Below are 55410 nucleotides of genomic sequence, written 5' to 3'. Positions count from 1 at the left end.
CAGTGCGCCCACCACTTCGGACATCGGTTCTGTCATCGCCTCCTTTTCTTCCGGGCCGGGCAGCCTCGTTGCGGCGGCACCGCCGGGCGACACGGTGTGCGGTCACCGACCGGTTGTGTGGCCGGCCGGCCTGGGTATGTCCTAATCACCGGATGCGTCGCGCAGCTTCGGCACCCGGCTGGCAGCCAGGGCCAGGATGCGTTCGCGGGCGGCGCGCAGCGCCCGTTCCGCGCTGTCCGGGTGGATCCGGCCGGACGGTCCCGCCAGGGTCAGCGCGGTGGTCTTGAAATCGAACTGATGCTGCAGTGGGATCGACACCGCGTCAATCCCGTCGACGAACTCGCGACGGGTGAACGCGACGCCGGATTCCGCAATTCCAGCCAGGTATTCCTCCGACGGCAATTCGACGCCGCGCCGCCGCAGATCGTGCCGCTGCTCCTCGGTGATGGCGAACGTCAGCAGCACGTGGTTGGACGCGCCGACGTTGAGTGGAATCCGGGTGCCGACGCGGATATCGGCGCTCAGCACCTGATCGCTTTCCGCCCGCTGGATGATCAGGCCGCTGTCCCGGTGCACCGCCGCGATCGTCGCGGTTTCGCCGGTCACCGCCACGAGCCCTTCGAGGACGTTCTGGATCTTCTGTCCGAGCCCGGCGTGCTGGAGCGCGGTATTGCCTACCCGGACCGCGAGCAGGCCCAGTCCGTACCGGCCCTGCCCGTCCTGCTCCACCCAGCCGGACGCGACCAGTGTGGCCAGCTGCTTGTGGACGGTCCCGCGCGAGCTTCCGACGACGCGCGCGAGTTCGCTCACGCCATACGGCCGGGGCAGCGAGGCCAGGGTTTCCAGCAAGGCGAGGGTCTTCTGCGTCGAGCTGAGAATGTTCGCCGGGCGGTCACCCTGGTCTGTCATCGATGCGGATACAGCGTCATCGTCCACGAGACACAGTGTAGGTCGACCGGCTCTACGGGGCAACGCCGTACGGGGCCGGGCCATCGCGTTCACGCCTGAGGTCGCTGCTACCGGCCCCTCGCCCTGTTCGTGCGGGTGAGCGGCCGATCTGATGGTGATCCGGATGGTGTCCCCGGCGGATTCGAACCTGCGCTCCGCCTCTGGAGGATGGGTGCACGCCCGTTCACGTCATGCCGCTGACCAGGGGGAACGCGGGATGGCTGCCTGCTCGCCTCGATGCTCGGGAACGTGTCCACGTCCAAGTGGACCGATGGCTGCAACAGCAGGGGCGCAGGCATGCGACCGGAGTGACAGCAGTGACACCGTCACTCGATCTTGTCACTCCGTATTTTCTTGACCGATCGGTCCAGTCGAATTCCTCCAGGTCGCCCGGATATCGGCCAGATTTTGCCGGGTAGTGCCACGAATCACCGGGCCTGAAAGTGGACTGTCTGGTCTAGGCTCGTTGGCATGCGATCGATGCGGGAACCCGTGCGGCTGAGCGAAGTCGAGCAGTTCCTGTACCACGAGGCGCACCTGCTCGACAGCTGGCAGCTCGACGAATGGCTCGCCCTGATGCACCCGGAGGTGCTGTACCGCGTGCCGGCCCCGGGCTCGGAGGGGCGCGACCCACGCTCGACCCTGCAGGTGATCAACGACCGCTACCTCCAGCTCGCCGGGCGCGTCACACGGTAGAAGAGCAAGCACGCGCACGCCGAGAGCCCGAAGTCGCGTACCCGCAGGCTGCTGTCGAACGTCCGGGTCGAACAGAACGACGAACAGGACCACCCGGCCCTTGTGGTGCACACGAACTTCCACGTGATCCGCACCCGGCACGCCGAACTCGACCACTTCATCGGCACGTACCGGCATCTGCTCGTGCCATCCGCCGACGGCTCGTTCCTGGTGCGGGAGCGGGTGGCGACGCTCGACCACGGGATTCCCGAGGCAGGCGGCACCGTCTCGATCATCCTCTGACGACGACCACAACGAGAGGTGGACCAGGTGATCGACCTGCACACCCACGTGGTGCCGCTGAATACCCCCTTCCTCGATCGGCCGGCCACCGGCAACCCGCGCTGGGCGCGACTCGCGTCCGCGGGTACGACCGGGGACGTGCTCGGCGCCAGGAAGCTCTGGGCCCGCGGCGGCGACCTACCCGCGTCCGATCGCAGTCAATGGCGTCCTGTTCCCGAGCCCCATCGGGGGCGGCCGCCTCATCGCCTGCGGCGTGCCGGCTCGCCACCCCAGCGTGCCGATCATGGCCGGCCACGGCGGCGGGTCGCTGCTCGCCCAGGTACCCGAAATGGAGTTCCTGCGCGACACGTCGGACGCGCGACGGGTGCTGATGCCGGAAACCGTGGCGGCGTACGCCCGGCTGCACTCGTCTGACCGTTGCTCTTCGCCGCCGGGCTGCTCACCGCGCTCGTCCACGTTGTGGCTCCGACTCCATGAACGCCCGGCTCGCCGTGGCGGTGCGGACCACCAAACCCGCAGAACCTGCTGAACAGTCTCCGAAGGAGCACCGTGTCATGACGCAGCAGCTGACCGCGCCGGCGCCTGCCGGCCCTACCGGCCTCGTCGACGACCGGCCGCACGAGGGGTTCTTCCGCGTGCACCGGTCGTCGCTGGTGGAGGAGTCGGTGTTCGAGGCCGAGCGGCGAACGATCTTCGACCGGTGCTGGCTGTACGTCGGGCACACCTCCGAGGTGCCCCGCGCAGGCGATTTCCGGGCCCGCGCAGTGGCAGGCCGGCCACTGATCCTCTGGCGCGCCCAGGACGGGCAGGTTCGGGTGTTCCTGAACACCTGCCGCCACCGCGGCGCGCAGATCTGCCGTGTCCCCGAAGGCAACGCCCGCGGGATGACGTGCTTCTACCACGCGTGGACCTACGCCAGCGACGGCAGGCTGGCGGGCCTGCCCGACGAGGACGGCTACGGCCCGGACTTCGACCGCAGCCGGTTCGGTCTGGCGTCTCCACCGCGGGTCGCGGAGTACCGCGGCTTCGTCTTCTGCTGCTTCGACCCGGGTGCGGTCGAGCTGACCGAGTACCTCGGCCGGGCAAGGGACTACATCGACCTGGTGGCCGACCAGTCCCCGGAGATGGAGGTGGTGGAGGGGGTGCACGAGTACTCGATGTCGGCGAACTGGAAGCTGTTCGTCGAGAACAGCCTGGACGGCTACCACCTCCTGCCACTGCACCGCACCTACTTCGACTACCTGAAGTCGACCGAGGACTCCGTCGACACCCGCATGCTCACCAGCGCCGAGGACCTCGGCGCCGGCCACGCGTTGATCACCTTTGAGGGGGCGCCGTGGGCGCGGCCGGTGGCGCGCTGGACACCGGCGATGGGGCGAGGAGAACCGCTCCTACATCGAGGGTCAGTTCGCGTCGCTGCAGAAGCGGTTCGACCCGGAGCGGGCCCGCCGCATCGCGACGATGGACCGGAACCTGCTGGTTTTCCCCAACCTCGTGATCAACGACATCATGGGAATCGTGATCCGCACGATCACACCCACCAGCGCCGGCCAGACCGTGATCGAGCAGTGGACGCTGGCCACGAAGGGTGAACCGGCCTCGGTGCGGGAGCGACGGCTGGCCTCCTATGTCATCTTCCAGGGGCCCGGCGGCCTGGCCACGCCGGACGACATGGAAGCGTGTGAGTCCTGCCAGCAAGGGTTCCGCACCGTTGCCGAGGCACCGTGGTCGGACATCTCTCGAGGCATCCACAAGGAGGCGACCGGCGGGCCGTTCGTCGCCGAGGACGAGATCCAGCAGCGGACGTTCTGGCGACACTGGCGGGACCTGATGGGCGGCTGAGGCCGGCCGAGAAGGGCCATGCGGATCAGCGACGACGAGACGGCGAAGCACCGGTCCGTGGGAATCCGGTCCTGCTGAAGGTCTACGCCAAGTGCCTCGACGGACAGGACGAATTGGCCCGTCGGTGCGTGCTCGACGCGCCCGACCCACCCTCGGGACGGCGTGGGGAACGTCCTGGGAACAGACAGCCGCTGGCCGCCGATCACGGTCGGACACAACAAGATCGGCCCCTCACCTTGTTCGTGCAGGTGAGGGGCCGTTTCTCGTGGTGATCCGGATGGTGCCCCCGGCAGGATTCGAACCTGCGCTCCCGCCTCCGGAGGGCGGTGCTCTATCCCCTGAGCTACGGGGGCCGTTCAACGTTGCAAACCCTAGCGCACGCCCTGAGCTAGCTCGGCAGCGGCTGCCCGCCCCGCTCGGCGAGGAGCTGACGCAGGTAGCCGGCCTCGGTGGTCTGGGAGCTGAGCATCTGCGCGGCGAGGTTGCGCACCTGCGGCATCGAGGCGTGCTGGGCGCCGTACTGCAGCATCGTGGCGCCTCCCTCGTGGTGACGCAGCATCAGCTGCAGGAACATCACGTCGAGCTGGTGGCCGGTGGCCGCGCGCATGCCGGCCAACTCCTCGGTGCTGGCCATGCCCGGCATCGTGGCGACGCCGCCTGAGGGCGACGCGGTGCCCATGTGGGCGTGGTCTGCGGGTCCGGCCATCCAGGCCATGTGGCCACCTACCGGCAATGCCCCGGCGCCCCACAGCTCGAGCCAGCCCTGCATGCGCCCGATCTGGGAGGTCTGGGTGGCCTCGATGTCGGACGCGAGCTGGAACAGCGCTGGGTCGGTGGTGTGGTCGCGTTCCCAGGCCGCCATCTCGACGGCCTGCTGATGGTGCACGGTCATGTCCTGCGCGAACCCGACGTCGACGGAGTCGGAGGTGGGTGTGGCCGGCGCGGGGGCCGACCCGGGGAGGCCGGCGAGGAGGCCGCCCGCCGCCCCGAGCAGGAGCAGGGCCACCGCGGCGGCGACGATGAGCAGCGGCCGCACCCACCGGCCCTCGTGCGGAGGCGGGTCAGCGGGTGGCGGGGCGTCCATGGTGCCGGCGGCCGGAGCGGTCGGGGTGCTCACCCGAACCATCATGAACCGCCGTCGGGGGCGACGCCCGCTCCCGGCGTTGTCTCGGCCTGCGAGCCCGGCGTGCCGGGGGCGGGGGCAGGGGCGAACGGTGGCGGGTTGTCCTGGGAGAAGCCGCCGTTCGATCCGACCTCGTTGCAGCTCGCGCCCGGCTCGGGGTACGTGTACTGGTTCAGGCGAAGCGCGGCGATGAACTGGTCGATACGCGGGTCGGCTGCGTCCGACAGCTTGAGCTGGTGGCCCCAGGACTGCAGCGAGATCGGCTGGTCCAGCCCCGGGTAGGGCGACATCACCGTGTAGGGCTGGCCGTCGACCTTGCTCTGGAGCGTCTCGAGCGCGTCGCCCGTGACCTGGTCGGGGTTGTACGCGATCCAGACCGCGCCGTGCTCGAGGGAGTGCACGAGGTTCTCGGTGCGCACCGCCTGCGGGTAGACGACGCCGTTGCACGCGGCCCACACGGCGTCGTGCGCGCCGCCGAAGGGCGGGCTGTGCGTGTAGGCGACCTTGGTCTCGCGGCCGACGTGCTGGCCGCCCGGGTATCCCTGCACCACCACCCCGGGGATCTGCGTCGACGGGTCCTGGTTCTGCGCTGTGGGCGTGAACGGGGCGAGCGCTTCGGTCTTCGCCTGGTTCTGCTGGTTGCGCAGGAACGCGTAACCGAACACCCCGCCTGCGAAGAGGACCACCACGAGAACGGCGGCGATCAGCCCCCACGGGGTGGACTTTTGGCTGACGACGGGCGTGCGCGCGCGCGAGCTTCGAGACGCCTTGCTCTTGTTGCCGCTGACCATGATCCGTCCAGAACTTAGGGGCCGGGAAAGGAGGCGCGGGCGTCACCCGGACGGCCCTTGCCGGAGGGCAAGTGTAGGAGTGAGGCGTGAGTAAGTGGCGAGCGCCACCTCCTAGACTGGGTCGGGTGAATCCCGCCCTGCTCGCCGACCTGGTCCGCTCGACCGCGTCCGAGGTGCTCAAGGACCGCGGTCTGGACCTCGCGGCGCTGCCCGACGACGTCGGCGTCGAGCGTCCGCGCAACCCCGAGCACGGCGACTACGCCACCAACGTGGCCCTCCGCACAGCGAAGAAGGCCGGCGTCCCGCCGCGCGAACTGGCCGGCTGGCTCGCCGAGGCCCTCGCCGCCCGCGACGGCATCGCGAGCGCGGAGATCGCCGGGCCCGGCTTCATCAACCTCCGGCTCGCCGCCGACGCGCAGGGTGCGATCGTCGGCGACGTCCTGCAGGCGGGCGACGCCTACGGCACCGGCGACGAGCTCTCCGATCGGAACATCAACCTGGAGTTCGTCTCCGCCAACCCCACCGGACCGCTGCACCTCGGCCATACCCGCTGGGCCGCCGTCGGCGACGCGCTCGGCCGGGTGCTCGCTGCCCGGGGCGGCAAGGTCACCCGCGAGTACTACTTCAACGACGCCGGCGGCCAGATCGACCGCTTCGTCGACTCGCTGATCGCCGCGGCGAAGGGTGAGCCCACCCCGGAGAACGGGTACGGCGGCGCCTACATCGGCGAGATCGCGGCCCAGATCACGACCGCGGAGCCCGGAATCCTCGACCTGCCCGACACGCAGCGTCGCGAGGAGTTCCGCCGGATCGGCGTCAACCTCATGTTCGACGAGATCAAGCGGGCTCTGCACGCGTTCGGCACCGACTTCGACGTGTGGTTCCACGAGAAGTCCCTGCACGACTCGGGCGCGGTCGGCGCGGCGGTGCAGCGGCTCAAGGACTCGGGCAACCTCTACTTCTCCGAGGGTGCGTGGTGGCTGCGCTCCACCGACCAGGGCGACGACAAGGACCGTCCGGTCATCAAGAGCGACGGCCAGCCCGCCTACATCGCGGGGGACCTCGCCTACTACCTGGACAAGCGCAAGCGTGGCTTCGACCTGTGCATCTACATGCTCGGCGCCGACCACCACGGCTACATCGCGCGGCTGCGGGCGGCAGCGGCCGCGTTCGGTGACGACCCGAACACCGTCGAGGTCCTGATCGGCCAGCTGGTCAACCTGTTCCGCAACGGCCAGCCGGTGCGGATGAGCAAGCGGGCCGGCACGGCCGTGAGCATGGACGACCTGGTGGACGCGGTCGGTGTCGACGCGGCGCGCTACACGCTGATCCGGTCGTCGGTCGACTCCACCCTCGACATCGACCTGGACCTGATCGTTCGCCGCAGCAACGACAACCCGGTCTTCTATGTGCAGTACGCGCACGCCCGGCTCGCGTCGCTGGCGCGCAACGCGGCCGACCTTGGCGTCACCGTGCCCGAGGAACCGGACTTCGGCCTGCTCGACCACCCTCGCGAGGGCGACCTGATCCGCACGATCGGCGAGTTCCCGGCCGTGGTCGCGTCGGCCGCCGAGCTGCGTGAGCCGCACCGGGTGGCGCGCTACCTGGAGCAGCTGGCGAGCGCGTACCACAAGTTCTACGACGCCTGTCGCGTGCTACCGCTGGGCGACGAGGAGATCTCCGACCTGCACCGCAACCGGCTCGCGCTGTGTGTCGCGGCCCGCCAGGTGTTCGCCAACGGCCTCTCGCTGCTGGGCGTGTCCGCGCCGGAGCGGATGTGACCGCCGACGTGTTCTTCTCAGCGGAGGCTGCATCATGAGAGCGCACCCGGCCGGGCCCTTGCACGCCGGCATCCTGGCGCCCCCGGAGACCGCCGGGCCCCGGCCGCTCGACGCCGCAGGGCTCGACGAGCTGGCCCCTGCGGTGTGGCCGCGCAACGCCGCTCGCGGCGACGACGGCGCGCTCCGGATCGCCGGGGTCGACGTGCGCGAATTGGCCGCGACCTACGGCACCCCGCTCTTCGTCGTGGACGAGGAGGACTTCCGGTCCCGCGCCGCAGAGTTCGCCCATGCCTTCGGCGCGGATGCCGTGCACTACGCGGCCAAGGCGTTCCTGTGCACCGAGGTCGCCCGCTGGGTGGCCGAGGAGGGGCTCAGCCTGGACGTGGCCAGCGGCGGCGAGCTCGCCGTCGCGCTGCGCGCCGGTTTCCCCGCCGAGCGGATCGCGATGCACGGCAACAACAAGTCCCTGGACGAGCTCGTCGCCGCCGTCGAGGCCGGGGTCGGGCGCGTGGTGCTCGACTCGTTCCACGAGATCGCCCGCCTGGATGCCATCTCGCGCGACCGTGGCGTCGTCACGCCGGTGATGATCCGCGTGACGGTGGGCGTCGAGGCCCACACCCACGAGTTCATCGCCACGGCGCACGAGGACCAGAAGTTCGGGTTCTCCATCGCCGGTGGCGAGGGGAGCGACGCCGCTGAGGCCGCGCGGCGCGTGATCGGGTCCACGGGGCTGCGGCTCGTCGGGCTGCACAGCCATATCGGGAGCCAGATCTTCGATACCGAGGGCTTCCGGGTCGCCGCCCACCGCGTGGTGCGCTTCCACGCGCAGCTGCACAAGGAGCACGGCGACGAGGCTCTCGAGTCGGTCACCACGCTCGACCTCGGCGGCGGCTTCGGCATCGCCTACCGCGCCTCCGAGGAGCCGCTGGACGTGGCGCGCCTGGCCGAGGAGCTGCGCTCGATCGTCAAGCACGAGTGCCACGAGGCCGACCTGGACATCCCGGAGATCGCGGTCGAGCCGGGGCGCAGCATCGCGGGCCCCGGCACAGTCACGCTCTACGAGGTGGGCACCCTCAAGGACGTGCCGCTCGACGGCCACACCTCGCGTCGCTACGTGAGCGTCGACGGCGGGATGAGCGACAACATCCGCACCGCCCTCTACGACGCCGTGTACGACTGCCGGCTCGTGTCGCGGTCCTCCCAGCTCGACGGCAAGGGCGAGGCGGCACTGTCCCGGGTGGTCGGCAAGCACTGCGAGAGCGGCGACATCGTGGTGCGCGACTGCTGGCTGCCCGCCGACGTCGCGCCCGGTGACCTGCTCGCGGTGGCCGCGACCGGGGCGTACTGCTACTCGATGGCGAGCTCCTACAACCGGCTGCCGCGGCCCGCGGTCGTCGCGGTGCGGGACGGGCAGGCACGCGTCCTGCTCCGCCGGGAGACGCTCGACGACCAGTTCCGGCTCGAGGTCTCCGGGTGAGGCCGCCCACCCGGACGTCGTCCACGGTCCGTCACCCGCGATGATTCGGGTTTGTGACAACTGCAACGCGATGACGAGAACGCTGTGACGGCGGGGACAATGGCACGACCGACAAGCGCGTGACGGGAAGAGGGCTGTGACAGGAAAAGCGCTGTGACACCGATCCGCGTCGCGATGCTGGGCTGCGGCACCGTCGGCCGTGAGGTGGTGCGGCTGTTGCGGGAGCACGCCGACGAGCTCGCGGCCCGTGCAGGGGCGCCGGTCGAGCTGGCCGGCGTGGCCGTTCGTCGCCCCCACAAGCACGCCGACCTGGGCGATCTCCTCACCGACAACGCCGCGGGCCTGGTCAACCGCGACGACGTCGACGTCGTCGTTGAGGTGATCGGCGGCATCGAACCCGCTCGCACGCTGCTGCTGGAGGCGCTCAAGGCCGGCAAGTCGGTGGTGACGGCCAACAAGGCCCTCCTCGCCGACGACGGCTCCGCGCTGGCCGAGGCGGCCGACGCGTCCGGGGTCGACCTTTACTACGAGGCGGCGGTCGCCGCGGCGATCCCGCTGCTGCGCTCGCTGCGCGAGTCGCTGGCGGGCGACCGGATCACGCGCGTCGCCGGGATCGTCAACGGCACCACCAACTTCATCCTCTCCGCGATGACGGCCTCCGGATCGAGCTTCTCCGAGGCGCTGGAGGAGGCCACCCGGCTCGGTTACGCCGAGGCCGACCCGAGCGCCGACGTCGACGGCTACGACGCGGCGTCCAAGGCCGCGATCCTCGCGTCGCTCGCGTTCCACACCCGCGTCACGGCCAATGACGTGCACTGCGAGGGGATCCGCTCGGTCACGGCGTCCGACATCGCCGCGGCAGCCGGGATGGGATGCGTGATCAAGCTGGTGGCGATCTGCGAGCGCATCCCGCCTGACGGCAACATCCCCGAGTCGGTCTCCGCACGCGTGTACCCGGCGATGATCCCCGCCGCCCACCCGCTGGCATCCGTCGACGGCGCCTTCAACGCGGTGTTCGTCGAGGCAGAGGCGGCGGGCCAGATGATGTTCTACGGGCAGGGAGCCGGTGGCGCGCCCACGGCCAGCGCCGTGCTCGGCGACATCGTGGCGGTGGCGCGCAACCGTGTGGGCGGCGGGCGTGCTCCCCGCGAGTCCGCCTACGCCAGCCTGCCCGTTCGCGCGATGGGAAGCGTGCGCACTCGCTATCACGTCAGCCTCGACGTCGACGACCGTGCCGGTGTGCTCGCGGCGATCTCCGGCGAGTTCGCCCATCGCGGCGTGAGCATCGCCGCCGTCCGGCAGACCGGCGGCGGCAACGGCGGAGCGGCGGCGCGCCTCGTCGTCGTCACGCATGCAGCGCCCGAGGCGGCCCTCGCCGCCACGGTGGAAGTGCTTGCCGGCCTGGACGCGGTGCGGGTCGTCGACAGCGTGCTCCGGGTCGAGGACCTGGGCCGGAAGGGTGTTGCCGGGTGAGCTCCGCGATGAAAGCGACCCGGTGGCCCGGCGTGATCGAGGCCTACCGGGAGCGGATGCCCGTCGAGCCCGGCTGGACGGTGGTGACGCTCGGTGAGGGTGGCACGCCGCTGCTGCCTGCTCCGCACCTGTCCCGGCGCACCGGCTGCGAGGTCTTCCTCAAGGTCGACGGCGCCAACCCGACGGGGTCGTTCAAGGACCGCGGGATGACGGTGGCGGTCACCGACGCGCTGGCCCAGGGCAAGAAGGGCGTGCTGTGCGCGTCCACGGGCAACACGTCGGCATCGGCCGCCGCCTACGCCGCGAGGGCCGGTCTGACCTGCGCGGTTCTCGTCCCGCAGGGCAAGATCGCGCTCGGCAAGCTGGCTCAGGCCGTGGCGCACGGCGCGCGGATCCTGCAGATCGACGGCAACTTCGACGACTGCCTCGAGCTCGCCCGCAAGACGGCGGCCGACTACCCCGTCGCCGCGCTGGTCAACTCGGTGAACCCCACCCGGATCGCGGGCCAGGCGAGCGCCGCGTACGAGATCTGCGACGAGCTGGGCCGTGCCCCCGACGTGCACTGCCTGCCCGTCGGCAACGCCGGCAACATCACCGCCTACTGGGCGGGCTACAGCGCCTACCGCGCCGACGGCCTGATCGGTGCGGCGCCCCGGATGTTCGGCTACCAGGCGGAAGGCGCCGCTCCGCTCGTGCACGGCGCCCCGGTCCGGCATCCGGAGACGATCGCCACGGCCATCCGGATCGGCGCACCGGCGTCCTGGGCAGCAGCCGTCACAGCCCGTGACGAATCGGGCGGGCAGTTCGCCGCGGTCTCCGACGACGAGATCCTCGCCGCGTACCGCCTGCTGGCTGCGCACGAAGCCGTGTTCGTGGAGCCGGCGTCCGCGGCGAGCGTGGCGGGACTCCTGCAGTCGGCGGGCGACGGCACGCTGCCGCGCGGGTCGCTCGTGGTGTGCACCGTCACCGGCCACGGTCTGAAGGACCCCGACACGGCGCTGCTCGCGGCGCCCGAGCCCACCGTTGTGCCCATCGATCCGGGCGCCGTGGCCGACGCACTGGAGCTGCGATGAGCGTCGGTGCCCGCGCCGGAGAAGTGACATTCATGACGTTTTGGGCCGGCGCAGGCGCCGCGCCACCGGGGTCGCGCTGATGGGCAGGCCTGGCGAGGTCCGAATCCGCGTACCCGGCTCGTCGGCGAACCTCGGGCCCGGGTTCGACTCGTTCGGCCTCGCGCTCGCGCTGCACGACGACGTCGAGGTCTCGGTCACGTCCGGGGGCGTCGAGGTCGAGATCGAGGGGGAGGGGGCCGGTCAGGTCCCCTGCGACGAGGCGCACCTGGTGGTGCGTGCCATGCGTGCCACGTGGAACATCGTCGGAGATGCCCCGCCGGGCCTGCGGATGCGATGTCGCAATGCGATTCCCCATTCCCGCGGGCTGGGTAGTTCGGCAGCGGCCGCGGTCGCGGGCGCCGCCGCGGCCGTCGTGCTCGCCGGGCGTGACCTTGAGCTGGAGCGCGAGACGGTGCTGCAGGTCACGGCCGGGATGGAGGGCCATGCCGACAACGCAGCGGCCAGCCTCTACGGCGGCTTCGTCGTCGCCTGGGAAACCTCCGGGAATATCTCCGAGCGGTTTCACGCTGTAAAGCTCGAGTCGCATCCGGGGATCCACCCGGTTGCACTCATCGCGGGAAGAGAATCGTCCACCAGCGCCACGCGAGGGCTTCTGCCCGATCACGTACCGCTGCGGGACGCCGCCTTCACCGGCAGCCGCACCGCGCTCGCCGTTCTGGCGTTCACCCAACGGCCTGACCTGCTGCTGCCGGCCACAGAGGATCGTCTGCACCAGGGCTACCGGCGTCCGGCTTATCCGGAGTCGTCCCGCCTGGTGGACGCGCTGCGCGAGCGGGGAATCCCCGCCGCGATCTCCGGCGCCGGGCCGTCCGTGCTGGCACTGACGGCCGACGGGACTCTGCCCGAGGGCCTGGACCTGCACGGGTTCAGGGCCGTCGCACTGCCCGTCGACGACGCCGGGGCCACGATCGAGATCGGGTAGCCCCTTCCCACAGCTGCCGTCCGGCGCGTCGAGCAGGGGGGTTGTTGCCGCACCGAGGGGTGAACGTCTACTCTCGGCACCGCAACGGCGATCCACGCGTCATCCGTGTGGCCACTCGAGCCGGAATCTTCGTATCCGTTGGATCACTTCTGATTTCGACCCGGGCAGCCTTCAGTCGCGACCGTCGCGCCGATCGCCGCCCCTGCCTGTCGGGGCGGCCGCGCTCCCGCGATCCGTTGACCGACATGTCGTCCGGCGCACCGTCCGGGCGAGTGTGTGAATCCCGCTGACCAGTGGATTTTGGTCAGGAAGGACATCAGTGAGCGAGACCGATCTCGTCAGCACCGAGACAGCCCCTGCACCGCGTAAGCGCGGTGGACTGACCGGCATGGTGCTGGCGGAGCTCCGCCAGCTCGCCGGGGAGCTCAACATCCCCGACACCGCCGGCATGCGCAAGGGCGACCTGATCGCCGCCATCAAGGAAAAGCAGGGCGGCGCTCCCGCCCGCAAGCCGGCCGCCGCGCAGCTCTCGCTGCCGGACAACTCCGTGCCCGCCGCCGCCGGCACGGACGCTCCCACGGTCGCCGACGCTGCCAGCACCAACGGTGCTGCGCAGGCCGAGGCCGCCCCGGCCGCCGCCGCCCCGCCCACCCGGCGCCGTCGCACCGCGTCGCGCCCGGCCGGCGCGCCCGACGTCACCACCGCTGTGGAGGCGCCTGCCCCCAACGGCAGCCCGATCGCGAACGGCGGCCCAGTGGTGACCGCCCCGGCCGTCGACGCGGCACCCGCGGTCGAGGCGACCAACGGCGTCGCGCCTGCGATCGACAGCACGCCCGCCCCGAGCACCGCCCCGGCGGAGGCCCCCGCGGCCGACGCCGAGAGCGACACGGGCAGCCGCCGCAGCCGGCAGAGCCGGCGCAACCGCGGTGGTGAGCAGGGCGGCGAGACCACGGCCGACTCCACCGCACCCGTCTCCACCGAGAGCCCGGCCGAGGAGCGCCAGTACAACCGCACGCGCGATGGCCGCGACGACCGCGGTGACAACCGCGGCGACACGCGCCCCGACCGCGGCGAGAGCCGTAACGACCGGGCCGAGCGCAATGACCGTGGCGATCGGGGCGAGAACCGCAACGATCGTGGCGAGAGCCGCAACGACCGGGGCGACCGTTCGGACAACCGCACGGACGGCAACCGGTCGGGGGGCCGTCCCGACAACCGTTCGGACAACCGCGCCGACAACCGCGGTCCGCGCGACAACCGGCCCGACGACGATGACGACGACGGCGACGGCCGTGGCCGGCGTGGCCGCCGGTTCCGGGACCGTCGCCGGGGCCGCGACCGGGAGCGCCCCGGCAGTGGCCAGGGCGGTCAGGGCAACGTCGACACCGAGGTGCGCGACGGCGACGTGTTGCTACCCGTCGCGGGCATCGTCGACATCCTCGACAACTACGCGTTCGTGCGCACCACCGGCTACCTGTCCGGCCCCACGGACGTCTATGTGTCGCTGTCGATGGTCCGCAAGTACGGGCTGCGCCGCGGTGACGCGATCACGGGCGCCGTGCGCGAGCCCCGCGAGGGCGAGCAGTCCCGGCAGAAGTTCAACCCGCTGGTGCGCGTCGACTCGATCAACGGCCAGGACCCGGAGAGCGCCCGGAACCGGCCGGAGTTCACCAAGCTCACCCCGCTCTACCCGAACGAGCGGCTGCGCCTGGAGACCGAGCCGCACAAGCTCACCACGCGCGTGATCGACCTGGTGATGCCGGTCGGCAAGGGCCAGCGTGCACTGATCGTGTCGCCGCCCAAGGCGGGCAAGACCACGATCATGCAGAACATCGCCAACGCGATCACCACCAACAACCCGGAGTGCCACCTCATGGTCGTCCTCGTGGACGAGCGGCCTGAGGAGGTCACCGACATGCAGCGGTCGGTGAAGGGCGAGGTCATCGCGTCCACGTTCGACCGGCCGCCGACCGACCACACCACGGTCGCGGAGCTGTCGATCGAGCGGGCGAAGCGCCTGGTCGAGATGGGTCACGACGTGGTCGTGCTCCTCGACAACATCACGCGCCTCGGCCGGGCCTACAACCTGGCGGCGCCCGCGTCGGGCCGGATCCTCTCCGGTGGTGTCGACTCCACGGCGCTGTACCCGCCGAAGCGGTTCCTCGGCGCGGCGCGCAACATCGAGGACGGCGGCTCGCTGACGATCTTCGCCACGGCGCTCGTCGAGACCGGGTCCACGATGGACACAGTGATCTTCGAGGAGTTCAAGGGCACCGGCAACGCCGAGCTCAAGCTCGACCGCAAGATCGCCGACAAGCGCGTGTTCCCGGCCATCGACGTCGGTGACTCCGGCACGCGTAAGGACGAGCTGCTGCTCTCGCCCGACGAGCACGCCGTCATGGTCAAGCTCCGCCGGGTCCTGGCGGCCCTGGACGACCAGCAGGCCATCGACCTGCTGCTCACCCAGCTCCGCAAGACGCGCACCAACATCGAGTTCCTGATGCAGGTGGCGAAGAGCACCCCTGGCGCCGACGACTGATACACCCCGCCACCCGGACCGCCCGCGGGAATCCGCAGGCGGGCCGGGTGGTTGAATGAACTGTCACGCTCCGGTTCCGGTTCACCTCGCGATTCGCGGGGACCCGGCGCCATATCGAGAGGAACCAACGTGCGCTCCGGCATTCACCCCGAGTACGTCGAGACGCAGGTCACCTGCGGCTGCGGCAACCAGTTCACCACGCGCAGCACCAAGGCCAACGGAAACATCACCGTCGAGGTCTGCTCCGCCTGCCACCCCTTCTACACCGGCAAGCAGAAGATCCTCGACTCCGGCGGTCGCGTCGCGCGCTTCGAGGCCCGTTACGGCAAGCGCGCCGGCAAGAAGTCCTAGCGTCGTCGACGGCGCCCACCTGTCTTGGTGGGCGCCGTCCGCATGTTCGCAGCAGCAGGGGAGATCGCGAGACGGACGGGAGGGGCGATGAGCGAGCTTGCGAGCGAATCATCGACACAGCGCCTCCGCGAAGCGCCGACCGAGCGCAGCGAGGGCATGCGATGAGTACACCAGCGGTGGAAGCGGTGCTTGCGGAGCACGCTGAGCTGGAGCTGCGGCTCGCCGACCCGGACGTCCACGCCGACGCGGCCACGGCACGCAAGCTCGGCCGTCGCTACTCGCAGATCGGCCCGATCGTCGCCGTCGCCCGTGAGCTGGCCTCGGTCCGCGAGGACGAGGCCGCGGCGCGTGAGCTCGCGGCCGAGGACCAGAGCTTCGCCGCCGAGGCCGACACGCTGGCCGCCCGGATCCCGGATCTGGAGCGGCGCCTGGCAGAGCTGCTCGTGCCGCGCGACCCCCACAACGGCGACGACATCGTGCTGGAGGTGAAGTCCGGCGAAGGCGGCGAGGAGTCGGCGCTGTTCGCGGGCGACCTCGTTCGGATGTACCTGCGCTACGCCGAGCGCCGTGGCTGGGCCACCGAGATCCTCGACGCCGTGCCGTCCGACCTGGGCGGATACAAGGACATCACGCTCTCGGTCCGGTCCCGCACACCGGAGGCCGACGGGGTCTGGTCGGCGCTGAAGTTCGAGGGCGGCGTCCATCGCGTGCAGCGCGTGCCGGTCACCGAGTCGCAAGGCCGTGTGCACACCTCCGCGGCCGGCGTGCTCGTCTACCCGGACACCGGTGACGACGCCGCCGTCGAGGTCGACGAGAACGACCTCCGCATCGACGTGTTCCGGTCCTCGGGCCACGGCGGCCAGAGCGTCAACACCACCGACTCGGCCGTGCGGATCACGCATCTGCCCACCGGCATCGTCGTGAGCTGCCAGAACGAGCGGTCGCAGCTCCAGAACCGGGCGCGGGCGATGGAGGTGCTGCGGTCGCGGCTGCAGGCGCTCGCCGAGGCGGAGGCAGCGGCCCAGGCCTCGGCGGATCGACGGTCGCAGGTGCGCACCGTCGACCGGTCCGAGCGGATCCGCACCTACAACTACCCGGAGAGCCGGATCTCCGACCACCGCGTCGGCTACAAGGCCCACAATCTCGCCGCCGTCCTCGACGGCGATCTCGACGATCTCTTGGCCGCGCTCGCAGCGGCCGAGCGCGCGGAGGCGGTGGGCGCGTGAGGTCGCGGTCCACCACGGCCCACCCGCAACCAGGGGGAAGGGGCGGGGCGTGACCAGGCAACCGTTGCGGCTGGCGATTCTGGAGGCCGAGCGCACGCTCGCCGCTGCGGGGATCGACTCGCCGCGCGTCGACGCCGAACTCCTCGCCGCCCACGTCGTCGGTGTCGACCGGGGCCGGTTGCTCCTCCAGCCGCTCGTGGACCCACCGGTGGTGGAGGAGCTGCGCCAGCTCGTGGAGCGACGGGCCGCCCGCGAGCCGCTGCAGCACCTGCTCGGCACGGCCGTGCTCGGTCCGGTCACCGTTGCGGTCGGGCCCGGCGTGTTCATCCCACGTCCCGAGACCGAGCTGCTGCTCGAATGGGGCCTGCACGCGATCGCCGACGTCCCGTCCCCGCTGGTGGTGGACCTGTGCACGGGGTCGGCCGCGCTCGCGCTCGGTGTGGCCGCGTGCCGCCCGGACGCCGTGGTGCACGCCGTCGAGGCCGATTCCGTCGCGCTGACGTGGGCACAGCGCAACATCTCCGCCCACGTGAACGCCGGTGGCGCCCCGGTCACGCTGCACGCGGCCGACGTCCGCTGGACCGACCTGCTCGTCGAGCTCGAGTCACACGTCGACCTGGTGTTGTGCAACCCGCCCTACGTTCCCGACGGCACGCCGCTGCCGCCCGAGGTGGCCGGCTGGGACCCACCGGACGCCGTGTACGGCGGCCCCGACGGTCTGGAGATCATCCGCGCGGTCATCGCCGCCTCGGCCGGGCTGCTGCGCTACGGCGGCTGCCTCGGCATCGAGCACGACGACACCCACGGCGAGATCGTGCCCGCGCTGCTGCGCCGTCGCCGGGTGCTCACCGACGTCGAGGAGCACCACGACCTCGCAGGCCGTCCCCGTTTCGCCACCGCGCGGCGCCGCGCCGTCGGCGCCTCGTAGGCTCCGGTCGTGGCAACCACCTACGACTGCAGCGACCCGGACGCCCGCGTCGAGGGACTCGCCGCCGCAGCCCGCACCGTACGAGGCGGCCGGCTGGTCGTGCTCCCCACCGACACCGTCTACGGGATCGGCTGCGACGCGTTCAGCAGCACCGCCGTGCGCTCACTGCTCGCGGCGAAGAGGCGCGGCCCGGACATGCCCGTGCCGGTGCTCGTGGGCTCCTGGTCCACCATCGACGGACTGGTGCTCGGAGTGCCGAAGACGGCGCGTGACCTGATCGAGGCGTTCTGGCCGGGCGGGCTGTCGATCGTGCTCCCGCACGCACCGTCGCTCGACTGGGACCTCGGGTCCACCAAGGGCACCGTGATGCTGCGGATGCCGCTGCACCCCGTGGCGCTCGAACTGCTGCGCGATGTCGGCCCCATGGCCGTGTCCAGCGCGAACGTGTCGGGCTCGCCGCCCGCGGCCTCGGCAGCCGAGGCGCAGGCCCAGCTCGGTGACTCCGTCGCCGTCTACCTCGACGGCGGGCCGTCCGGTGAGCCCATCGCCTCCACGGTGGTCGACCTCACGGGTGATGACCCGCGGGTGCTGCGCGAGGGCGCTGTCAGCACGGCTGCTGTGGCCGAGGTGCTCGGCCGCGAGGTCATCACGGTGTAGCCGCCGGCCGGCCTTCCTCCTGGGGGAGGCCGACCATCGTGGCCAGCCGCTCCACGGCGTCGTCGAAGTAGCGCGTGCGGTCGTCCACCACGTTGTTGGTGTGGCCGAAGAGCTCGAAGCTGATCAGTCCGAACAACGTCGTCCAGGCCAGCACCACCCGGGCCGCCAGCGACGAGTTCGGCTCCTCGATCGGCAGCCCGACGCTGACGGCGAGGCCGGGTGTGAGTGTCGCGTCGGCGCCGGTGGCGTCCGCGGCAGGATCGACCACGCCCGAGTCCACGCCGTCGGCGATCACCCGGCTCAGGGCCTCCCCGACGCGCGCCGCCGGGCCGATGGTGGACTCCGGTGCCGCGTATCCGGGCACCGGTGAGCCGTAGACCAGGGCGTACTCGTGGGGATGGGCCAGCGCCCACTCCCGTGTCGCAGTGCAGACGGACCTGAAGCGAGCACGGAGGTCGGTGCGGGGTACGGCGCGCTCGGCCTCCTCGGCGTCGGCGCCGAGCGCGTCGTAGGCGTCGACGATCAGGGTGGTGAGCAGTTCGTCGCGGCTGGGGAAGTACCGGTAGACCGCGGAGGAGGCCATGCCGAGCTCGCGGGCGACGGCCCGTAGCGAGAGTGCGGAGGCGCCCTCGGAGGCGAGGTGCCGACGGGCCACGTCGACGATCTCGCGAGTCAGTTCGGCGCGCACGCGGGCGCGGGTACCGGCAGCGACCATGCGGGGAGTCTGACATGGTTTACAGAGCATCGGCAACAAGTGTGAACAGTGCTCTTGGTGCCGGGATGGGCCGACAGACAGGTCCGGGTACCGTTGTCAAGCGTGAGCGAGCGCAGCCAGCAGAGCCCTGAGCAGCACACCCCGTTCTGGGGCCCGGACTTCGACGCGTTGCAGCACCAGGATCCCGAGATCGCGGGAGTGATGCTCGACGAGCTGAGCCGGTTGCGCGGCGGACTGCAGCTCATCGCGAGCGAGAACCTCACGAGCCCCGCGGTGCTCGCTGCCCTCGGCTCGACGCTCTCCAACAAGTACGCCGAGGGGTACCCCGGCCGGCGCTACTACGGCGGCTGCGAGGTCGTCGACCGCGCGGAGGAGATCGGCAACGCCCGCACCCGCGAGCTCTTCGGTGCCGACCACGTCAACCTGCAGCCGCACTCCGGCGCATCGGCGAACTTCGCGGTGTACGCGGCTTTCACGCAGCCCGGCGACACCGTGCTCGCGATGGACCTCAAGCAGGGTGGCCACCTCACCCACGGCAGCAAGGTCAGCTTCTCCGGCAAGTGGTTCAACGCCGTGTCCTACACGGTGCGCGAGGACTCGGAGCTGATCGACTACGACCAGGTGCGCGACCTGGCCCGCGAGCACCAGCCGAAGATGATCATCGCCGGCGCCACGGCGTACCCGCGGCTGATCGACTTCGCCGCCTTCCGGGAGATCGCCGACGAGGTGGGCGCGAAGCTCATGGTCGACGCCGCCCACTTCATCGGCCTGGTGGCCGGTAAGGCGATCCCGTCGCCGGTTCCGTTCGCCGACGTGGTCACGGCCACCACGCACAAGGTGCTGCGCGGCCCGCGCGGCGGCATGATCCTCGCCCGCGCCGAGCACGCGAAGGCGATCGACAAGGCCGTCTTCCCGTTCTCCCAGGGCGGTCCGCTCATGCACGCCATCGCCGCCAAGGCCGTGGCCATGAAGGAGGCGGCACAGCCGGAGTACCAGGCGTACGCCGCGCAGGTGATCGCCAATGCGCAGGCCCTGGCCAAGAGCCTCGAGGCGGAGGGCATGCGCGCCGTCTCCGGCGGCACCGACACCCACCTGGCGCTGGTCGACCTGCGGCCCATCGGTGTCACGGGTGACCAGGCCGAGACCCGTTGCGACGCCGCGCGGATCACGCTCAACAAGAACGCCATCCCGTACGACCCCGCCCCGCCGCTGAAGCCGTCGGGCCTGCGGGTGGGCTCGCCGAGCGTCACCACGCAGGGGATGGTCGAGTCCGACATGGCGGAGATCGGCGCTCTGTTGGGCCGCGCCGTGCGGGCCGAGCACGGCACCTCGGCGGGCGACGCCGAGCTGGCCGACGTGGCCGAGGCGGTCAGCACCCTGGTGGCGCGCGCTCCCGCGTACCCGCGGCCCTGATCCCCGCCGGCTGCCCGAGAAGATCGTCGTGGTCCCCACGTTCGTCCTGCCGATCCGGGAGTACCTCCTCACGGGGTTGACGGCGGCCGTGGTCACGTTCCTGCTCGTCGGCCCGGTGCGGGTGCTCGCGCTCCGCTTGGGCGCCGTCGCGTGGCCGCGTGGACGAGACGTCCACGTCACGCCCACCCCTCGCTGGGGTGGGCTGGCGATGCTCGGCGGCGTGCTTGCCGGCGTCGGCATGGCCTACCAGCTGCCCGCCCTGCGCCTCGCGTTCGACAACAACGCGTACGAGATGGTCGGCGTCTTCGGCGCCGCCGTGCTGCTGGCCGCCGTCGGCGCACTCGATGACCGCTACGAGCTCGACGCGCTCACGAAGTTCGCCGGTCAGACCACCGCGGCCGGCATCCTGGTGATCTTCGGCGTGCAGTGGACCGTGTTCTACGTCCCGTGGGGTGGTGGTGGCACGGGCGTCTCCGGGTCGCTGCTGATCCTCGGCCAGGAGCAGGGCGTGGTCCTGACCGTGCTGGTCACGGTGGCGCTCGTGAACGCGATGAACTTCGTCGACGGTCTCGACGGGCTGGCGTCGGGCATCGGGCTGATCGCCGCCGCGGCCACGGGCCTGTTCGCGATCGGGCTGGTGCAGCGGGTGGGCAACGACCCGTCCGCGTACTCGCCCGCTCTCATCGCGGCCGTGCTCGCCGGGGCGTGCCTCGGCTTCCTGCCCCACAACTTCAACCCGGCCCGGATCTTCATGGGTGACTCGGGGTCGATGCTGATCGGTCTGCTGCTCGCCGCCGCCACCACGAGCGCCTCCGGGAAGATCTCGATCATCGGTGCCGACGGGAGCGATGTGCTGGCGTTGTTCGCGCCGCTCTTCGTGCTCGCGGCGGTGGTGTTCGTCCCGCTGCTGGACCTGCTCATGGCGGTGGTCCGGCGCACGCGCAAGGGCATGAGCCCGTTCTCGCCCGACAAGATGCACCTGCATCACCGGCTGCTCGAGATCGGCCACAGCCAGCGGCGCGCGGTGCTCCTGATCTACCTGTGGGCGGGAGTGCTGGCGTTCGGGGCGGTGGCGCTGGCGCTGATCGACGACCCGTTCATCGTGTTGTGGGCGGTGGGGATCGGCCTGGTCGTGGCCGTGCTCGCCACCGCGATTCCGAGAGTGAGGGCCAGATGACCGATCCCGATCCACCGGTGAAGGACGCTCCACACGTCGCGTCCGTGCTGAAGCTCGCGGCCGCGATGCAGCGCAACGCCGTGATCCTGGCGGTGATCGTCGCCGTGGCGTCGATCGTCGTGGCCACGCTGATGCGCGGAACACCGGGGGCGATCGGTGCGGTGGTCGGCTCGGTCGTCGCCGGCGGCCTGGGCTGGATCGGCACCTTCGTGATGTCGAGGACGGCCAGGGCGGCGCCTGCCGGAGTCATGATCGGCGCCATGACCGCTTTCACCGGCAAGGTCGGTTTCCTGCTGGTGTTCCTGCTGCTGTTCCGGGGCACCACGCTCTTCGACAACCAGGCTTTCGCGTTCACGATGCTCGCCGTGACCGCGGCGTGGATCATCGGCGAGGTCGTCGGGTTCGTGCGCACACGCATCCCGGCCGTGGATCTCTGAGCGTCACCGGATCGAGTGACAGCGTAGTGTGACCGGAATCTCTCTGAGTCGCCCGTCACTCCCCGTTAAGGTTCTACACGCGATAGAGCCACGTCGCCGTCGCTTCCGGGACACCGGAGCGGGCGTCGACGCGACGGGAGTCGTCCGCCGAGGTCATCCCTGGTAAACCAGCGCTAACTCTCCTGATATGGTCCTCTGCGATGGAGCCGGGCCAGTCGCGCGGAGGCGGCAAGCAACCGCCGCCCCCGGGCGATGCTTGGACCGCTCTGTCCTACCTGCTGTCCGGATTCTTCCTGTTCGGGGGGATCGGATGGGGGTTGGACGCACTGTTGGGTACCCGAGCGTTCACGCCGATCGGACTGCTGTTCGGCGGGGCGGCCTCGATGTACTTGATCTACATCAGGTACGTTAAGTCCTGATCGTCACGATTCTGCCGACCCGGGCCACCCGGTCGACGGAACCGGAAGGAGCATTGGGTGACCATCCTGGCCACCGCCCCACCACCTCCAGGCCCCAATCCGGGCTTCGAGTCACCGGGTGTCGCCGACTTCCAGCTACCGCCGATCTTCGGGTCTGTCACGAAGCCGGTACTGGAACTCGTACTCGCAGCGATCATCGTGTTCGCGTTCTTCATGTACACGGTGCGGGGCGGAGCCCAGCTCGTCCCGAGCAAACGGCAGTTCCTCGGCGAGTCCTTCCACGGCATCGTGCGGAACACCATCGCGCGCGACAACATCGGGCCGGAGTTCCTGAAGTTCGTCCCGTTCCTCACCACGTTGTTCGCCTTCATCCTGGTGAACAACCTGTTCGGGATCGTGCCGTTCATCCAGTTCCCCACCTTCGCGCACCCCGGTATGCCGTACGCACTCGCCGGCGTTGTCTGGCTGCTCTACAACTACGTCGGGCTTCGCAAGCACGGTTTCGTCGGCTACATGCGGGTGTCGACGTGGCCGCCGGATGTGCCGTGGTGGGTGCGCATCATCCTCACGCCGATCGAGTTCCTCTCGAACATCCTGCTGCGGCCCGTCACGCTGTCGCTGCGACTCTTCGGCAACATGTTCGCCGGCCACCTGTTGCTGCTGGTGTTCATCCTCGGTGGTGAGTACATGCTGGTGTACTCCCAGTCGATCGTTCTCCAGATCCTCTCCCCGGCCGCCTTCGCGCTCGGCATCGTGTTCACGCTCTTCGAGGCCTTCATCCAGGTCGTGCAGGCCTACATCTTCACGATCTTGACGGCCTCGTACCTCGGCGCGGTACTCGCCGACGACCACTAGGTCGCCCCGCTCCCACGAACTGACGGGTCCGCGGGACGTACCGCGGACCGGACGGAAGGAAAAGTTCAATGATCACCGGCAACCTGAACGTCATCGGGTACGGCCTCTCCGCCATCGGCCCGGGTATCGGCGTCGGCATCGTCTTCTCCGCATTCATCAACGGTGTCGCCCGCCAGCCGGAGGCCCGCGGCCAGCTGCAGGGCATCGCGTTCATCGGCTTCGCTCTCTCCGAGGCGCTCGCCATCCTGGGCCTCGTGCTCGCGTTCGCGTTCTAGTCACACGTCGAGCGCCCACAAGGCGAGGAGACACATCTCATGACATATGTGATCGCTGCGGAGGGGCCGAGCCCGCTCGCTCCCCATCCGGTCGAGATCATCGTCGGCCTGATCGCGTTCTTCCTGCTCTACTGGCTGCTGCGGAAGTACGCATTCCCGCAGTTCGAACAGGTCTACGCCGAGCGCAAGGACAAGATCGAGGGCGGGCTGAAGCGGGCCGAAGAGGTCCAGCAGCAGGCCGATGAGCTCAAGCGGCAGTACGAGGAGCAGCTCGCCGGGCTGCGGGCCGAGGCCGCCCGGATCCGCGACGACGCACGCGCCGAGGGCCAGCAGATCAAGGCCGAGCTGCGGGCGCAGGCCGAGGAAGAGGCCGCGCGCATCCGTCAGCGGGCCGATGAGCAGATCGTCGCGCAGCGCGAGCAGGTCGTGCGCCAGCTCCGTGGCGAGATCGGCGGCCTGTCCGTGCAGCTGGCGGAACGCATCATCGGTGCGTCCCTCGCCGATGACGCACGTCGGTCGGCCACGATCGACGCGTTCCTCGCCGAGGTCGACGGTCTCGCGGATCGTCGTGAGACCACCCCGGCGGGCGGGGCGAGCTGATGGCCGCCGTCCTGCAGGCGGCCAGCCGGGAGTCGCTGGCTGCGGCGATGCAGCGGCTCAACGCCTACGTGGACACCGCCGATGCCCCTGCGTTGAACACGATGGGCGACGAGCTGTTCGCGTTCGCCCGGCTCATCGCCACCGAGCGGCCGCTGCGGCGCCTCCTCGCCGACCCGTCCACGCCGGAGCAGGCCCGGATCGGGCTCGTCGGGCAGGTGCTCGGCGGGAGGCTGGGAACGCCCACGCTCGACTTCGTCAAGGGGCTCGTGACCTCACGCTGGTCGCAGTCGTCCGACCTGGTCGAGGCGGCCGAGGCGCTCGCCCGCCAGGCCACGCTCGCCGTGGCCGAGAAGGACGGCACTCTCGACAACGTCGAGGACGAGCTGTTCCGGTTCGGCCGGATCCTCGACCGCGAGCCGCAACTGAACACGCTGCTCTCCGAGGAGAGCACGCCGGTCGAGGGACGCCTCCGCCTGCTGGAGCAGGTGCTCGGCAACCGGGTCTCCCCGGTCGCCGCGGCGCTGCTGCGCCAGACCGTGCGTCTGCTTCGCAGCAGGCACCTCGACGTGGTTGCCGAAGAGCTGGCGGAGCTGGCAGCGGCGCGCCGCGACCGGTCGGTCGCGCGGGTCACCGCACCGATCGCGCTCAGCAGCCAACAGGAGCAGAAGCTCACCGACTCGTTGAGCCGGCTCTACGGGCGGCCGATCTCCCTGCAGATCGAGCTGGACGAGAGCCTGCTGGGCGGACTGGTCGTGCAGGTCGGCGGCGAGGTCATCGACGGCAGCGTCGCGGGCAAGCTGGCCGCCGCCCGCCGCGCACTGCCGAGCTGACCGCCGGCCCAGAGACGTTTAACCGACCGAGATGAAGGAACAGACGACAGCCATGACAGAGCTGACGATCTCCTCCGAGGAGATCCGGAGTGCGATCTCCAGCTACGTCTCCTCGCTGGAGACGGAGACGTCCCGCGAAGAGGTGGGGCACGTCTCCGACGCCGGCGACGGCATCGCCCACGTCGAGGGCCTGGCCTCGGCGATGACGAACGAGCTCCTCGAGTTCCACGGTGGTGTGCTCGGTGTCGCCCTGAACCTCGACGTCCACGAGATCGGCGCGGTGATCCTGGGCGACTACGCCCACATCGAGGAGGGCCAGTCGGTCAAGCGCACCGGCACCGTCCTCTCGGTGCCGGTCGGAGACAAGTTCCTCGGCCGCGTCGTCGACTCGCTGGGCAACCCCCTGGACGGGCTCGGCGACATCGAGGCCGAGACGCAGCGCGTGCTGGAGCTGCAGGCTCCGTCCGTGATGCAGCGGCAGGAGGTGAGCGAGCCCCTCCAGACCGGCATCAAGGCCATCGACGCCATGACGCCGATCGGCCGCGGGCAGCGCCAGCTCATCATCGGCGACCGCAAGACCGGCAAGACGGCGGTCTGCGTCGACACGATCATCAACCAGAAGCAGAACTGGGCCACCGGCGACCCGAAGCAGCAGGTGCGCTGCATCTACGTCGCGATCGGGCAGAAGGGCTCCACGATCGCCGGTATCCGGCAGTCGCTGGAGGACGCGGGCGCGCTGGAGTACACGACGATCGTCGCGTCCCCGGCCAACGACCCGGCCGGCTACAAGTGGATCGCTCCCTACACCGGCTCCGCGCTCGGGCAGCACTGGATGTACCAGGGCAAGCACGTCCTGATCGTCTTCGACGACCTGTCCAAGCAGGCCGAGGCCTACCGCGCGATCTCGCTGCTGCTGCGGCGCCCGCCGGGCCGCGAGGCCTACCCCGGCGACGTCTTCTACTTGCACTCCCGCCTGCTGGAGCGCTGCGCGAAGCTCTCCGACGACCTGGGCGCCGGCTCGATGACGGGTCTCCCGATCATCGAGACGAAGGCCAACGACGTGTCGGCCTACATCCCCACCAACGTCATCTCGATCACCGACGGCCAGGTGTTCCTGGAGTCCGACCTGTTCAACCAGGGCGTCCGGCCGGCGATCAACGTCGGTATCTCGGTCTCCCGCGTCGGTGGCGCCGCCCAGGTGCGGGCGATGCGCCAGGTGTCGGGCTCACTGCGACTGGACCTGTCGCAGTACCGCGAGCTCGAGGCGTTCGCCGCCTTCGGCTCCGACCTGGACGCGGCGTCCGCGGCGGCGCTGGGCCGAGGCGCTCGCCTCGTGGAGCTGCTCAAGCAGCCGCAGTACCAGCCGCAGGCCGTGGAGGACCAGGTCGTCTCGATCTTCCTGGGCACGCGCGGACACCTCGACTCGGTGCCGGTGGGTGACATCCGCCGCTTCGAGCAGGACTTCCTCGACCACGTTCGGCGCAACCACGAGGGTATCGTCGGCGAGATCCGTGACACCGGGAAGCTGTCCGACGAGCTCGCCGAGCGCATCACCGAGGTCGTGAAGGAGTTCAAGCAGTCCTTCACCGCGTCGGATGGTTCGTCTGTGGCACCGAAGGAAGCTGCGGCCGAGGCACTCGACGAGGACGAGGTCGACCGCGAGACGGTCAAGGTCAACAAGCCCGCTCCGTCCGGCAGCTCCTCAGAGTAGGCGGAGAACAACAATGGCGGCACAGATTCGCGTGCTGCGGCGGCGGATCCGGTCGACGCAGTCCATCAAGAAGATCACTCGTGCCATGGAGCTGATCGCGACCTCTCGCATCGCCAAGGCACGCGCCAGAGTCGAAGAGGCCAAGCCGTACGCCGAGCAGATGACGGCGGTGCTCACCGAGCTGGCGAACAACTCGGCGCTCGACCACCCGCTGCTCGTCGAGCGGGAGAACGCCAAGCGTGCCGCGGTCCTGGTGGTCACCAGCGACCGCGGGCAGGCAGGCGGCTACAACGCCAACGTGCTCAAGGAGGCGGAGCAGCTCCAGTCGCTGCTGCGTGAGCAGGGCAAGGAGCCGGTGCTCTACGTCATCGGCCGCAAGGGCGTGAACTACTTCCGGTTCCGCCGTCGCGAGGTCGAGGCCTCCTGGACCGGGTTCTCCGAGCAGCCGCGGTACGCGGATGCGGCGGAGGTGGCCCAAACGCTCGTCGCGGCGTTCATGGCCGGAGCCGGCAACGGCGACGCAGGCCAGTCCGCGGAGAGCGCCGACGGTGCCGACGCGGAGAACGCCGCCGCGGACGTGCGGGCGGTCGACGAGCTGCACCTCGTGTACACGCAGTTCAAGAACATGGTCACGCAGACGCCGCAGGCGCGGCGGATGGCGCCGATGGAGGTCGAGTACGCCGGCAGCGAGACCGAGCGGCTCGTCGAAGGCGAGACCGTCGGCCGCACGGCAGAGGACACCGCGGTGCAGGCCACGACCGAGGTCCGCTCGCTGTACGAGTTCGAACCCGACGCCGACACCCTGTTCGATGCGCTGCTGCCCAAGTACGTCGGGGCCCGGCTGTTCGCAGCGCTGCTCGAGTCGGCGGCCTCGGAGTCGGCGGCCCGCCAGCGGGCCATGAAGGCCGCCACGGACAACGCGAACGAACTGATCCGTACCCTGACACTGCAGGCCAACCAGGCTCGTCAGGCTCAGATCACCCAGGAGATCAGTGAGATCGTCGGTGGCGCCGACGCTCTCGTCAGCGCAGGAAGTGAGAACTGATGACCGCCACCGCTGATACCGGCACCCCATCCGCGTCGACCCAGGGCAGGACCGGGCGGGTCGTGCGGGTCACCGGCCCGGTCGTCGACGTCGAGTTCCCGCGCAACGAGGTACCGGAGCTCTACACCGCGCTCACGGTCGACGTGAAGATCGGTGACCTGGACCGGACGCTGACCCTGGAGATCGCCCAGCACCTCGGGGACAACCTGGTGCGTGCCATCTCCATGCAGCCCACCGACGGCCTGATCCGCGGCCAGGAGGTCACCGACCTCGGCCGTCCGATCTCGGTGCCGGTCGGTGACCAGGTCAAGGGGCACGTGTTCAACGCGCTCGGTGACTGCCTCGACAAGCCCGACCTGGAGATCACGGGCGAGCTGTGGAGCATCCACCGCCAGGCGCCCTCCTTCGACAAGCTCGAGGGCCGCACCGAGATGCTGGAGACCGGCATCAAGGTGATCGACCTGCTCACCCCGTACGTGCAGGGCGGCAAGATCGGGCTGTTCGGCGGTGCGGGCGTGGGCAAGACGGTGCTCATCCAGGAGATGATCACCCGTGTCGCCAAGAACTTCGGTGGTACGTCGGTGTTCGCCGGCGTCGGCGAGCGCACCCGTGAGGGCAACGACCTCATCACGGAGATGACCGAGTCCGGCGTCATCAACGACACCGCCCTGGTCTTCGGGCAGATGGACGAGCCTCCGGGCACGCGTATGCGGGTGGCCCTGTCTGCGCTCACCATGGCGGAGTACTTCCGCGACGAGCAGGACCAGGACGTGCTGCTCTTCATCGACAACATCTTCCGGTTCACGCAGGCGGGCTCCGAGGTGTCCACGCTGCTCGGCCGCATGCCGTCCGCGGTGGGGTACCAGCCCACCCTGGCCGACGAGATGGGCGAGCTGCAGGAGCGCATCACCTCCACCCGTGGTCGGTCGATCACGTCGATGCAGGCGATCTACGTGCCCGCCGACGACTACACCGACCCGGCGCCCGCCACCACGTTCGCGCACCTCGACGCCACCACGGAGCTCTCCCGGCCGATCTCCCAGAAGGGGATCTACCCGGCCGTGGACCCACTGACGTCGACGTCCCGGATCCTCGACCCGCAGTACATCGGCGAGGAGCACTTCCGGGTCGCCAACGAGGTGAAGCGGATCCTGCAGAAGTACTCCGACCTGCAGGACATCATCGCGATCCTCGGTATCGACGAGCTCTCCGAGGAGGACCGCCAGCTCGTGGGCCGCGCGCGGCGCATCGAGCGGTTCCTCTCGCAGAACCTGCTGGTCGCCGAGCAGTTCACCGGCCAGGCGGGCTCCACGGTGCCGCTCAAGGAGACCATCGAGGCCTTCGACAAGATCGCCAAGGGAGAGTTCGACGACGTCCCGGAGCAGGCGTTCTTCCTCTGCGGCGGCCTCGAGGACCTCGACAAGAACCGCAAGAAGCTCGAGGGCTGATCAGTGGCTCCAGCACGAGCGAGGAGTACGCATTGGCCGAGATGAGAGTCGAGCTGGTCGCCGTCGAGCGCCGGATCTGGTCGGGTGACGCCAACTTCGTGCTCGCCCGCACCACCGTCGGCGAGATCGGCGTGCTGCCCGGGCACGAGCCCACGCTCGCGCAGCTGGAGGAGGCCGGCATCGTGCGCATCGACGGCACAGACGGCAGATCCACCACGCTCGCGGTGCACGGCGGCTTCCTCTCGATCACACCGGAGAGCGTCACGGTGCTGGCCGAGTTCGCCGAGAGGGCCGAGGAGATCGACGTAGCGCGGGCCCGCGCCGCGCTGGACCGGGCGAACACGTCCGAGCCAGACGGTGCGGCTGCCGCGGCGCGGGCAAACGTGCGGCTGAAAGCCGCCGGCGCGGCCGAGTAGCAGGAGCCGCGTTGGGGGCGATGGCACTGGGCGTCGGCATCCTGCTGCTGATCGCCTGCCTCGGCCTCACGTACCTGGCTGTCCGGCGTGTACGACTCATGCGGGGCGGCGGCGTGGACGTGTTCCTACGCCGCCGCCCCGCTGCCGGTTCCTGGGCCGGGTCCGGCGACGGAGCCGGATGGCACTTCGGTGTCGGGCGCTATCAGGGCAACCAGCTCGCCTGGTTCCGCCTGACGTCCTTCCGCCCCGGCCCCACGGTGTTCGTCGACCGCACGGACTTGGAGATCGTGGACCGGCGCACCCCGTCGAGCACCGAGGTCTACCTTCTCCCGCCGTCGGCGTCCGTGCTGCGTTGCCGCGTGCGCGGCACAGAGCTGGAAATCGCGATGGCCCAGGGCGTGCTCACGGGCTTCCTGTCATGGCTCGAGGCCACACCGCCCGGCCGGACGGGCTATCGCCAGGCCTCGTAGGCCGTGCGCCCGGTTACCGGCTGTCTGCTGAGCCGCCCTGCGGCCCGCCCGGCTGCCACAGCACGTCACCGTCCGGGTTGGCCGCCCTGCCGAGGATGAACAGCAGGTCGGAGAGCCGGTTGAGGTACTTCGCCGTGAGCGGGTTGGTGTGCTCGGCGTCGACCTCGAGCAGGGCCCAGACCGAGCGTTCGGCTCGCCGGGCGACCGTCCGGGCGACGTGCAGATACGCCGCTCCCGGGGTGCCGCCCGGAAGGATGAACGAGTCGAGCTTCGGCAGTCCCTCGTTGAACTCGTCGCACCAGCCCTCCAGCCGGGCGATGTAGTCCTCGGTGATGCGCAGCGGCGGGTACTGCGGGTTCTCGACGATCGGGGCGCACAGGTCCGCACCCACGTCGAACAGGTCGTTCTGTACCTGGCTCAGGGGGACCAGCAGCTCGTCGGTGAGCCCGCCGACCGTGACGGCGACGCCGATCGCGGCATTGCACTCGTCGGTGTCGGCATAGGCCGCGAGCCGCACGTCGGTCTTGCGCACACGGCTGAAGTCGCCGAGCGCGGTGGTGCCGTCGTCGCCGGTCTTCGTGTAGATCCTGGTCAGGTGCACCGCCATGAACGCAGCTTAGTGTCGCGCCGCTGCGGCGCCGTGCCGTCATGCGGCTGTCATGCGTTGGCCCCGGAGTCGACGAGCAGCGCCGCGCCGGTGATCGTGCGCCCGTCCTCACCTGCCAGGTGGGCGACGGTTGCCGCGACGTCGTCGGGGGACTGGTACCGGCCGAGCGCGGTCTGCGCACGCTGGGCGTCGGCATGGGGTGAGTCGGCCGGGTTCATGTCGGTGTCGGTCGAGCCGGGGTGCACGACGTTGACGGTGATCCCGCGGGGGCCGAGCTCACGGGCGAGCCCCCGGGTGAGGCCGGTGAGTGCCGATTTGGTCATCGCATAGAGCGTGATGCCGGGCCGGCCGACGAACTCGGCCAGGTTGCTGCCGATGTTGATGATCCGCCCACCCCGGCCGAGGTACGGGGATGCCGCCTGTGCCGCGACGAAGGCCGCCCGGACGTGCACGGCGATGGCTCGGTCGAGCTCCTCCGCGTCGACCTTCTCGAACGGGCCGAAGGGAAAGATTCCCGCGTTGTTGACGAGAACGTCGAGGCGCCCGAGCCGTTCGACGGTCGTGTCGACGGCGGCCGTGACGGCCGTGGGATCGGCGCTGTCCGCGTGGATCGCGAGACCGCGCCGACCCAGGCTCTCGATCTCGCGCACCACCGCTGCGGCGCGCTCCTGCGAGCTCACGTAGGTGAGCGCTACGTCGGCGCCGTCGCGGGCCAGCCGCAGCGCGATCGCTGCGCCGATGCCACGGCTGCCGCCGGTCACCAGTGCCACCCGGCCTCTGAGGTCGCTCATCCCCGTCTCCATTCTGTAGTGATTGCTAAAGAAGTCTGGCGCGTGCGGCCGCCGGTGGTCAAGGGGTATTTTGAGGGATCGCTACAGAAAGGGTGCCGATGACGGAGCGAGGGCGTCCCCGCGGCTTCGACCGGGCCGAGGCCCTCCACCGCGCGATGGAGGTGTTCTGGGAGCACGGCTACGACGGCACGTCCATCGGTGAGCTGACCGTTGCGATGGGGATCCGCCCACCGAGCTTGTACGCGGCGTTCGGGAGCAAGGAGGCCCTGTTCCGCGAGGCTGTGGCGCTCTACGAGGAGCAGGAGGGCGATCCGACGCTCCGGGCGATGTGCGACGCGCCCACCGCGGCGGCCGGCGTGGAGGCACTCCTGCGGGCCAACGTGCTCGCCTACACCGACCCGGGCAAGCCGACCGGCTGCATGATCGTGCTGGCCGCCACCACGTACACGCCCAGCACGGCAGGGATCCGCGACTTCCTCGCCGAGCAGCGGCGGTCGGCCACCGCGGCGGTGCGTGACCGGCTCGCCAGGGGCCAGGCCGACGGGGACGTGCCGCCCGGCGCGGACATCGACGCGTTGGCAGCGTATGTGAGCACCGTGCAGTTCGGGATGTCGTTGCAGGCGCGTGACGGCGCCACCCGCGAGGAGCTGTCCGCCGTGGTGAACCGGGCGATGCTCGCTGTCGAGCACCTGGTACGGCCGACCGCGTAGCGTTCGGGGCCACCGGATAGCGTCGGCGTTCGTGGCAGAGCATTTCGCGGTCAACGGGGGCGCCCGGCTCGCCGGCGCCGTCGACGTGGTCGGAGCGAAGAACAGCGTGCTGAAGCTGATGGCGGCGGCGCTGTTGGCGGAGGGCACCACGACGCTCCGCAACTGTCCGGAGATCCTCGATGTCCCACTCATGGCCGACGTGTTGCGCAGCCTCGGCTGCACCGTCACCGTCAAGGGGGACACGGTCACCATCGACGTTCCGGCCGAGCCGGGCGCGCAGGCCGACTACCGGTCGGTGTCGAAGCTGCGGGCGTCGGTGTGCGTGCTCGGTCCGCTCGTCGCCCGGTGCCGCCGGGCGATCGTGCCGCTCCCGGGTGGTGACGCCATCGGCTCCCGCCCGCTCGACATGCATCAGGCCGGTCTGCGCAAGCTCGGCGCTACCACCGAGATCGAGCACGGGCGCGTGGTCGCCCAGGCCGACGAGCTGCGCGGCGCGCAGATCTGGCTCGACTTCCCCAGCGTCGGCGCCACCGAGAACATCCTGATGGCCGCCGTGCTCGCCGACGGCACCACGGTGATCGACAACGCGGCCCGCGAGCCGGAGATCGTCGACCTGTGCACGATGCTCCAGCAGATGGGCGCCAAGATCGACGGTGTCGGCACCTCCACGCTCAGCGTGCTCGGCGTCGCCGGTCTGCAGCCCGCCGAGCACCGCGTGATCGGCGACCGCATCGTCGGCGCCACCTGGGCGTTCGCCGCGGCGATGACTCGCGGTGAGGTGACGGTGCGCGGCGTGGACCCCCACCACATCGACCTGGTGCTCGACAAACTGCGCACCGCGGGTGCCGACACCGTGGTCGGCACCGAGGAGTTCACCGTCCGGATGGACCAGCGCCCCACGGCCGTCGACTTCGTGACGCTGCCCTTTCCGGGGTTCGCCACCGACCTCCAGCCGATGGCGATCGCGCTGTCGGCCGTCGCCGAGGGCACCTCGATGATCACGGAGAACGTGTTCGAGGCCCGGTTCCGGTTCGTCGACGAGATGGTGCGGCTCGGCGCGGACGCACGCACCGACGGCCACCACGCCGTGGTGCGGGGCGTCGACCGGCTCTCGAGCGCGCCCGTGTGGGCCAGCGACATCCGGGCCGGGGCAGGGCTCGTGCTCGCCGCGCTGTGTGCCGACGGCCAGACCGAGGTGTGGGACGTCGAGCACATCGACCGCGGTTACCCGCGGTTCGTCGAGAACCTGCGTGGGCTCGGTGCCGACATCCAGCGCGTCGAGGGCGAACCGAACCGGTAGCCACCCAGGGTTGAACCGGGGGTCATCCCCACCCCGGTTCAGGGCGCTGCCCGGATGGGTCGGGCGGGCCTGCCGCACCAGGCTGTGATGGTGATCAGCGACTGGCTCGGTTCCTTCTTCGCAATGATCGACGCAATGCCTGCATGGCAGCTCTACGGCGTCGTCGGCCTGATGCTCGTCATGGAGACGTCGGTGCTGATCGGGCTCGTCACGCCAGGGGAGGTGGTCCTGCTCGCGGCGGCCACCACGGTAGGCAGCGCCGGCGAGTACGTCGCACTGGCCGGCGTCGCGGCGGCCGCGAGCATGGTCGGGCAGAGCGGCGGCTACCTGCTCGGCAGGCAGTTCGGTCCGCGGATCAGGCTGAGCCGGCCCGGCCAATGGATCGGGGAGCACAACTGGGTGCGCGCCGAGGCGGTGCTGCGGGGCGGCACCGGGCGTGCGATCGCCGGCTCACGGTTCCTCGCGGTGGCGCACTCACTGGTGCCCGTGCTGGCCGGGACGCTGCGGATGCCCGTGCGCCGGTTCGCGCTCTACACGGCGCTGGGAGCCGTCTTGTGGGGCGTGGTCTACGTCGGGCTGGGCAGCGCGGCCTCCGCGGCGCTGCGCCACGCGGCGCACCTCGTCGGGCCGACCGTGACAGGGGTGGCGGTTGCCGCGGTGGTCGCCGTGCTGGTCGTCCGGGCGGTGCGCAAGCGGCGGGCGGAGTCCGCCGCCCGCGCGTCGCTGCTCCAGGAAACGGGTAGCCGGTGAACCGCATGCGATGGCGGGCCGGGTAGCGCAGGTGGGTCACGTCGGCGGCGCGGATGGAGTAACAGCCGCTGCGTCGGGGCGGCTTCCGTGCGACGGTGCGCCGGTCTCACGGAGAGGATCAACCATGACGAGCGCCGCCGAGTCGACGAGCCGGTCCGCCAGGCAGGCCGCGAACAGCCGGGCCGTGAAGATCGGCGCCCGGCTGGGCATCGGCGCGTACGGCGTCACCCACATCCTGATCGCGGTGCTGGCCCTGCAGGTGGCGTTCGGCAACCGCGGGGAGCGGGCCGACCAGACCGGCGCCTTCCAGGACCTCGCGCAGCAGCCGTTCGGTCGGGTGCTGCTGTGGGTGGTGGTCATCGGGTTCGTTGCCGTGGTGCTGTGGCGACTCGAACAGGCGATCTGGGGCTTCACCTACGAGTCCGACCGTACGAAGAAGCTCCGCAATCGCGTGACGAGCGCCGGCAACGCGGTGGTCTTCGCGGTACTGGCGGCGCTGGCCGCGATGACGGCAGCGGGAAGCGGTGGCGGCGGCGGTGGCGGCCAGGGGGCCACCGCGGGGGTGCTCGGGCTGCCCGGCGGGCAGCTCATCGTCGGCGCGGTCGGGATCGGGATCGTCGTGGTGGGCGCGGTCAAGATCGTCGAGGGAGGCCAGAAGAAGTTCCTCGAGGACATGAGCCTGCCGGCGAGCACTGCCCAACGTGCGACCGTGGAGCGCACCGGGCAGGTCGGGTCGGTCGCCAAGGGGATCACGATCGCGCTCATCGGGGTGCTCGTCGTGATCGCGGCGGTCCGGTTCCGGCCCGAGGAGGCGTCCGGGCTGGACGTCGCACTCAAGACGCTCGCCGCTCAGCCGTTCGGGCCCTACCTGTTGGCCGTGATCGCAATCGGGCTCGCCGCCTACGGCGTCTTCTGCTTCTTCGACGCGCGTTACCACCGCGTCTAGGTCGGAATGATCGCTGCGAGATCAGCCGATTCGCCCTCACGAGGGCGGAAACCCGGATCTCGCAACGATCCCGCCGGGGTCAGTCCAGTGCGCCCCGGCTCAGGACGACGCGCGCGTTGACCGCGTCCGAGTGGAACACCAGCAGCCGGTAGCTCCCGCCCGTCCGCCCGATGGTGGCGCGGATGCCGGCGCCGCCGAGGCGGGACCGGAGCACCTGGGCGGCCGACTCCGTGGGGACGCGGGAGACCTCCTCGAGCAGCCCGTCGCCGGTGGGGTCGTCGGGGTCGGGGATGTGTGGGGCCGGCTGGTTGCGTCCCGTGCCGAACGTCCAGCGGAGAGCGAGAAGGAGCACGACCATCATCACCAGGGCGCCGACGAGGGCGACGACCGGTGCACCGTCGACCATGCCGGACATTGTGCGCCTCTGACGCCGCGAGCGCGCCCCCGCAGAGCTGGATCGATACGACCCGACTAACGGGTGTGATGCCGCTCCGTCCAGGCCGCTTGAAAAGCTACGCGCCAGTAGGCTGAGTGGGTCCGCAGGCCGGATCCACGACGCGGAGGTGTCCGGTGCCTTACCCGACCGACCGTGAGCGCGACCGTCCCTGGGTGATCAGGACCTACGCGGGCCACTCCTCCGCCGAGCGGTCCAACGAGCTCTACCGGCGCAACCTGGCCAAGGGCCAGACGGGCCTGTCGGTGGCGTTCGACCTGCCGACGCAGACCGGCTACGACCCCGACGACGAGCTGGCCAGGGGTGAGGTCGGCAAGGTGGGCGTGCCGGTGAGCCACATCGGGGACATGCGCGCGCTGTTCCGCGACATCCCGATGGGCGAGGCCAACACCTCGATGACGATCAACGCGCCGGCTATGTGGCTGCTCGCGCTCTACGTGGCCGTGGCCGAGGAGCACGGGGCCGACCGCGGGACCCTCGCCGGCACCACGCAGAACGACATCGTCAAGGAGTACCTCTCGCGCGGGACGTACGTGTTCCCGCCGGCGCCGAGCATGCGCCTGATCACCGACATGATCGCCTGGTCGGTCGCGAACATCCCGAAGTGGAACCCGATCAACATCTGCAGCTACCACCTGCAGGAGGCCGGGGCCACCCCGCCCCAGGAGCTGGCCTACGCGCTCTCCACGGCGATCGCGGTGCTCGACGCCGTGCGCGACTCCGGCCAGGTTCAGCAGGAGAAGTTCGGCAGCGTGGTCGCACGCATCTCCTTCTTCGTCAACGCGGGCCTGCGGTTCGTCGAGGAGATGTGCAAGATGCGGGCGCTCGCCCAGCTCTGGGACGAGATCACGCAGGAGCGCTACGGCGTCCAGGATCCCAAGCAGCGGCGCCTGCGCTACGGCGTGCAGGTCAACTCGCTGGGGCTCACCGAGGCCCAGCCGGAGAACAACGTCCAGCGGATCGTGCTGGAGATGCTCGCCGTCACCCTGTCCCGCGGGGCCAGGGCGCGCGCGATCCAGCTCCCGGCGTGGAACGAGGCGCTGGGGTTGCCCCGGCCGTGGGACCAGCAGTGGGCGCTGCGCATGCAGCAGGTGCTCGCCTACGAGACCGACCTGCTGGAGTACGAGGACCTCTTCGACGGCAGCCACGTGGTCGAGGCGAAGGTGGCCGAGCTCGTCGAGGGCGCCCGTGCCGAGATCGAGCGGGTTCAGGAGATGGGCGGGGCCGTCGCCGCCGTGGAGTCCGGCTACATGAAGGGCCGGCTGGTGAGCTCGCTGGCCGAGCGACGGCGTCGGATGGAGTCCGGCGAGGACGTCGTCGTCGGTGTGAACCGGTTCGACACCACCGAGCCCAGCCCACTGCAGGCGGCCGGTGCCGCCGCGATCGAGACGGTCGACCCGGCCACGGAGGCCGCGGCCGTCGAGGCGATCCAGGCCTGGCGGGCCGGCCGCGACGCCGGCGCCGTCGAGAGCGCGCTGGCCGCGCTGCGGGATGCGGCCAAGACCGACACCAACCTGATGGACGTCTCGATCGCCTGCGCCAAAGCGGGGGTGACCACGGGAGAGTGGGCAGGCGTCCTGCGTGAGGTGTTCGGTGAGTTCCGGGCTCCCACCGGGGTGTCGGGTGCGATGGCGGGCGGTGAGGCGTCCGCCGAGATCGCTGCCGTGCGTGAGCGCGTGCGGGCGGCGGGGGAGGCGATCGGCTCCCGGTTACGGATGCTCGTGGGCAAGCCCGGGCTCGACGGCCATTCCAACGGTGCAGAACAGGTGGCCGTGCGTGCGCGCGACGTCGGCTTCGAGGTGGTCTATCAGGGCATCCGGCTCACGCCAGCACAGATCGTGGCGGCCGCCGTGCAGGAGGACGTGCACGTCGTCGGGCTGTCGGTGCTGTCCGGCTCGCACCTGGAGGTGGTGCCGGCGGTGGTCGACGGCCTGCGCGCGGCCGGTGCCGACGACGTTCCGGTGGTGGTCGGCGGCATCATCCCGCCCGAGGACGCGGCCGTGCTGCGGGAGCGCGGGGTCGCCGCGGTGTTCACGCCCAAGGACTACCGGCTCACTGAGATGATGGACGAGATCGTGACACTGATTCGGAAAGTTCATCAGCTGCCCGAGTGACACCTTTATCCGGTAATTGTCCGATTTGCCCCGACTGGCTTACTAAATCGTTACCGAACGAAGCGTTAATCGGTTGCTGATCACCCGATAGTGTGCATCAACCCGGGTGTCCGACCCCGAATCGGAGCACCCGGAGCAGCAACGTGAGGTGGACGCATGCCGGTGCGGCAATGACGGCCCCCAGCGACGTACCCGGCTCGGCGGTCCACGCTGAGCCCGAGGCCGTCACGGTGGGCATGGGAACAACGATTCAGGGACGGTCGCTCGGTGCGATCGCATGGCGGCGACTACGCCGCGACAAGGTCGCGCTGGGCGGGGCGGCCGTAATTGTGCTGCTGATACTCGTCGCGATCTTCGCGCCGCTGATCGTCGCACTGTTCGGGCATCCGCCGCTCGACTTCCACTACGAGAAGATCGATCCCGACCTGCAGGTGGCCAACGGGCCCCTCGGCGGGATCAGCCACGACTTCCTCTTCGGCGTGGAGCCCGTGAACGGCCGGGACATCTTCAGCCGGGTCGTCTACGGCTCGCGGATCTCCCTGCTGATCGCATTCCTCGCCACCCTGCTCGCGGTGCTGATCGGCGCTGTGCTCGGCGTGGTGGCGGGCTACTTCGGCGGCTGGGTCGACACGCTGATCAGCCGGACGATGGACGTGTTCCTGGCGTTCCCGATCCTGTTGTTCGCTCTCGCCCTGGCCGGGATCATCCCGGACCACGCCTTCGGCCTGGAGGGCGATGCCCTGCGCATCGCGCTCGTCGTGGCGATCATCGGCTTCTCCAGTTGGCCCTACATCGGCCGCATCATCCGAGGCCAGGCGCTGTCGCTGCGCGAGCGTGAGTTCGTCGACGCCGCGCGCAGCCTGGGCGCCCGCAGCCCGCGGATCCTGTTCACCGAGATGATGCCCAACCTGGTGGCGCCGATTCTCGTCTACGCGACGCTGCTCATTCCCACGAACATCCTGTTCGAGGCCGCCCTGTCCTTTCTCGGGGTCGGTATCAGGCCGCCCACCCCGAGCTGGGGCGGAATGTTGTCGGACGCGACGCACTGGTTCCAGATCGCTCCGAACTTCATGCTGTTCCCCGGCCTCGCCATCTTCGTGACGGTGCTCGCCTTCAATCTGTTCGGCGACGGCCTCCGCGACGCGCTCGATCCGCGGTCGCGGTAATTCATTCCATTTCCCGGCACCCCCGGGACCTCCCCCATGAGAAGTAGGCGGAAAGCGTGAGAAGTAGGAGAGTGGCGGCGGCCGCGGTCATCGCGGTCGCGGCCCTGGCCCTGGCGGCCTGCGGAGGCGGTAGCTCGGGCGGGAGCTCGTCGAGCAGTGGTGGCAACGACGCCGGCGGCGTGCACAACGTCTCGGACGTCACGGGCGGCACCATCCGGTACGCGAACGGCGGTGACTGGGACTCGCTGGACCCGGCCGACACGTACTACTCGTACTCCTGGAACTTCGCCCGCCTGTACGTCCGCGCGCTGGTGATGTTCAAGTCCGCGCCGGGCAAGGAGGGCGCCACGCTCGTGCCCGACCTCGCGGAGTCGCTCGGCAAGCCCAGCGACGACTCGAAGACGTGGACCTACACGCTGCGACAGGGCGTGAAGTTCGAGGACGGCACGCCGGTCACCAGCAAGGACGTGAAGTACGCGGTCGAGCGGTCGTTGGACAAGACGACCTTCCCGAACGGGCCGACCTACTTCAACGACTACCTCGACCTGCAGGGCTACACCAGCCCGTACGCGGACTCGGACCCGAACAAGCTCGGGCTGAAGGCGATCGACACCCCGGACGACCGCACCATCGTCTTCCACCTGAAGCAGCCCTTCAGCGGGTTCGACTACTTCGCCCAGATGCCGAGCACTGCACCGGTGCCCGTCGCGAAGGACACGGGGTCGAAGTACAAGGAACACGTGGTCTCCACGGGCCCGTACATGTTCGAGACCAACGAGCTCGGCAAGAGCTTCTCGCTGGTGCGCAACCCGAACTGGGACCAGGCGACCGATCCGAACCGCAAGCCGTTGCCGGACCGCGTCGAGGTGGCTCTCAACGTCAACGCCGACGACATCGACAACCGGCTGCAGTCCGGTGACCTCGACGTCGCGATCGAGGGCACCGGTGTCGGGCCGTCGGCCCAGGGCAAGATCCTGGCCGACCAGACGCTCAAGGCGAACACCGACTCGGCCCTGAACGCCCGCCTCTGGTACACCGCGCTGAACCCCGACGTCGCGCCGCTCGACAACATCCACTGCCGCCGCGCGGTCGAGTACGCGACTGACAAGACCGGCTACCAGCGCGCGTACGGCGGCGCCACCGGCGGTGACATCGCGAGCAACCTGCTACCTCCGGTGATCGCCGGCGCCCAGCAGTTCGACCCTTACCCCACCCCGGGCAACGCCGGTGACGTGGCGAAGGCCAAGGACGAGCTCGCCCAGTGCGGCCAGCCGAACGGCTTCACCACGGGAATCTCCTACCGGACGGAGCGGCCGAAGGAGAAGGCCACGGCCGAGGCGCTGCAGCAGTCGCTCGCGAAGGTCGGCATCAACCTGGAGATCAAGCCCTACCCGCTCACCGACTACGGCAAGCTCTACGCGGGCAAGCCGGACTTCGCGAAGGCCAACAACCTCGGCCTGATCGTCTACGGCTGGGCCGCCGACTGGCCCGACGGCTACGGCTTCCTCGCGCAGATCACCGACAGCCGGGTGATCCGCGCTACCGGCGGCAACAGCAACTTCGGTGTCAAGGACCCCGAGGTCGACGCGATGCTCGACAAGGCGGTGACCACCACCGACACCGCCGCACGGGAGAGCATGTGGGTCGACATCGACAAGAAGGTCATGGACGACGCGTACATCGTGCCGGGCATCTGGGCCAAGGGCCTGCTCTACCGGCCGAAGAACCTGACCAACGTGTTCATCACCGACGGCTACCAGATGTACGACTACCTGGCGCTGGGCACCACCCGCAAATAGGTGCTCCCCGGCGTAACGACCTGAGGTAGGTGAAGGCACGTGGTGTGCCGGTGGTCCGCACCTGACCGGTGTGGGCCACCGGCCACCCAGCCGTAAGAGATGGCCATCTACATCGTGCGGCGGCTGGTCGCGGCGGTGATCCTGCTGCTGATCGTCACGGCCGCCGTGTTCGCGATTTTCTTCCTGGTGCCACGGATCGCCGGTGCCACTCCCGAGGATCTCGCGTCGCGCTACGTCGGCAAGACCGCCGACGCGGCGGCGATCCACGAGATCGCGGTGAAGCTCGGGTTCACCGACCCGATCTGGGTGCAGTACGGCCGGTTCCTGAAGGGCCTGGTGGCGGGTGCTGACTACAGCACCGGCCCGACCACCGTGCACTGCCCGGCGCCCTGCTTCGGGTACTCCTTCCTGACCCAGAACCCGGTGCTGCCCGACCTGCTCGACCGGCTACCCGTGACGCTGTCGCTCGCCGCGGGCGCCGCCCTCATCTGGTTGGTCGCCGGTGTCGCCACCGGTGTGGTGTCCGCCCTGCGGCCCGGCAGCATCTTCGACAGGGCCGCGATGGGCGTCGCGCTCGCCGGGGTGTCGCTGCCGATCTTCTTCACGGGGCTGCTGTCCCTGGCGGTCTTTAGCTACGCCCTCGGCATCACGGCGCCCGGCGGCAGCTACGTGCCGATCGAGGAGAACCCGCTGGAGTGGGGCTACGACCTGCTCCTGCCGTGGATCACGCTGGCGTTCCTCTACGCCGCCGGGTACGCGCGGCTGACCAGGGCAGGGATGCTCGACACGATGGGTGAGGACTTCATCCGCACCGCCCGCGCGAAGGGCCTCCCGGAGCGGACAGTCGTGGTCAAGCACGGCCTGCGCTCGGCCCTCACCCCGATCCTGACGATCTTCGGGCTCGACCTCGGGCTGCTCCTGGGCGGCGCGATCCTCACCGAGAGCACCTACTCGCTGCCCGGGATCGGCAAGTACTCGGTGGACGCCGTGGTCAACAACGACCTGCCGAAGGTGCTCGGCGTCGTGATGATCGGGAGCATCTTCATCATCCTCGCCAACTTGGTGGTGGACCTGTGCTACGCCGTCGTCGACCCACGGGTGCGGTACTCGTGACTCTCGACGCAGCGCTACCCGCGGAGGCGGAGTGACCGAGAACGTGCTGGCAGACGGACTGTCACCGATGCCACCGGAGAGCGCGGACGGAGCGCGTGCGTTCCTGGACGTGCGCGACCTGCGGGTGCATTTCCCCACCGACGACGGCGTGGTCAAGGCCGTGGACGGGTTGTCGTTCAGCCTCGAGCGCGGCAAGCGGCTGGGCATCGTCGGCGAGTCCGGCTCCGGCAAGAGCGTGACCAGCCTGTCGATCATGGGCTTGCACAAGGCAGGCGCCGCGAAGATCTCCGGCGAGATCTGGCTGGGCGGCCAGGAGCTCGTCTCCGCCGGAGCGGAGCAGGTGCGCAAGCTGCGCGGCCGGACGATGGCGATGATCTTCCAGGACCCGCTGTCGGCGATGCATCCCTACTACTCCGTCGGCCAGCAGATCGTCGAGGCGTACCGGCTGCACCACGACGTGAGCAAGCGGGACGCCCGGGCCCGAGCCGTGGAGCTGCTGGACCGGGTCGGCATCCCGCAGGCGGCGCGGCGCTTCGACGACTACCCGCACCACTTCTCCGGCGGGATGCGCCAGCGCGCGATGATCGCGATGGCGCTGTCGTGCAACCCGGAGTTGCTCATCGCCGACGAGCCGACCACCGCGCTCGACGTCACGGTGCAGGCCCAGATCCTCGACCTCATCCGTGACCTGCAGGCCGAGTTCAACTCCGCGGTGATCATCATTACCCACGACCTGGGCGTGGTTGCCGAGCTGGCCGACGACATCCTGGTGATGTACGGCGGGCGCGCGATCGAGACCGGCGCGGCGGCCGACGTCTTCGCCACACCGCAGCACCCCTACACGTGGGGGCTCCTCGGATCGCTGCCCCGGTGGGACCGCGAGCGCACCGAGCGGCTGATGCCGATCCCCGGCAGCCCGCCGAGCCTGATCAACGTGCCCAGCGGCTGCGCGTTCCATCCCCGGTGCGCCTATGACGAGCTCACCGGCGGACTGGCCACGACCTTGCGCCCGGAGCTGCGTGCGGTGGGCACGAACGGACACCGGGTCGCCTGCCACCTGCCCGACGAGCGCAGGCGGCAGATCTTCGACGACGAGATCAGGCCGAAGCTGTGACGACCGACCGGACGGGTACCGAACCGATGATCACCGAACCGGCTGCGGGGCCGGCGCACGCCACGGAGGCGGCCCCGGCCGAGCGGGATGCGCTCCTGCGCGTGTCCGGGTTGCAGAAGCACTTCCCGGTGCGCCGGGGTCTGCTGCAGCGCCAGGTCGGCGCGGTGCAGGCCGTGGACGGCCTGGACTTCGAGGTGTTCCGCGGCGAGACGCTGTCGCTTGTCGGCGAGTCGGGCTGCGGCAAGACCACGACGGGGCGGCTGCTCACCCGGTTGATCGAGCCGACCGGCGGCACGATCGTCTTCGAGGGACGCGACATCAGCCACCTCCCGCAGGGGGCGATGCGACCGCTGCGCCGGGAGATCCAGATGATCTTCCAGGACCCGTACTCGTCGCTGAACCCGCGGCACACCGTGGGCACGATCGTCGGGGCGCCGTTCCGGATCCAGGGCGTGGAGCCGCCGGGCGGTATCCGCAAGGCGGTGCAGGAGCTGCTGTCGCTGGTCGGGCTGAGCCCCGAGCACTACAACCGCTATCCCCACGAGTTCTCCGGCGGCCAGCGCCAGCGCATCGGCATCGCCAGGACGTTGGCGCTGCGACCGAGCCTCATCGTCGCCGACGAGCCCGTGTCGGCCCTGGACGTGTCGATCCAGGCGCAGGTGGTGAACCTGCTGGAGGACCTGCAGGACGAGCTCGGCCTGACCTACGTCTTCATCGCGCACGACCTCTCCGTCGTGCGGCACGTGTCGGACCGCGTGGCCGTGATGTACCTCGGCAAGATCGTGGAGATCGGGGAGAGCGCCGCCGTCTACACCCGCCCGATGCACCCGTACACCGTCGCGCTGCTCTCAGCGGTGCCGGTGCCCGAGACACAGCGGCGGGACAAGCGGGAGCGGATCCTGCTCAAGGGCGACGTGCCCAGCCCGCTGAACCCGCCACCGGCGTGCCGGTTCCACACCCGTTGCTGGAAGGCGCAGGAGATCTGCGGTACCACCGAGCCGCCGCTCGTGGAGCTGACGCCCGGGCAGCGGGTGGCCTGCCACTTCCCGGAGAACGTGTCCGCGTAGGCGCGTCAGCGGCCGGTCTCCTCGTCCTCGCGTTCTCCGCGCCGCCGGAAGAACGCGAGGCCGGGGATGCCCTGGATCGCCTGGCGCATCTCCTTGAGCTGCTCGAGCAGCTCGTGGACGTCCGGGCCGACGCGGTCGAGCGTGGCGAGGATCGGCAGGATGTCGTTCTCCATGTGCTCCGTGAGCTGCGGGAGCTGGTCGATCAGCCGGATCGCTGCGTGCACCTCCTCCTCGGAGAACTCGTCGACGAAGCGCCGGGCGAGCGGCGCCACCTGCTGCGCGATCGGCTGGTAGACGGCGAGCAGCTCCGTTGCCCCGCCCGCTGCGCCGGACGCCTGCTCGACAACCGTGCCGGCGCGGTCGGCGACCGCGGTGGCCTTCTCGATCACCACGCCCGCGCCGTCGGCCACGGCGCCCGCCCCAGCCACGAGCTCCGCGGCGCCGTCGGCCACCGTGCTCGCCCTGGCGACGAGCCCCGCCGCGTCGTCGGCGACACCTGCGGCCCGCGTGACGAGCTCGGCAGCGCCATCCGCCGCGCTGCTCACCTCAACGAGCAGCGGGTCGACCCGGCGGACGAGGTGATCGGCGTCGGTGAGCACCGTGTCCACCCTGGCGACGGCCGTGCGCACGTTGACGAGCACCTCGTCGACCGAGCCGACCAGCACGTCCGCCCGGTCGACGATGCCCTCTACCCGGTCGGCCACCGCGGCGATCCGGGCGACGAGGGCCTCTGCGTCGTCGAGCAGGCCGGACGCCCGCTCGGGCAGTGACGCGACGACCTCGACGGCTTCCTCGGTCCACCCCATCACCGCCCTGGCCCCGGTGACGATGTCGGATGGGCCGACCCAGACGGGGAGCCCGGCGATGCGCAACATGCGGCCGATCCTCGCGCACAGGGGCACGTCCGGCTCGCTCGGATCGATGTTCCCTGACGCCAAGAGTTCGTATTGCTTTCGCGTAACGAGTCGAATGAGTGTGCCACTGTGCCCAGTGCGTTCGGGGGTGGTCACCTACGTTCAGTTGATGACCGGACGCCAATGGAGGTGACCGGCCCGCTCGATCCGGAAAGGAACCACCATGACGCAGCGACCCTGGAGCAGGCGCGATTTCTTCCGCCGCACCGCCGCAGCAGGTGCGGTGGCACTCGGCGGAACAGCGGCGCTATCCGCCTGCACCAGTACGAACACCGGTGGCGGCAGTGTGCTGGAGAACGCGCGCAACAGCGGTTCGATCCGCATCGGTATCGCCGGTGAGGAGCCCTACGGTTTCACAGGCACGGACGGCCAGGTCACGGGCGAATCTCCCGAGGTGGCCCGCGCCGTGTTGCAGGCGATCGGCATCGGCACCGTGGAGGCCGAGCAGGTGGACTTCGGTTCGCTGATCCCGGCGCTCAACGCCCGCCGCTACGACATGGTCTGCGCAGGCATGAACATCACCCCCGAGCGCTGCCAGCAGGCCGCCTTCTCGAACCCGGACTACACGGCGCTCACCGCCTTCCTCGTGCCGCGGGGCAACCCGGAGCAGGTCACGACGTTCCAGAACATCGCGCAGAAGAACCTGAAGCTCGCCGTGCTCGGCGCTGCCGTGGAGCAGGGGTACGCCGAGTCCGCGGGTGTCCCTGCCGCCAACATCAGCCCCTTCGACGACCAGAACGCGCTGCTGCAGGCCGTCACCGCAGGCCGGGTCTACGCCGCGGCGCTCACCGACATCTCGCTGAAGTGGCTCGCCGGCAAGAACCCACAGGCGGCCGTGGAGGTCACCCCGGGCTTCCAGCCCAGCGAGAACGGCCAGGAGGTCGTCTCCGCGGGCGGGTTCGTGTTCCGGCAGGCCGACAACGACCTGCGGGAGGCCTTCAACACCGAGCTGCAGAACCTGCACACGAGCGGGCGCTGGGTGCAGATCGCTTCCCCGTTCGGGTTCTCCGAGGCCAACCTCCCGCCTGCCGGGCTGACCACCCAGCAGCTCTGCGCGGCCTGAGCCGCCCGTGGACAACGTAGGAACCTTTCTGTCGGTCATCGCCCAGGGCCTGCCGGAGACGGTGATCGCCACCGTCGGCGGGATCGCCCTGACGATCGTGCTCTCCTTCGCTGCCGGGCTCGCCCTCCTGTCGCCGAGGCGATGGGTGCGGGTGATCAGCCGGATCTACGTGGAAGGGCTGCGCGGCACCTCCGAGGTCGTGCAGCTGTTCTGGATCTTCTTCGCGCTCCCTGTGCTCGTCGGTTTCGAGATCGTGCCCATCTGGGGCGGTGTGCTCGTGCTCGGCCTCAATCACGGTGCGTACGGCGCCGAGATCGTGCGCGGGGCGATCCAGTCGGTGCCCCGGGCGCAGTACGAGGGTGCGCTCGCGCTCAGTCTTTCCCCCGCGCAACGAATGTTCCGGGTGATCCTGCCGCAGGCCGTGGTGGAGATGATCCCGCCGTTCAACAACCTTTTCATCCAGTTGCTCAAGAGCACGTCGCTGCTGTCGTTCGTGTTCATCAGTGAGATCACCCGGCAGGCCACGCAGATCCTCGTGCCGCGATTCAACCCGCAGGTACTGGAGATTTTCCTGCTCCTGCTGCTCGTCTACCTCGTGTTGTCGCTGATCATCACCGCGGTGATGCGCTTGCTGGAGCGCAAGGCCGCGGCCCGGCTCGGGCGGGGCCCCTCGGAGCGGGCCAGGCGGACGGCCGTCAGGGGGGCGGTCTGATGCCACAGCAGGTCTGGGACTGGAACTACGCTTTCTCGATCCTGCCCTCGTTGCTCGAAGGGCTGGCCCTCACGCTGCTGGCGACCGTGCTCGGCTCGATCGTCGCGATGATCCTGGGACTGCTGCTCGCCGTGCTGCAACGCGGACCACGGCTCCTCGCGGTGGCCGTGCGCGGGTTCGTCGAGTTCGTGCGCAGCACACCGCTGCTCGTGCAGATCTTCTTCCTGTTCTTCGTGCTGCCGCAGTTCGGCATCGTGCTGAGCGCCCTGACCGTCGGCGTGATCGCTCTCGGCGTGCACTACGCCTGCTACACGTCGGAGGTCTACCGCGCCGGCATCGAGGCGGTGCCGCGCGGGCAGTGGGAGGCGGCCACAGCCCTCAGCCTGCCGCGGTCGCGGGTCTGGACGGGTGTGGTGCTGCCGCAGGCGATCCCGCGGGTGGTGCCGGCTCTGGGCAACTACGTCATCTCGATGTTCAAGGAGGTGCCGCTGCTCACCGCGATCGGCCTGCTGGACGTCGTCGGCCGGGCGCAGGAAGCGGGCGACACCTACTTCCGCTACGTGGAGCCGTACACGATCGCGGGGCTGCTCTTCCTGCTGTTGAGCTACCCTGCCTCACTGCTGGTACGGAGATTGGAACGCCGTGTCGGAACCATCTGAGCCGATGATCGTCTTCGACCGCGTGGAGAAGCGGTTCGGAGACAACGTGGTGCTCTCCGACCTGAGCTTCACGGTCGCCCCCGGTGAGCACGTCACGCTGATCGGCCCGTCGGGTTCGGGCAAGACGACGATCCTGCGGCTGCTCATGAGCCTGGAGTCGGTGAACGACGGAACGATCACCGTGGGAGGGCGCTACCTCTCGCACATGGAGAAGGGCGGCAGGCTGGTCCCTGCCGACGAGAAGCACAGCCGTGAGGTGCGCAAGCACATCGGCATGGTGTTCCAGCAGTTCAACCTCTTCCCGAACATGACGGTGCGCGGCAACCTCATCGAGGCGCCCACCCGCGTGCTCGGCTTGTCCAAGGACGAGGCGAACGCGCGTGCCGAGGAGTTGCTCGACCTCGTCGGGCTCCGGGAGAAGATCGACGAGCACCCGTCGCGGCTGTCCGGAGGGCAGCAGCAGCGGGTGGCCATCGCGCGGGCGCTCGCGATGCAGCCGGACGTCCTGCTGCTGGACGAGGTGACCTCGGCACTGGACCCCGAGCTGGTCGCCGGCGTGCTCGCCCTGCTGCGCGACATCGGCACCACCACCGACATCACCATCCTCTGCGTCACGCACGAGATGGGATTCGCGCGCGACTTCTCCCACCGCGTGATGATGTTCGACGGCGGAAAGGTGATCGAGGACGCGCCACCACAGCAGTTGTTCACCGACCCGGAGCAGCCACGCACGAAGGAGTTCCTGAAGGCGGTGCTGGGCCGGGACTGATGTCGAGATGCGGTGCAGGACGCCCATTTTCGGTCACAGGGTGACCGGTGGACGTCGCGGCACGAGCAGCCTCGAGATGCCGCTCAGGGGTTATTTCGGGACCCGTTCGAAACGAGTACGTCTGAGGTCGCGGATCTCGCCGGGCGAGGCCGAACGCACTTGGCCGAGCCGGTGCTGCTGACCAAGGGAAGGCTCATGAGCGTCCTCAGTCCCGAGCTCACCAAGGCGTACCACCTGCTGGCAACGATGGGCGAGCACATGCCCGTCGACGATCGGCCGGAGCACGTGCGTCACCGCGACGCCTATCGCCGCTGGAGCGAACAGTTCCCCGTCCCCGCAGACGCCCTGGTCACCGCAGCCCCGGGCTTCCCGGGGCTGACGGTGACCGCGCCGGTGTCGACGGCCGACCGGGTGCTGCTGTACTTCCACGGCGGCGGCTACACCGAAGGCGGGGCGTACAACCACCGGGAGATGGGTGCCCGGCTGGCTTCAGCGACCCGTGGCGTGGTGCACCTGCCGGACTACCCGCTGGCGCCCGAGAACCGCTTCCCGTCGGCGCTCGACGCCTCAGTGGCGGCCTACCGGGCCGTTCTCACCGCCGTGCCGGCGGCACGCGTCGCCGTGGGTGGCGACTCCGCCGGCGGTGGCTTGTCGCTGGCGCTGCTGTTGCGGCTCAAGGAGCTGGGCCTCCCGCTGCCCGCGGCCGTGGTGCCGGTGTCACCGTGGACAGACCTGACGGTGTCCGCGCCGTCGTTCACCGAACGCGCCGACCGCGACCCGTTCGTCAGCCGGGCCGCACTGCTCACGTTCGCGGCTTGCTACCTCGGCGGCCACGACCCGCGCGATCCGCTCGCATCACCGCTGTTCGGTGACCTCACGGGACTCCCGCCGATCCACCTCGAGGTCGGTACCGAAGAGGTCATGATCGACGACGCCGTGCAGCTCCACGCGCGTGCGCTGGCCGCGGGAGTGGCTTCGGAACTGGTTGTCACCGAGGGCGCGCCGCACATCTGGCAGCACTTCGCGTCATTCCTCCCTGAGGCGGCAGCGTCCATCGACCGCATCGGGCACTTCGTCCGGGAGCGCGTGCCTGAATCAGGACCTCCAGCTCGGTGACTTCGGGCGGCCGAAACGGACAGTTGGCCCAGTCAGCTGCGGCGAAGCACCGCATTGCTCAGAGTGGAAGGAACCACGTCGAGCAGCCACACCGTCAGCGCAGCTCGTCGAGGGCGGTGCCGTCGTCGAGCGCCTCGTGCAGCGTCCCGTTGGACGTGAGGTCGATGCCCGGCCGCGGACCACTCCCGCCGTCGAAGACCGGCACGACCGGACGCTCCCCGCGCTCAGCCGGGATCGCGAGCTCCCGGCGCAGCGCCGCATCGATGACCTGGCCGAGCGTCTGACCCCGCTCCTGCGCCAAGCGCTTCGCTGCGAGCAGCAGTTCATCCGAGATCGAGACGGTGGTGCGCATGAAGCGCAGTCTCGTGCATCGAACGCGCCGCTCCTACGGGGTGAGCTCAGCTGCGGCGGGACTCGTGGGCGAGGATCGCGAGCTGGATCCGGTTGGTCAGGTCGAGCCTGGTCAGGGCGCTGGAGATCGTCGCCTTGATGCTCGACGTCGACAGGTGCAGGCGTTCGGCGATCTCGGCGTTGCTCAGCGCCTCGGACACCGCGTGGGCGACCTCGCGCTCGCGGTCGGTCAGGAGGTTCATGCGAGCGACGGCGTCGGTGTCGCTGGGCGTGTCCGGGCCGGGCCGGCCCGCGGCCATCGCGATCACGCTGCGGGTGACGCTGGGTGAGAGCACGGGGTCGCCTGCGGCGGCGCGGCGTACGGCGTCGACGATCTGGGCAGGCGGTGTGTGCTTGAGCAGGAAACCCGCGGCGCCTGCGCGCAGTGCGGCGAGCACGGTCTCGTCCGCGTCGAACGTCGTCAGCATCACCACGGCGGGACCCTCGAGTCCGGAGCCTGTCCGGCGGCCGAGGGCCGTGGTGGCGGCGATGCCGTCGAGCACCGGCATGCGCACGTCCATCAGCACGACGTGCGGGGCGAGCCGGCCCACGGCGTCGACCACGTCCGCGCCGTCCGCGGACCCGCCCACGACCTCGATGTCGCCCGCGCCGCCCAGCATCATCGTGAGCCCGCTGCGGACGAGGGGGTCGTCGTCGACGATGAGCACGCGAATCGCCGCGTCTCCGGTCGCCGCGTCTCCGGTCACTGCAGCCACGGCATGCTCGCGCGCAACCGGAACCGGCCGTCGGTGATCTCGCGGGTGAGCTCCCCGCCGTGCAGGGCGACCCGTTCGGCGAGCCCGGTCAGCCCTGATCCCGCTCCCGGGATCTCGCTCGTGGTGACCCCGACCGGCACCGGATTGCCGACCTCCACCACGACCTCGCCGCCCGGTTCGCCCCTGACCAGCACGTCGACCGCCGCGCCAGGGGCGTGCTTGCGGGCGTTCGTGAGGCCCTCCTGCACCATGCGGTAGACGGTGCGCTGGAGCTGGGGGCGCAGCGCGGCGAGATCGTCGGCGAGGTCCGTGTGCACCTGCTGGCCGCTGCGCCGCGCCTCGTCCACCAGCGCAGGAAGGCGGTCCGTCGTGGGTTGCGGCGCGGCCCGGATCTCCTCCCGTTCGACGTCGGCCGTCGCGTCTTCGTGGCGCAGCAGGTGGAGCACCTCGCGGAGCTCCTCCAGCGCCTGGTTCGCGTTGGACCGCACCACGCTCACCGCGCTGTACACCTCGGCGGCCGTCGGCGGCGGCGCCGTGCCGCCCTCCGCCATGGCGGTGCGGTACTCGAGGGCGCCCGCGTGAACCGACAACAGGGAGATCCGATGCGCGAGCACGTCGTGCATCTCCCTGGCGATCCGTTGCCGCTCGGCGTGGCGGCTCTCCTCCAGCTGCCTCGCGTGCTCGCGCCGCTCGGCGTCGGCGCGCAGTCGCAGGGCCAGCACGAGCTGGCGCCGGGCGCGGACGCCGAGTCCTGCGGTGACCACCAGCGCCGTGCCGAGCAGGATCACGATGATCCACGGGGCGGGCGGGCCGAACACGGGCGGGAAGTACGTCGCCATGTACGGCAGGCCGAGCAGCACCATGCCGAAGCTGATCGGCACCGCGTATTTCCAGCCCCGGTGCAGGGCGAGGGAGAACAGCAGCAGGAACACGGCACCGGTCGCGGTGTTGGACATCGACGCGGCGACGGCGGCCAGGATCCCGGTGGCCACCGGGAACCGCCGCCGCCACCACAGCGCGAGGCAGGCCACGGCGCCGAGAAGCGGATCGGCGATCCGGAGCCAGATGGGCAGGCCGAACATGTCGGGCAACATCACGAGCGTGTGCTCGGAGGCCCCGACGAGCACGGCCACGAGAAACATCACGAGGTCGACGCCCCAGTCGCGAGGCGTGCGCCGGACCGAGGCGCCGGCGGGACGGTGGTCCGGGTCGGCCGCGCGGGCCAGCTCGCCGGGCAGCATCCAGCGGTCGACCGGGGGCGCGGGTGCCCGGGCGGTGTCGACCATGAGACGAACTGTACGGAAGAGACGTATGTCCGATAGGAGTGACTTTCCGACGGAATCGTGGCCGATCGGTCAGCGGCACTGGCCGGTCGGCCGCAGATCGCGGCGCGGCGGACGGGCAGCGTTGCGCCCATGCCGATCGACTCCCCGATTGCCCTCCAGCTGGAGGGGCTCACCAAGGTCTTCTCCGGGAAGCCGGCCGCCGACCACGTGAGCCTGGCGGTGCCGGTCGGCTCGCTGACCGGGCTCGTCGGGCCGAACGGTGCGGGCAAGACCACCTCGCTCGCCATGACCGTCGGCCTGCTTCGTCCGGACTCCGGCACGGCCGCCGTCCACGGCATCGACGTCTGGACGGATCCGACACGGGCCAAGGCACTGCTCGGCGTGCTGCCCGACGGCCTCGCGCTTCCCGAGCGGCTCACCGGCGGTGAGCTGCTCACCTACTGGGGGCTGCTGCGTGGCATGTCCGCCGACGTGGTGCGGGCCAGGGCGGCGGAGCTGATGCGCATCCTCGAGCTCGACGAGGCCGAGGATCGAGGGGTGCTGGTCATCGAGTACTCGACCGGCATGCGCAAGAAGATCGGGCTGGCCACCGCGCTGCTGCACGCGCCGAAGGTGCTCGTGCTCGACGAGCCGTTCGAGGCGGTCGACCCGGTCTCGGCCCGCGTGCTGCGGGGCATCCTGCGCCGTTTCGTCGCCGCCGGGGGGTCGGTGGTGATCTCGTCGCACGTGATGTCGCTGGTGGAGGACCTCTGCGACCGCGTGGCCATCATCGCGGCAGGCCGGGTGCTGGCCGCCGGAACGCTCGCGGAGGTACGGGGGACCTCGACGCTCGAGGACACCTTCGTCCGGCTCGTCGGGGAGCGCGAGATCGGGGAGGGGGAGCTGGCGTGGTTGGCGAGCTGATCCGGCTCAAGCTCACGATCCAGCGGCACTCGCTCAGTTGGAAACGGGTGCTCGGCCTGGTCCTGGGCGTGGCCGCCGCGATCGCCACCTGGCTGGCCGTGCTGGTCGCGGCGCCTGCGGCCCGGTCGGACGTCCTGCTGTTCGCGCTGGCCGCATGGCTGGTCGGCTGGCTGGTCGGGCCGATCCTGACCTCGGGGGCGGCTGTTCTGAGGCCCGAGTACTTCACGCTCCTGCCGCTCCCTCGGCAGTGGCTCGGGCTGGGGCTGCTCGCGTCGGTGTTCGTCGGTGTCGGCGCCGCCGTGACGGGCGTGGCGATCCTCGCGCTGGTCGGATACGCGGTCGTGGCGGCCTGGCCGGTGGCCTCGTCGGTCGCCGTGGCCGTCGTGACCGCCGCGGTGGGGAGCGTGCTGTTGCTCGTGTTCGTCGTGGCGCTCTCCCGGATGGTGTACGCGTTGCTCGGTGCGGCGATGCGCACCCGCATGGGCGTCGAGATCGCCGCGATCCAGTACGGCCTGATGCTGTCGTCGATGTTCGTCGGGTGGCTGATCGTCTCGCCCGTGATCAGTGCTGTGCCGGTGTTCTTGCGTGAGGGCTTCGGCGGGCTGGGGGTTTCGGGGCTGCTGAACCTGTTCCCCAGCAGCTGGCCCCTGCTCGCGGTCGACGCCGCGGCCTCCGGGGACTACGCATCGGCTGCGGGGCTGATCGGTGCGCTCGCGCTGGCGACGGCGCTGGTGGTGGCTGCGGCCGTCGCGCTGCTGACGCCCTACGTGGGCAACCGCACCGTCCGGCGCCGGGGGCGGCCGTGGGGGAGCCGGGTGCTCACCCGCGGCCGGGTGCTTCCCGCCACCCCGCTCGGCGCCGTGGTGGGCAAGGAACTGCGCACCTGGTGGCGGGATCCGTGGCGCAGCCTGGAGGTCCGCTCGTCGATCTGGTTCGGGATCTTCGTCGCGATCTACGGCGTGATCGCGGGGATCCCGCAGCTCGCCGGTCTGGCCGGCATCGCCGTCGCGCTGATGGTGGGGCTCAGCGGGGCGAACCTGTTCGGCCAGGACGGGACCGCGTTGTGGCAGCTCGTCGTGGCGCAGAGTCCCCGGGCGGTGCGAGCGGACATCCGTGGCCGGCAGATCGGGTTGGTCGTGACGCTGGGTGTGCCCGCGTTCGGCCTGTCGTTGCTGATGATGCTGCTGACCGGGGCGTGGGACTTCGCGGTGCCGGTCTTCGCCGGCATTGTGGCGACGCTGGGCGTCGGCAGCGGCATCGCCGTCGTGATGTCCGTGGTCGGCGTGACGCCCGGCGTCGATCCGCACCGGCGGGTCAACGCCACCGACGCCGGTGAGAACAACTTCTCCATCAACGTGGCGCTCTGGGCGATCCTGACGCTCGTCGGGCCGACGGTCGCGGTGGCCGTACCGCTGTCGGTCAGCGGTCCGGACCGGCCGGCGTGGCTCGTCCTCGCTGCCCTCGCCGTGGCGGTCGTGAACGGCCTGGTGGTGGCGTGGTTGTGCGGTGCCATGGCGGCCCGGCGCCTGGAGACCCACCTGCCCGAGACCTTCGCCCGGCTGCGCTACCCGGGCACCGCTGCGACCAAGGGGCGCGGCGGCGGGCTCCTCGACTACCTGTCCGGCCAGGCGGAGAGCTCGGCGCTCGCGGCTGCGGCCGCGGCCAAGGGTGAGAAGCAGGCACCGCAGAAGAAGGAGCCCGGCTCCCGAACGAAGGAGAGAGTGGGATGACGGCGTCAGGACCGGTTGGGAGCGTGGGGTACGGGGGCACCCCGCAGTCGGAACGCAAGCTCGCTCCCGACCTGGCGCGCGGGGTGATGCTCCTGCTGATCGCGATGGCCTACGCCGGGGTCTACGCGGGGGTCGCGTTCGGGGGCCGGCTTCCGGAGGGCACCTCGGTCGCCGACACCGTGGCGCGGTTCGTGGTGGTGCTCGTGCTGGACAACCGGGCGTTTCCGATGTTCGCGGTCCTGTACGGCTACGGGCTGGCCTGGATGGTGGCCCGGCGGCGTCGAGCCGGGGCGGCGGATTCCGAGATCCGCAGGCTGGTGCGCCGCCGCAGCCTGCTGCTCGTCGCCTTCGGCTCGGTGCACGCGCTCCTGGTGTTCCCCGGCGAGATCCTCGCCTCGTACGGGCTGGCCGGGCTCGTGCTCGGGTGGTTGCTGTTCCGGTCCGACCGCGCCCTGTCGCGCACGATCGCGGTGCTCGTGCCCTGCTACGTCGTCACCGTGACGGCGGCGATGGTCGCCCTGGCGGCGGCGGCGCCCGACGTCGGTGGGTACGCGGTGCCGGGGTACACGACGGCCGCGGACTGGTCGATGCGGCTGTCCGGTGTCCCGTTCACTCCGATCTTCATCGCCGTGGCCTACCCGCTGCTGCTGCTCGTGGTGCTGGGCTTTCGGGCCGGTCGCAGCGGGTTGCTCGACGATCCGTCCCGCCATCGCCCGCTCCTGATCCGCATCGCGGTCGGCGGAATCTCCATCTCGTTGCTCGGCGCGCTGCCTGCGGCCCTGATCGCGATCGACGCCGTGCGCCCCGGCATCGTGTCCACCGGTGCTCTGCTCGCGCTGCAGGTGCTCACCGGTGTGTTCGGCGGGGCGGGCTATGCGGCGGCGTTCGGCCTGCTCGCCCTCCGCCTCGACGCGCGGCGGGACCCGATCACGCGCGCCGTCTCCGCGGTGGGCCAGCGGTCGCTGACCTTCTACCTGTTCAACTCGGTGCTCGTCGCCGTGGTGCTGCACCACGACCTGCTGGCCGTGGGGGACCGGGTCGACAGCATCGGGGCGCTTGCGGTCGCCACCGCCGTCTGGCTCGTGGCCTTGACCGTGGCGGCGTGGATGGACCGCACCGGCCGTCCCGGTCCGGTGGACGCGCTGCTGCGCCGGCTCGTGAGCGGCCGCCGGGCGCATGATCAACGCGCAGTGGATCAGCCGCGAACGTGACCACGTGCGCGCTCGGCGGCCGGTAGGTCA

General features: G+C 70.3%; 54 protein-coding genes, 1 tRNA gene and 2 pseudogenes (2 of these 57 running past the window's edge). 43 read left to right on the top strand and 14 right to left on the bottom strand.

The annotated features are described in order from the left end of the window. Together ACQPZQ_RS38585 and ACQPZQ_RS38580 are read right to left on the bottom strand one after the other, a co-directional pair. Nucleotides 1-36 carry the 5' end (the start) of a hypothetical protein gene (locus ACQPZQ_RS38585; RefSeq protein WP_433289331.1) on the bottom strand. 159 nt of this gene lie to the left of the window's left edge, so the window shows 36 of its 195 coding nt (coding positions 1-36); the start codon lies at nt 34-36; its stop codon lies beyond the left edge, outside the window. Nucleotides 37-141: 105 nt separating this feature from the next. After that, nucleotides 142-936, bottom strand: a complete 795-nt coding sequence (locus tag ACQPZQ_RS38580; RefSeq protein WP_433289329.1) for an IclR family transcriptional regulator — start codon at nt 934-936, stop codon at nt 142-144. Between the two features lie 483 nt (nt 937-1419). On the opposite strand from ACQPZQ_RS38580, the pseudogene ACQPZQ_RS38575 reads away from it, so the two are divergent. The 3 genes and pseudogenes from ACQPZQ_RS38575 to ACQPZQ_RS38565 all read left to right on the top strand — a co-directional run bounded on the left by ACQPZQ_RS38575 (nt 1420) and on the right by ACQPZQ_RS38565 (nt 3768). Then, a pseudogene (locus ACQPZQ_RS38575) lies at nt 1420-1926 on the top strand (aromatic-ring-hydroxylating dioxygenase subunit beta). Nucleotides 1927-2399: 473 nt separating this feature from the next. After that, nucleotides 2400-3197, top strand: a pseudogene (locus ACQPZQ_RS38570) (aromatic ring-hydroxylating oxygenase subunit alpha); the annotation flags it as partial. Nucleotides 3198-3249: 52 nt separating this feature from the next. Next, a complete protein-coding gene (locus ACQPZQ_RS38565) occupies nt 3250-3768 on the top strand; it encodes an SRPBCC family protein (protein WP_433289327.1) in 519 nt (172 codons plus the stop codon). 278 nt (nt 3769-4046) lie between these two features. Here the strand turns inward: ACQPZQ_RS38565 and ACQPZQ_RS38560 are convergent. The 3 genes from ACQPZQ_RS38560 to ACQPZQ_RS38550 form a co-directional block, all read right to left on the bottom strand. Further along, nucleotides 4047-4121 (bottom strand) — tRNA-Arg (locus ACQPZQ_RS38560). Between the two features lie 35 nt (nt 4122-4156). Beyond that, nucleotides 4157-4894 (bottom strand): DUF305 domain-containing protein, encoded by a 738-nt coding sequence (locus ACQPZQ_RS38555; RefSeq protein WP_433299567.1) that lies wholly within the window; start codon nt 4892-4894, stop codon nt 4157-4159. After that, on the bottom strand, nt 4894-5682 hold the full coding sequence (locus tag ACQPZQ_RS38550) for a DUF3105 domain-containing protein (RefSeq protein WP_433289325.1): 789 nt from the start codon (nt 5680-5682) through the stop codon (nt 4894-4896). Before ACQPZQ_RS38550 ends, ACQPZQ_RS38555 begins: the two co-directional genes overlap by 1 nt. A 125-nt stretch (nt 5683-5807) precedes the next feature. Between ACQPZQ_RS38550 and argS the strand changes: the two genes are divergently transcribed. From argS to ACQPZQ_RS38500, 10 genes are all read left to right on the top strand, one after another. Next, nucleotides 5808-7463, top strand: coding sequence for an arginine--tRNA ligase (gene argS, locus ACQPZQ_RS38545; RefSeq protein WP_433289323.1), 1656 nt, complete (start codon nt 5808-5810; stop codon nt 7461-7463). Between the two features lie 34 nt (nt 7464-7497). Next, nucleotides 7498-8940: a diaminopimelate decarboxylase gene (gene lysA / locus ACQPZQ_RS38540; protein WP_433289321.1), complete on the top strand. Its 1443-nt coding sequence runs from the start codon at nt 7498-7500 to the stop codon at nt 8938-8940. A 153-nt stretch (nt 8941-9093) separates the two neighbouring features. Beyond that, nucleotides 9094-10413, top strand: a complete 1320-nt coding sequence (locus ACQPZQ_RS38535; protein ID WP_433289319.1) for a homoserine dehydrogenase — start codon at nt 9094-9096, stop codon at nt 10411-10413. An 8-nt stretch (nt 10414-10421) separates the two neighbouring features. Next, nucleotides 10422-11486 carry a threonine synthase gene (gene thrC, locus ACQPZQ_RS38530; RefSeq protein WP_433289318.1) on the top strand — a complete coding sequence of 355 codons (1065 nt, stop codon included), beginning with the start codon at nt 10422-10424 and terminating at the stop codon, nt 11484-11486. 79 nt (nt 11487-11565) lie between these two features. Further along, the gene (thrB, locus tag ACQPZQ_RS38525; RefSeq protein WP_433289316.1) at nt 11566-12468 is read left to right on the top strand and encodes a homoserine kinase; all 903 of its coding nucleotides are present in this window, start codon (nt 11566-11568) and stop codon (nt 12466-12468) included. A 388-nt stretch (nt 12469-12856) separates the two neighbouring features. Beyond that, nucleotides 12857-15007 carry a transcription termination factor Rho gene (gene rho, locus ACQPZQ_RS38520; protein ID WP_433299565.1) on the top strand — a complete coding sequence of 717 codons (2151 nt, stop codon included), beginning with the start codon at nt 12857-12859 and terminating at the stop codon, nt 15005-15007. Between the two features lie 129 nt (nt 15008-15136). Further along, entirely contained in the window at nt 15137-15358 is a 222-nt protein-coding gene (rpmE, locus tag ACQPZQ_RS38515; protein ID WP_433289314.1) for a 50S ribosomal protein L31, read from the top strand. Nucleotides 15359-15519: 161 nt separating this feature from the next. Continuing rightward, entirely contained in the window at nt 15520-16584 is a 1065-nt protein-coding gene (gene prfA / locus ACQPZQ_RS38510; RefSeq protein WP_433289312.1) for a peptide chain release factor 1, read from the top strand. Nucleotides 16585-16633: 49 nt separating this feature from the next. Continuing rightward, nucleotides 16634-17512, top strand: a complete 879-nt coding sequence (gene prmC, locus ACQPZQ_RS38505; protein WP_433289310.1) for a peptide chain release factor N(5)-glutamine methyltransferase — start codon at nt 16634-16636, stop codon at nt 17510-17512. A gap of 9 nt (nt 17513-17521) precedes the next feature. After that, a complete protein-coding gene (locus ACQPZQ_RS38500; RefSeq protein ID WP_433289308.1) occupies nt 17522-18169 on the top strand; it encodes an L-threonylcarbamoyladenylate synthase in 648 nt (215 codons plus the stop codon). Here ACQPZQ_RS38500 and ACQPZQ_RS38495 read toward each other — a convergent pair. Next, entirely contained in the window at nt 18159-18884 is a 726-nt protein-coding gene (locus ACQPZQ_RS38495) for a TetR/AcrR family transcriptional regulator (protein WP_433289306.1), read from the bottom strand. The two genes, ACQPZQ_RS38500 and ACQPZQ_RS38495, sit on opposite strands and share 11 nt — an antisense overlap. Nucleotides 18885-18986: 102 nt before the next feature. Here ACQPZQ_RS38495 and glyA point away from each other — a divergent pair, with 102 nt between their 5' ends. The 12 genes from glyA (at nt 18987) to ACQPZQ_RS38435 (ending at nt 29980) form a co-directional block, all read left to right on the top strand. Beyond that, nucleotides 18987-20297, top strand: coding sequence for a serine hydroxymethyltransferase (glyA, locus tag ACQPZQ_RS38490; protein WP_433289304.1), 1311 nt, complete (start codon nt 18987-18989; stop codon nt 20295-20297). A 28-nt stretch (nt 20298-20325) separates the two neighbouring features. Further along, entirely contained in the window at nt 20326-21474 is a 1149-nt protein-coding gene (locus ACQPZQ_RS38485; RefSeq protein ID WP_241035857.1) for a glycosyltransferase family 4 protein, read from the top strand. Then, nucleotides 21471-21911, top strand: coding sequence for a hypothetical protein (locus ACQPZQ_RS38480; protein WP_433289302.1), 441 nt, complete (start codon nt 21471-21473; stop codon nt 21909-21911). The genes ACQPZQ_RS38485 and ACQPZQ_RS38480 overlap by 4 nt, the downstream gene beginning before the upstream one ends. 476 nt (nt 21912-22387) lie before the next feature. After that, nucleotides 22388-23185: a F0F1 ATP synthase subunit A gene (atpB, locus tag ACQPZQ_RS38475; RefSeq protein WP_433289300.1), complete on the top strand. Its 798-nt coding sequence runs from the start codon at nt 22388-22390 to the stop codon at nt 23183-23185. A gap of 68 nt (nt 23186-23253) precedes the next feature. After that, nucleotides 23254-23460, top strand: a complete 207-nt coding sequence (atpE, locus tag ACQPZQ_RS38470) for an ATP synthase F0 subunit C (RefSeq protein ID WP_241035860.1) — start codon at nt 23254-23256, stop codon at nt 23458-23460. A gap of 39 nt (nt 23461-23499) precedes the next feature. Next, nucleotides 23500-24060, top strand: a complete 561-nt coding sequence (locus ACQPZQ_RS38465; RefSeq protein ID WP_241035861.1) for a F0F1 ATP synthase subunit B — start codon at nt 23500-23502, stop codon at nt 24058-24060. Further along, the gene (locus ACQPZQ_RS38460; RefSeq protein ID WP_433289298.1) at nt 24060-24890 is read left to right on the top strand and encodes a F0F1 ATP synthase subunit delta; all 831 of its coding nucleotides are present in this window, start codon (nt 24060-24062) and stop codon (nt 24888-24890) included. Before ACQPZQ_RS38465 ends, ACQPZQ_RS38460 begins: the two co-directional genes overlap by 1 nt. Before the next feature lie 52 nt (nt 24891-24942). Beyond that, nucleotides 24943-26601 (top strand): F0F1 ATP synthase subunit alpha, encoded by a 1659-nt coding sequence (gene atpA / locus ACQPZQ_RS38455; RefSeq protein ID WP_433289296.1) that lies wholly within the window; start codon nt 24943-24945, stop codon nt 26599-26601. A 13-nt stretch (nt 26602-26614) separates the two neighbouring features. Next, nucleotides 26615-27646 (top strand): F0F1 ATP synthase subunit gamma, encoded by a 1032-nt coding sequence (locus ACQPZQ_RS38450; protein ID WP_433289294.1) that lies wholly within the window; start codon nt 26615-26617, stop codon nt 27644-27646. Next, complete coding sequence (gene atpD / locus ACQPZQ_RS38445) at nt 27646-29094, top strand: F0F1 ATP synthase subunit beta (RefSeq protein ID WP_433289292.1); 1449 nt, start codon at nt 27646-27648, stop codon at nt 29092-29094. The genes ACQPZQ_RS38450 and atpD overlap by 1 nt, the downstream gene beginning before the upstream one ends. Before the next feature lie 32 nt (nt 29095-29126). Next, nucleotides 29127-29510, top strand: a complete 384-nt coding sequence (locus ACQPZQ_RS38440) for a F0F1 ATP synthase subunit epsilon (protein ID WP_433289290.1) — start codon at nt 29127-29129, stop codon at nt 29508-29510. Nucleotides 29511-29530: 20 nt separating this feature from the next. Further along, nucleotides 29531-29980, top strand: coding sequence for a DUF2550 domain-containing protein (locus tag ACQPZQ_RS38435; RefSeq protein WP_241036028.1), 450 nt, complete (start codon nt 29531-29533; stop codon nt 29978-29980). Between the two features lie 13 nt (nt 29981-29993). Here ACQPZQ_RS38435 and ACQPZQ_RS38430 read toward each other — a convergent pair whose 3' ends face one another. Then, the gene (locus tag ACQPZQ_RS38430; protein ID WP_433289288.1) at nt 29994-30587 is read right to left on the bottom strand and encodes a cob(I)yrinic acid a,c-diamide adenosyltransferase; all 594 of its coding nucleotides are present in this window, start codon (nt 30585-30587) and stop codon (nt 29994-29996) included. Between the two features lie 50 nt (nt 30588-30637). Next, nucleotides 30638-31378, bottom strand: coding sequence for an SDR family NAD(P)-dependent oxidoreductase (locus ACQPZQ_RS38425; protein ID WP_433289286.1), 741 nt, complete (start codon nt 31376-31378; stop codon nt 30638-30640). Nucleotides 31379-31476: 98 nt separating this feature from the next. On the opposite strand from ACQPZQ_RS38425, the gene ACQPZQ_RS38420 reads away from it, so the two are divergent. From ACQPZQ_RS38420 to ACQPZQ_RS38405, 4 genes are all read left to right on the top strand, one after another. Next, the gene (locus tag ACQPZQ_RS38420; protein WP_433289284.1) at nt 31477-32088 is read left to right on the top strand and encodes a TetR/AcrR family transcriptional regulator; all 612 of its coding nucleotides are present in this window, start codon (nt 31477-31479) and stop codon (nt 32086-32088) included. A 31-nt stretch (nt 32089-32119) separates the two neighbouring features. Further along, nucleotides 32120-33388 carry a UDP-N-acetylglucosamine 1-carboxyvinyltransferase gene (gene murA, locus ACQPZQ_RS38415; RefSeq protein ID WP_433289282.1) on the top strand — a complete coding sequence of 423 codons (1269 nt, stop codon included), beginning with the start codon at nt 32120-32122 and terminating at the stop codon, nt 33386-33388. An 87-nt stretch (nt 33389-33475) separates the two neighbouring features. Next, the gene (locus tag ACQPZQ_RS38410; protein ID WP_433289280.1) at nt 33476-34138 is read left to right on the top strand and encodes a DedA family protein; all 663 of its coding nucleotides are present in this window, start codon (nt 33476-33478) and stop codon (nt 34136-34138) included. A 124-nt stretch (nt 34139-34262) separates the two neighbouring features. After that, nucleotides 34263-35084: a DUF1206 domain-containing protein gene (locus tag ACQPZQ_RS38405; RefSeq protein WP_433289278.1), complete on the top strand. Its 822-nt coding sequence runs from the start codon at nt 34263-34265 to the stop codon at nt 35082-35084. Between the two features lie 79 nt (nt 35085-35163). On the opposite strand, the gene ACQPZQ_RS38400 is transcribed toward ACQPZQ_RS38405, so the two are convergent. Beyond that, on the bottom strand, nt 35164-35490 hold the full coding sequence (locus tag ACQPZQ_RS38400; protein ID WP_433289276.1) for a hypothetical protein: 327 nt from the start codon (nt 35488-35490) through the stop codon (nt 35164-35166). A 164-nt stretch (nt 35491-35654) separates the two neighbouring features. Between ACQPZQ_RS38400 and ACQPZQ_RS38395 the strand changes: the two genes are divergently transcribed. The 6 genes from ACQPZQ_RS38395 (at nt 35655) to ACQPZQ_RS38370 (ending at nt 43911) form a co-directional block, all read left to right on the top strand. Continuing rightward, entirely contained in the window at nt 35655-37652 is a 1998-nt protein-coding gene (locus ACQPZQ_RS38395; RefSeq protein WP_433289274.1) for a protein meaA, read from the top strand. A gap of 170 nt (nt 37653-37822) precedes the next feature. After that, nucleotides 37823-38818, top strand: coding sequence for an ABC transporter permease (locus ACQPZQ_RS38390; protein ID WP_433289272.1), 996 nt, complete (start codon nt 37823-37825; stop codon nt 38816-38818). A 56-nt stretch (nt 38819-38874) separates the two neighbouring features. Then, a complete protein-coding gene (locus ACQPZQ_RS38385) occupies nt 38875-40617 on the top strand; it encodes an ABC transporter substrate-binding protein (RefSeq protein ID WP_433289270.1) in 1743 nt (580 codons plus the stop codon). 99 nt (nt 40618-40716) lie between these two features. Beyond that, nucleotides 40717-41730, top strand: a complete 1014-nt coding sequence (locus ACQPZQ_RS38380; protein WP_433289268.1) for an ABC transporter permease — start codon at nt 40717-40719, stop codon at nt 41728-41730. 31 nt (nt 41731-41761) lie between these two features. Next, nucleotides 41762-42844: an ABC transporter ATP-binding protein gene (locus ACQPZQ_RS38375; RefSeq protein WP_433289266.1), complete on the top strand. Its 1083-nt coding sequence runs from the start codon at nt 41762-41764 to the stop codon at nt 42842-42844. Nucleotides 42845-42870: 26 nt separating this feature from the next. Further along, entirely contained in the window at nt 42871-43911 is a 1041-nt protein-coding gene (locus tag ACQPZQ_RS38370) for an ABC transporter ATP-binding protein (RefSeq protein WP_433299563.1), read from the top strand. Nucleotides 43912-43916: 5 nt separating this feature from the next. On the opposite strand, the gene ACQPZQ_RS38365 is transcribed toward ACQPZQ_RS38370, so the two are convergent. Next, nucleotides 43917-44786 carry a hypothetical protein gene (locus tag ACQPZQ_RS38365; protein ID WP_433289264.1) on the bottom strand — a complete coding sequence of 290 codons (870 nt, stop codon included), beginning with the start codon at nt 44784-44786 and terminating at the stop codon, nt 43917-43919. Nucleotides 44787-44988: 202 nt separating this feature from the next. On the opposite strand from ACQPZQ_RS38365, the gene ehuB reads away from it, so the two are divergent. From ehuB to ACQPZQ_RS38340, 5 genes are all read left to right on the top strand, one after another. Then, nucleotides 44989-45888 (top strand): ectoine/hydroxyectoine ABC transporter substrate-binding protein EhuB, encoded by a 900-nt coding sequence (gene ehuB / locus ACQPZQ_RS38360; RefSeq protein ID WP_433289262.1) that lies wholly within the window; start codon nt 44989-44991, stop codon nt 45886-45888. A 7-nt stretch (nt 45889-45895) separates the two neighbouring features. Next, nucleotides 45896-46600, top strand: a complete 705-nt coding sequence (ehuC, locus tag ACQPZQ_RS38355) for an ectoine/hydroxyectoine ABC transporter permease subunit EhuC (RefSeq protein WP_433289260.1) — start codon at nt 45896-45898, stop codon at nt 46598-46600. Then, on the top strand, nt 46600-47259 hold the full coding sequence (gene ehuD / locus ACQPZQ_RS38350; protein WP_433289258.1) for an ectoine/hydroxyectoine ABC transporter permease subunit EhuD: 660 nt from the start codon (nt 46600-46602) through the stop codon (nt 47257-47259). The genes ehuC and ehuD overlap by 1 nt, the downstream gene beginning before the upstream one ends. A 4-nt stretch (nt 47260-47263) precedes the next feature. Beyond that, complete coding sequence (gene ehuA, locus ACQPZQ_RS38345; RefSeq protein WP_433299561.1) at nt 47264-48028, top strand: ectoine/hydroxyectoine ABC transporter ATP-binding protein EhuA; 765 nt, start codon at nt 47264-47266, stop codon at nt 48026-48028. A gap of 195 nt (nt 48029-48223) precedes the next feature. Further along, complete coding sequence (locus ACQPZQ_RS38340; RefSeq protein ID WP_433289256.1) at nt 48224-49144, top strand: alpha/beta hydrolase; 921 nt, start codon at nt 48224-48226, stop codon at nt 49142-49144. A 94-nt stretch (nt 49145-49238) separates the two neighbouring features. Here ACQPZQ_RS38340 and ACQPZQ_RS38335 read toward each other — a convergent pair whose 3' ends face one another. Genes ACQPZQ_RS38335 through ACQPZQ_RS38325 form a run of 3 tightly spaced genes read right to left on the bottom strand, consistent with a single transcriptional unit; the run spans nt 49239 to nt 51536 of the window. Further along, a complete protein-coding gene (locus ACQPZQ_RS38335) occupies nt 49239-49496 on the bottom strand; it encodes a hypothetical protein (protein ID WP_433289254.1) in 258 nt (85 codons plus the stop codon). A 46-nt stretch (nt 49497-49542) separates the two neighbouring features. Next, nucleotides 49543-50241 carry a response regulator gene (locus tag ACQPZQ_RS38330; RefSeq protein ID WP_433289252.1) on the bottom strand — a complete coding sequence of 233 codons (699 nt, stop codon included), beginning with the start codon at nt 50239-50241 and terminating at the stop codon, nt 49543-49545. Then, a complete protein-coding gene (locus tag ACQPZQ_RS38325; protein WP_433289250.1) occupies nt 50238-51536 on the bottom strand; it encodes a sensor histidine kinase in 1299 nt (432 codons plus the stop codon). The genes ACQPZQ_RS38330 and ACQPZQ_RS38325 overlap by 4 nt, the downstream gene beginning before the upstream one ends. Nucleotides 51537-51665: 129 nt before the next feature. On the opposite strand from ACQPZQ_RS38325, the gene ACQPZQ_RS38320 reads away from it, so the two are divergent. Genes ACQPZQ_RS38320 through ACQPZQ_RS38310 form a run of 3 tightly spaced genes read left to right on the top strand, consistent with a single transcriptional unit; the run spans nt 51666 to nt 55380 of the window. Further along, the gene (locus tag ACQPZQ_RS38320) at nt 51666-52439 is read left to right on the top strand and encodes an ABC transporter ATP-binding protein (protein WP_433289248.1); all 774 of its coding nucleotides are present in this window, start codon (nt 51666-51668) and stop codon (nt 52437-52439) included. Next, nucleotides 52424-54169: a hypothetical protein gene (locus ACQPZQ_RS38315; RefSeq protein ID WP_433289246.1), complete on the top strand. Its 1746-nt coding sequence runs from the start codon at nt 52424-52426 to the stop codon at nt 54167-54169. Before ACQPZQ_RS38320 ends, ACQPZQ_RS38315 begins: the two co-directional genes overlap by 16 nt. Continuing rightward, nucleotides 54166-55380 (top strand): DUF418 domain-containing protein, encoded by a 1215-nt coding sequence (locus tag ACQPZQ_RS38310; RefSeq protein ID WP_433289244.1) that lies wholly within the window; start codon nt 54166-54168, stop codon nt 55378-55380. Before ACQPZQ_RS38315 ends, ACQPZQ_RS38310 begins: the two co-directional genes overlap by 4 nt. Nucleotides 55381-55407: 27 nt before the next feature. Here the strand turns inward: ACQPZQ_RS38310 and ACQPZQ_RS38305 are convergent, their stop codons facing one another. Then, nucleotides 55408-55410 carry the final stretch of an enoyl-CoA hydratase-related protein gene (locus ACQPZQ_RS38305; RefSeq protein ID WP_433289242.1) on the bottom strand. The gene runs 771 nt beyond the window's last position, so only the last 3 of its 774 coding nucleotides appear in the window; the start codon falls outside the window, past its right edge; its stop codon occupies nt 55408-55410.

The sequence above is a fragment of the Pseudonocardia sp. CA-142604 genome, from assembly GCF_050948475.1.
GTDB lineage: Bacteria > Actinomycetota > Actinomycetes > Mycobacteriales > Pseudonocardiaceae > Pseudonocardia > Pseudonocardia alaniniphila.
This window is presented reverse-complemented; position numbering and strand designations above follow the sequence as displayed.

What these genes read in the sequence shown, in the direction of transcription:
- ACQPZQ_RS38310 (WP_433289244.1), top strand. Translation starts at nt 54,166, where the DNA reads ATGACGGCGTCAGGACCGGTTGGGAGCGTGGGGTACGGGGGCACCCCG.
- ACQPZQ_RS38480 (WP_433289302.1), top strand. Translation starts at nt 21,471, where the DNA reads ATGACCGATCCCGATCCACCGGTGAAGGACGCTCCACACGTCGCGTCC.
- ACQPZQ_RS38435 (WP_241036028.1), top strand. Translation starts at nt 29,531, where the DNA reads ATGGCACTGGGCGTCGGCATCCTGCTGCTGATCGCCTGCCTCGGCCTC.
- prfA (WP_433289312.1), top strand. Translation starts at nt 15,520, where the DNA reads ATGAGTACACCAGCGGTGGAAGCGGTGCTTGCGGAGCACGCTGAGCTG.
- ehuD (WP_433289258.1), top strand. Translation starts at nt 46,600, where the DNA reads ATGCCACAGCAGGTCTGGGACTGGAACTACGCTTTCTCGATCCTGCCC.
- ACQPZQ_RS38495 (WP_433289306.1), bottom strand. Translation starts at nt 18,884, where the DNA reads ATGGTCGCTGCCGGTACCCGCGCCCGCGTGCGCGCCGAACTGACTCGC.
- ACQPZQ_RS38335 (WP_433289254.1), bottom strand. Translation starts at nt 49,496, where the DNA reads ATGCGCACCACCGTCTCGATCTCGGATGAACTGCTGCTCGCAGCGAAG.
- ACQPZQ_RS38430 (WP_433289288.1), bottom strand. Translation starts at nt 30,587, where the DNA reads ATGGCGGTGCACCTGACCAGGATCTACACGAAGACCGGCGACGACGGC.
- ACQPZQ_RS38550 (WP_433289325.1), bottom strand. Translation starts at nt 5,682, where the DNA reads ATGGTCAGCGGCAACAAGAGCAAGGCGTCTCGAAGCTCGCGCGCGCGC.
- ACQPZQ_RS38425 (WP_433289286.1), bottom strand. Translation starts at nt 31,378, where the DNA reads ATGAGCGACCTCAGAGGCCGGGTGGCACTGGTGACCGGCGGCAGCCGT.
- atpD (WP_433289292.1), top strand. Translation starts at nt 27,646, where the DNA reads ATGACCGCCACCGCTGATACCGGCACCCCATCCGCGTCGACCCAGGGC.
- ACQPZQ_RS38410 (WP_433289280.1), top strand. Translation starts at nt 33,476, where the DNA reads ATGGTGATCAGCGACTGGCTCGGTTCCTTCTTCGCAATGATCGACGCA.
- ACQPZQ_RS38325 (WP_433289250.1), bottom strand. Translation starts at nt 51,536, where the DNA reads ATGGTCGACACCGCCCGGGCACCCGCGCCCCCGGTCGACCGCTGGATG.
- atpE (WP_241035860.1), top strand. Translation starts at nt 23,254, where the DNA reads ATGATCACCGGCAACCTGAACGTCATCGGGTACGGCCTCTCCGCCATC.
- ACQPZQ_RS38465 (WP_241035861.1), top strand. Translation starts at nt 23,500, where the DNA reads ATGACATATGTGATCGCTGCGGAGGGGCCGAGCCCGCTCGCTCCCCAT.
- ACQPZQ_RS38555 (WP_433299567.1), bottom strand. Translation starts at nt 4,894, where the DNA reads ATGGTTCGGGTGAGCACCCCGACCGCTCCGGCCGCCGGCACCATGGAC.
- ACQPZQ_RS38405 (WP_433289278.1), top strand. Translation starts at nt 34,263, where the DNA reads ATGACGAGCGCCGCCGAGTCGACGAGCCGGTCCGCCAGGCAGGCCGCG.
- ACQPZQ_RS38460 (WP_433289298.1), top strand. Translation starts at nt 24,060, where the DNA reads ATGGCCGCCGTCCTGCAGGCGGCCAGCCGGGAGTCGCTGGCTGCGGCG.
- thrC (WP_433289318.1), top strand. Translation starts at nt 10,422, where the DNA reads ATGAAAGCGACCCGGTGGCCCGGCGTGATCGAGGCCTACCGGGAGCGG.
- ACQPZQ_RS38390 (WP_433289272.1), top strand. Translation starts at nt 37,823, where the DNA reads ATGACGGCCCCCAGCGACGTACCCGGCTCGGCGGTCCACGCTGAGCCC.
- ehuB (WP_433289262.1), top strand. Translation starts at nt 44,989, where the DNA reads ATGACGCAGCGACCCTGGAGCAGGCGCGATTTCTTCCGCCGCACCGCC.
- ACQPZQ_RS38365 (WP_433289264.1), bottom strand. Translation starts at nt 44,786, where the DNA reads ATGTTGCGCATCGCCGGGCTCCCCGTCTGGGTCGGCCCATCCGACATC.
- ACQPZQ_RS38320 (WP_433289248.1), top strand. Translation starts at nt 51,666, where the DNA reads ATGCCGATCGACTCCCCGATTGCCCTCCAGCTGGAGGGGCTCACCAAG.
- lysA (WP_433289321.1), top strand. Translation starts at nt 7,498, where the DNA reads ATGAGAGCGCACCCGGCCGGGCCCTTGCACGCCGGCATCCTGGCGCCC.
- atpA (WP_433289296.1), top strand. Translation starts at nt 24,943, where the DNA reads ATGACAGAGCTGACGATCTCCTCCGAGGAGATCCGGAGTGCGATCTCC.
- ACQPZQ_RS38420 (WP_433289284.1), top strand. Translation starts at nt 31,477, where the DNA reads ATGACGGAGCGAGGGCGTCCCCGCGGCTTCGACCGGGCCGAGGCCCTC.
- ACQPZQ_RS38370 (WP_433299563.1), top strand. Translation starts at nt 42,871, where the DNA reads ATGATCACCGAACCGGCTGCGGGGCCGGCGCACGCCACGGAGGCGGCC.
- ehuA (WP_433299561.1), top strand. Translation starts at nt 47,264, where the DNA reads ATGATCGTCTTCGACCGCGTGGAGAAGCGGTTCGGAGACAACGTGGTG.
- ACQPZQ_RS38340 (WP_433289256.1), top strand. Translation starts at nt 48,224, where the DNA reads ATGAGCGTCCTCAGTCCCGAGCTCACCAAGGCGTACCACCTGCTGGCA.
- rho (WP_433299565.1), top strand. Translation starts at nt 12,857, where the DNA reads ATGGTGCTGGCGGAGCTCCGCCAGCTCGCCGGGGAGCTCAACATCCCC.
- thrB (WP_433289316.1), top strand. Translation starts at nt 11,566, where the DNA reads ATGGGCAGGCCTGGCGAGGTCCGAATCCGCGTACCCGGCTCGTCGGCG.
- ACQPZQ_RS38400 (WP_433289276.1), bottom strand. Translation starts at nt 35,490, where the DNA reads ATGGTCGACGGTGCACCGGTCGTCGCCCTCGTCGGCGCCCTGGTGATG.
- ACQPZQ_RS38380 (WP_433289268.1), top strand. Translation starts at nt 40,717, where the DNA reads ATGGCCATCTACATCGTGCGGCGGCTGGTCGCGGCGGTGATCCTGCTG.
- ACQPZQ_RS38450 (WP_433289294.1), top strand. Translation starts at nt 26,615, where the DNA reads ATGGCGGCACAGATTCGCGTGCTGCGGCGGCGGATCCGGTCGACGCAG.